The 57671-nt window shown below is 71.2% G+C and carries 50 protein-coding genes (1 of these 50 running past the window's edge); 32 read left to right on the top strand and 18 right to left on the bottom strand.

Annotated elements, in window-relative coordinates:
* On the top strand, window positions 1-533 hold the 3' portion of the coding sequence (locus tag ACFV1J_RS20550; RefSeq protein WP_385860108.1) for a uridine kinase. The gene continues 106 nt to the left of window position 1, outside the view; 533 of the gene's 639 nt are visible here — the last part of the coding sequence; its start codon lies off the left edge, out of view; it ends in the stop codon at window positions 531-533.
* Window positions 534-600: 67 nt separating this feature from the next.
* On the opposite strand, the gene ACFV1J_RS20545 is transcribed toward ACFV1J_RS20550, so the two are convergent.
* Complete coding sequence (locus ACFV1J_RS20545; protein WP_385860106.1) at window positions 601-2031, bottom strand: WGR domain-containing protein; 1431 nt, start codon at window positions 2029-2031, stop codon at window positions 601-603.
* Between the two features lie 137 nt (window positions 2032-2168).
* On the opposite strand from ACFV1J_RS20545, the gene ACFV1J_RS20540 reads away from it, so the two are divergent.
* A complete protein-coding gene (locus tag ACFV1J_RS20540) occupies window positions 2169-2639 on the top strand; it encodes a type II toxin-antitoxin system PemK/MazF family toxin (protein ID WP_385860104.1) in 471 nt (156 codons plus the stop codon).
* Between the two features lie 22 nt (window positions 2640-2661).
* Here the strand turns inward: ACFV1J_RS20540 and ACFV1J_RS20535 are convergent, their stop codons facing one another.
* The 3 genes from ACFV1J_RS20535 to ACFV1J_RS20525 form a co-directional block, all read right to left on the bottom strand.
* Window positions 2662-3204 (bottom strand): DUF1697 domain-containing protein, encoded by a 543-nt coding sequence (locus ACFV1J_RS20535; protein WP_385860102.1) that lies wholly within the window; start codon window positions 3202-3204, stop codon window positions 2662-2664.
* A gap of 79 nt (window positions 3205-3283) precedes the next feature.
* On the bottom strand, window positions 3284-3883 hold the full coding sequence (locus ACFV1J_RS20530) for a methylated-DNA--[protein]-cysteine S-methyltransferase (protein WP_385860100.1): 600 nt from the start codon (window positions 3881-3883) through the stop codon (window positions 3284-3286).
* Between the two features lie 88 nt (window positions 3884-3971).
* Window positions 3972-4862, bottom strand: coding sequence for a glycerophosphodiester phosphodiesterase (locus ACFV1J_RS20525; protein ID WP_385860098.1), 891 nt, complete (start codon window positions 4860-4862; stop codon window positions 3972-3974).
* A 543-nt stretch (window positions 4863-5405) separates the two neighbouring features.
* Between ACFV1J_RS20525 and uvrB the strand changes: the two genes are divergently transcribed.
* From uvrB to ACFV1J_RS20505, 4 genes are all read left to right on the top strand, one after another.
* A complete protein-coding gene (gene uvrB / locus ACFV1J_RS20520; protein ID WP_385860096.1) occupies window positions 5406-7538 on the top strand; it encodes an excinuclease ABC subunit UvrB in 2133 nt (710 codons plus the stop codon).
* Window positions 7539-7703: 165 nt separating this feature from the next.
* Window positions 7704-8282, top strand: a complete 579-nt coding sequence (locus ACFV1J_RS20515; protein WP_385860094.1) for a TerD family protein — start codon at window positions 7704-7706, stop codon at window positions 8280-8282.
* A 105-nt stretch (window positions 8283-8387) separates the two neighbouring features.
* On the top strand, window positions 8388-10451 hold the full coding sequence (locus ACFV1J_RS20510) for a TerD family protein (protein WP_385860092.1): 2064 nt from the start codon (window positions 8388-8390) through the stop codon (window positions 10449-10451).
* Window positions 10452-10667: 216 nt separating this feature from the next.
* Complete coding sequence (locus ACFV1J_RS20505; RefSeq protein ID WP_385860090.1) at window positions 10668-11654, top strand: TerC family protein; 987 nt, start codon at window positions 10668-10670, stop codon at window positions 11652-11654.
* 61 nt (window positions 11655-11715) lie between these two features.
* Here the strand turns inward: ACFV1J_RS20505 and ACFV1J_RS20500 are convergent, their stop codons facing one another.
* From ACFV1J_RS20500 to ACFV1J_RS20490, 3 genes are all read right to left on the bottom strand, one after another.
* Window positions 11716-12372, bottom strand: coding sequence for an MBL fold metallo-hydrolase (locus ACFV1J_RS20500; protein ID WP_385860088.1), 657 nt, complete (start codon window positions 12370-12372; stop codon window positions 11716-11718).
* 10 nt (window positions 12373-12382) lie between these two features.
* A complete protein-coding gene (locus ACFV1J_RS20495) occupies window positions 12383-13126 on the bottom strand; it encodes a maleylpyruvate isomerase family mycothiol-dependent enzyme (RefSeq protein WP_385860086.1) in 744 nt (247 codons plus the stop codon).
* A 179-nt stretch (window positions 13127-13305) separates the two neighbouring features.
* On the bottom strand, window positions 13306-14886 hold the full coding sequence (locus tag ACFV1J_RS20490) for an FAD-dependent monooxygenase (protein ID WP_385860084.1): 1581 nt from the start codon (window positions 14884-14886) through the stop codon (window positions 13306-13308).
* A gap of 71 nt (window positions 14887-14957) precedes the next feature.
* On the opposite strand from ACFV1J_RS20490, the gene ACFV1J_RS20485 reads away from it, so the two are divergent.
* Together ACFV1J_RS20485 and uvrA are read left to right on the top strand one after the other, a co-directional pair.
* Entirely contained in the window at window positions 14958-15731 is a 774-nt protein-coding gene (locus ACFV1J_RS20485; protein WP_385860082.1) for a TetR/AcrR family transcriptional regulator, read from the top strand.
* Window positions 15732-16015: 284 nt separating this feature from the next.
* A complete protein-coding gene (uvrA, locus tag ACFV1J_RS20480) occupies window positions 16016-19075 on the top strand; it encodes an excinuclease ABC subunit UvrA (RefSeq protein ID WP_385860080.1) in 3060 nt (1019 codons plus the stop codon).
* 130 nt (window positions 19076-19205) lie between these two features.
* Here the strand turns inward: uvrA and ACFV1J_RS20475 are convergent, their stop codons facing one another.
* Together ACFV1J_RS20475 and ACFV1J_RS20470 are read right to left on the bottom strand one after the other, a co-directional pair.
* Complete coding sequence (locus ACFV1J_RS20475) at window positions 19206-20279, bottom strand: carbohydrate kinase (RefSeq protein WP_385860077.1); 1074 nt, start codon at window positions 20277-20279, stop codon at window positions 19206-19208.
* Window positions 20276-21523 carry a LacI family DNA-binding transcriptional regulator gene (locus ACFV1J_RS20470; protein WP_385860075.1) on the bottom strand — a complete coding sequence of 416 codons (1248 nt, stop codon included), beginning with the start codon at window positions 21521-21523 and terminating at the stop codon, window positions 20276-20278. The genes ACFV1J_RS20475 and ACFV1J_RS20470 overlap by 4 nt, the downstream gene beginning before the upstream one ends.
* A gap of 442 nt (window positions 21524-21965) precedes the next feature.
* Between ACFV1J_RS20470 and ACFV1J_RS20465 the strand changes: the two genes are divergently transcribed.
* Window positions 21966-22388: a Rieske (2Fe-2S) protein gene (locus tag ACFV1J_RS20465; RefSeq protein WP_385860073.1), complete on the top strand. Its 423-nt coding sequence runs from the start codon at window positions 21966-21968 to the stop codon at window positions 22386-22388.
* 154 nt (window positions 22389-22542) lie between these two features.
* Here ACFV1J_RS20465 and ACFV1J_RS20460 read toward each other — a convergent pair whose 3' ends face one another.
* The gene (locus tag ACFV1J_RS20460; RefSeq protein ID WP_385860072.1) at window positions 22543-23481 is read right to left on the bottom strand and encodes a hypothetical protein; all 939 of its coding nucleotides are present in this window, start codon (window positions 23479-23481) and stop codon (window positions 22543-22545) included.
* 238 nt (window positions 23482-23719) lie between these two features.
* Here ACFV1J_RS20460 and ACFV1J_RS20455 point away from each other — a divergent pair, with 238 nt between their 5' ends.
* From ACFV1J_RS20455 to pgi, 12 genes are all read left to right on the top strand, one after another.
* A complete protein-coding gene (locus ACFV1J_RS20455; protein WP_385860070.1) occupies window positions 23720-24367 on the top strand; it encodes a papain-like cysteine protease family protein in 648 nt (215 codons plus the stop codon).
* Between the two features lie 3 nt (window positions 24368-24370).
* Window positions 24371-25249, top strand: a complete 879-nt coding sequence (locus tag ACFV1J_RS20450) for a hypothetical protein (RefSeq protein ID WP_385860068.1) — start codon at window positions 24371-24373, stop codon at window positions 25247-25249.
* A gap of 102 nt (window positions 25250-25351) precedes the next feature.
* Entirely contained in the window at window positions 25352-27397 is a 2046-nt protein-coding gene (gene uvrC / locus ACFV1J_RS20445; protein ID WP_385860066.1) for an excinuclease ABC subunit UvrC, read from the top strand.
* Window positions 27394-28347, top strand: coding sequence for an RNase adapter RapZ (gene rapZ, locus ACFV1J_RS20440; RefSeq protein ID WP_385860064.1), 954 nt, complete (start codon window positions 27394-27396; stop codon window positions 28345-28347). The genes uvrC and rapZ overlap by 4 nt, the downstream gene beginning before the upstream one ends.
* A complete protein-coding gene (gene yvcK, locus ACFV1J_RS20435) occupies window positions 28344-29405 on the top strand; it encodes a uridine diphosphate-N-acetylglucosamine-binding protein YvcK (protein WP_385860061.1) in 1062 nt (353 codons plus the stop codon). Before rapZ ends, yvcK begins: the two co-directional genes overlap by 4 nt.
* On the top strand, window positions 29396-30385 hold the full coding sequence (gene whiA, locus ACFV1J_RS20430) for a DNA-binding protein WhiA (RefSeq protein ID WP_018091880.1): 990 nt from the start codon (window positions 29396-29398) through the stop codon (window positions 30383-30385). The genes yvcK and whiA overlap by 10 nt, the downstream gene beginning before the upstream one ends.
* Window positions 30386-30606: 221 nt before the next feature.
* Window positions 30607-31611, top strand: coding sequence for a type I glyceraldehyde-3-phosphate dehydrogenase (gene gap, locus ACFV1J_RS20425; RefSeq protein ID WP_385860057.1), 1005 nt, complete (start codon window positions 30607-30609; stop codon window positions 31609-31611).
* Between the two features lie 113 nt (window positions 31612-31724).
* Window positions 31725-32927 carry a phosphoglycerate kinase gene (locus ACFV1J_RS20420; protein ID WP_385860055.1) on the top strand — a complete coding sequence of 401 codons (1203 nt, stop codon included), beginning with the start codon at window positions 31725-31727 and terminating at the stop codon, window positions 32925-32927.
* Between the two features lie 6 nt (window positions 32928-32933).
* The gene (tpiA, locus tag ACFV1J_RS20415; protein ID WP_261952139.1) at window positions 32934-33710 is read left to right on the top strand and encodes a triose-phosphate isomerase; all 777 of its coding nucleotides are present in this window, start codon (window positions 32934-32936) and stop codon (window positions 33708-33710) included.
* A gap of 157 nt (window positions 33711-33867) precedes the next feature.
* Complete coding sequence (gene secG / locus ACFV1J_RS20410) at window positions 33868-34104, top strand: preprotein translocase subunit SecG (RefSeq protein WP_030086299.1); 237 nt, start codon at window positions 33868-33870, stop codon at window positions 34102-34104.
* Between the two features lie 153 nt (window positions 34105-34257).
* Entirely contained in the window at window positions 34258-34593 is a 336-nt protein-coding gene (locus tag ACFV1J_RS20405) for an RNA polymerase-binding protein RbpA (protein WP_016578660.1), read from the top strand.
* Between the two features lie 1080 nt (window positions 34594-35673).
* On the top strand, window positions 35674-37326 hold the full coding sequence (gene pgi / locus ACFV1J_RS20400) for a glucose-6-phosphate isomerase (protein WP_385860118.1): 1653 nt from the start codon (window positions 35674-35676) through the stop codon (window positions 37324-37326).
* Between the two features lie 806 nt (window positions 37327-38132).
* On the opposite strand, the gene pgl is transcribed toward pgi, so the two are convergent.
* Genes pgl through tkt form a run of 5 tightly spaced genes read right to left on the bottom strand, consistent with a single transcriptional unit; the run spans window position 38133 to window position 44811 of the window.
* Window positions 38133-38915, bottom strand: a complete 783-nt coding sequence (gene pgl, locus ACFV1J_RS20395) for a 6-phosphogluconolactonase (RefSeq protein ID WP_385860051.1) — start codon at window positions 38913-38915, stop codon at window positions 38133-38135.
* Window positions 38912-40036: a glucose-6-phosphate dehydrogenase assembly protein OpcA gene (gene opcA / locus ACFV1J_RS20390; protein ID WP_385860049.1), complete on the bottom strand. Its 1125-nt coding sequence runs from the start codon at window positions 40034-40036 to the stop codon at window positions 38912-38914. The genes pgl and opcA overlap by 4 nt, the downstream gene beginning before the upstream one ends.
* Entirely contained in the window at window positions 40033-41565 is a 1533-nt protein-coding gene (gene zwf, locus ACFV1J_RS20385) for a glucose-6-phosphate dehydrogenase (RefSeq protein WP_385860047.1), read from the bottom strand. The genes opcA and zwf overlap by 4 nt, the downstream gene beginning before the upstream one ends.
* A gap of 5 nt (window positions 41566-41570) precedes the next feature.
* Complete coding sequence (gene tal, locus ACFV1J_RS20380) at window positions 41571-42689, bottom strand: transaldolase (protein ID WP_385860045.1); 1119 nt, start codon at window positions 42687-42689, stop codon at window positions 41571-41573.
* A gap of 34 nt (window positions 42690-42723) precedes the next feature.
* Window positions 42724-44811, bottom strand: a complete 2088-nt coding sequence (gene tkt / locus ACFV1J_RS20375; protein ID WP_385860043.1) for a transketolase — start codon at window positions 44809-44811, stop codon at window positions 42724-42726.
* A gap of 457 nt (window positions 44812-45268) precedes the next feature.
* Between tkt and ACFV1J_RS20370 the strand changes: the two genes are divergently transcribed.
* The 3 genes from ACFV1J_RS20370 (at window position 45269) to ACFV1J_RS20360 (ending at window position 47826) form a co-directional block, all read left to right on the top strand.
* Window positions 45269-46219, top strand: a complete 951-nt coding sequence (locus tag ACFV1J_RS20370) for a heme o synthase (protein ID WP_385860041.1) — start codon at window positions 45269-45271, stop codon at window positions 46217-46219.
* A 15-nt stretch (window positions 46220-46234) separates the two neighbouring features.
* On the top strand, window positions 46235-46627 hold the full coding sequence (locus ACFV1J_RS20365) for a hypothetical protein (protein WP_385860116.1): 393 nt from the start codon (window positions 46235-46237) through the stop codon (window positions 46625-46627).
* A 134-nt stretch (window positions 46628-46761) separates the two neighbouring features.
* On the top strand, window positions 46762-47826 hold the full coding sequence (locus tag ACFV1J_RS20360) for an amidohydrolase (protein ID WP_385860039.1): 1065 nt from the start codon (window positions 46762-46764) through the stop codon (window positions 47824-47826).
* Here the strand turns inward: ACFV1J_RS20360 and ACFV1J_RS20355 are convergent.
* The 3 genes from ACFV1J_RS20355 to ACFV1J_RS20345 form a co-directional block, all read right to left on the bottom strand.
* Window positions 47799-48809 (bottom strand): heme A synthase, encoded by a 1011-nt coding sequence (locus ACFV1J_RS20355; RefSeq protein ID WP_385860037.1) that lies wholly within the window; start codon window positions 48807-48809, stop codon window positions 47799-47801. The two genes, ACFV1J_RS20360 and ACFV1J_RS20355, sit on opposite strands and share 28 nt — an antisense overlap.
* 141 nt (window positions 48810-48950) lie before the next feature.
* Window positions 48951-49745, bottom strand: coding sequence for an ABC transporter permease (locus ACFV1J_RS20350; protein ID WP_385860035.1), 795 nt, complete (start codon window positions 49743-49745; stop codon window positions 48951-48953).
* On the bottom strand, window positions 49742-50704 hold the full coding sequence (locus tag ACFV1J_RS20345; RefSeq protein ID WP_385860033.1) for an ABC transporter ATP-binding protein: 963 nt from the start codon (window positions 50702-50704) through the stop codon (window positions 49742-49744). Before ACFV1J_RS20345 ends, ACFV1J_RS20350 begins: the two co-directional genes overlap by 4 nt.
* A gap of 199 nt (window positions 50705-50903) precedes the next feature.
* Between ACFV1J_RS20345 and ACFV1J_RS20340 the strand changes: the two genes are divergently transcribed.
* The 8 genes from ACFV1J_RS20340 (at window position 50904) to ACFV1J_RS20305 (ending at window position 57598) form a co-directional block, all read left to right on the top strand.
* Window positions 50904-51767 carry a helix-turn-helix transcriptional regulator gene (locus tag ACFV1J_RS20340; RefSeq protein WP_385860031.1) on the top strand — a complete coding sequence of 288 codons (864 nt, stop codon included), beginning with the start codon at window positions 50904-50906 and terminating at the stop codon, window positions 51765-51767.
* Window positions 51764-53185, top strand: a complete 1422-nt coding sequence (gene sufB, locus ACFV1J_RS20335) for a Fe-S cluster assembly protein SufB (protein ID WP_385860029.1) — start codon at window positions 51764-51766, stop codon at window positions 53183-53185. Before ACFV1J_RS20340 ends, sufB begins: the two co-directional genes overlap by 4 nt.
* A 61-nt stretch (window positions 53186-53246) precedes the next feature.
* Window positions 53247-54431, top strand: coding sequence for a Fe-S cluster assembly protein SufD (sufD, locus tag ACFV1J_RS20330; RefSeq protein ID WP_385860027.1), 1185 nt, complete (start codon window positions 53247-53249; stop codon window positions 54429-54431).
* Complete coding sequence (locus ACFV1J_RS20325; RefSeq protein ID WP_030411902.1) at window positions 54428-54745, top strand: non-heme iron oxygenase ferredoxin subunit; 318 nt, start codon at window positions 54428-54430, stop codon at window positions 54743-54745. Before sufD ends, ACFV1J_RS20325 begins: the two co-directional genes overlap by 4 nt.
* 7 nt (window positions 54746-54752) lie before the next feature.
* Window positions 54753-55517, top strand: a complete 765-nt coding sequence (sufC, locus tag ACFV1J_RS20320; protein ID WP_385860025.1) for a Fe-S cluster assembly ATPase SufC — start codon at window positions 54753-54755, stop codon at window positions 55515-55517.
* Entirely contained in the window at window positions 55514-56770 is a 1257-nt protein-coding gene (locus ACFV1J_RS20315) for a cysteine desulfurase (RefSeq protein ID WP_385860023.1), read from the top strand. Before sufC ends, ACFV1J_RS20315 begins: the two co-directional genes overlap by 4 nt.
* Before the next feature lie 37 nt (window positions 56771-56807).
* Window positions 56808-57266 carry a Fe-S cluster assembly sulfur transfer protein SufU gene (sufU, locus tag ACFV1J_RS20310; protein WP_261952156.1) on the top strand — a complete coding sequence of 153 codons (459 nt, stop codon included), beginning with the start codon at window positions 56808-56810 and terminating at the stop codon, window positions 57264-57266.
* Window positions 57263-57598 carry a metal-sulfur cluster assembly factor gene (locus tag ACFV1J_RS20305; protein WP_006606317.1) on the top strand — a complete coding sequence of 112 codons (336 nt, stop codon included), beginning with the start codon at window positions 57263-57265 and terminating at the stop codon, window positions 57596-57598. The genes sufU and ACFV1J_RS20305 overlap by 4 nt, the downstream gene beginning before the upstream one ends.
* Window positions 57599-57671: the final 73 nt, after the last annotated feature.

Genomic DNA, 57671 nt, shown 5'->3' with positions numbered 1-57671 from the left:
ACGGAGCGCCCGCCGCCGCACCCGGTGAGCTGGCCGGGCGGCTCGCCGAGGCACTGCGGCTCCGGGGGCGGGCGGTGCACAAGGCCGGCGCCTTCGGCTTCCTGCGTCCCGCCTCGCTGCGGCTCGAATACGGCCGGGAGGACCCCGACGCCTACCACGACGAGTGGTTCGACCGGCAGGCGCTGTGGCGCGAGGTCTTCCAACCGCTCGACCCGGGCGGCACCGGCCGCGTCCTGCCGGACCTCTGGGACCCGGTGGCCGACCGGGCCACCCGCAGCGCGTACGTGACGCTGCCGCCCGGCGGTGTTCTGCTGTTGCACGGTCCCCTCCTGCTCGGTCACTGGTTCCCCTTCGATCTCACCGTCCACCTCACGCTGTCGCCGGCCGCGCTCGCCCGCCGCACCCCGCAGCACGAGCAGTGGACGCTGCCCGCCTTCGCGCGCTACGAGGCCGAGACCCGGCCCGAGGAGGCCGCGGACATCGTCGTACGGGCCGACGACCCGCGCCGGCCGGCCTGGAACGGATCCGCCTGATCCGGCGGCCGCAGAACGGTCCGGTGGGCTCAGAACGGCCCGACGGCCTCAGAACGGCCCGACGGCCTCAGACGAGCTGCCGGATCTCGCCGCGGACGCGGTAGAACCCGCCCGCGGCCGCCGACAAGTCGTCGACGACATACCGCGCCCCGGGCCGCCGTATGTGACGGGGGAACTGGACGTTCCAGGAGGGCTCATAGCCGCCCGAGACCACATGGACCCGCAGTCGGCCGCCCTCCTGCACGCACTCCACCACGACCCCCGAAGCGGCCGCGGACGCCACCGTCCGCACCGTGGCCGACGGGGTGTACGTCGGCAGCGCGGCCGCTGATTTCACGTCCCGGGCCACCGGCACCGTGCCCGCCCGGGCGGCGGCGACGGCCGCCTCGCTCGCGTCCACGCACACCAGCGAGCCGTCGGTGGTGACCATGTAGAGCTTCTCGTCCAGATACTGCATCGACAGCGCCGAGCCCCCGCCCGTGCCCAGCTTCCACAGACGGGTGCCGTCGGCGGCGAAGCAGTACACCGAGGAGGCCGAGTCGCCGGCGAAGACGTACCGGCCGCCCGGTGCCGTCGCGCAGGAGTAGACGACCGTGTCGCACGCGTACGTCGCCTCCAGCGCGCCGGAGTCCTTCGCCAGCCGCTGGACCACCCGCCGGTCGGTACCGGCGTACACCGCGTCGTCCTCCTGCCAGCCGAACAGCACCGCGCCCGTGGTCGGTGTGTGCCACAACTCGGCGCTGCCGTCGGCGGAATAGGCCGTCACACCGCGGCGGTGGCCGTGGTAGACGGCGTGCTCGTCCCGCCGCACCATCCAGGCGTGCTCGCCCGTGCTGCGCCGCGACCACTGGTACTCGTCCTCGTGGTCGATGACCGTCAGACCGCCGTTGCGGTCCGCGACGTTGAGGATGCCCTCGCGGATGTCCAGCCAGAAGATGTCGACGTCGGGGGCGATGTCGTAGGCGGCGAACGGGAGTTTCGAGGAGAGGTCGTAGACCGTGCCGTCGTCGCAGCCGGCGTAGATCCAGAAGTCGTCCGCCACCAGGCACTTGACGCCGTTCGGCAGCCGGTAGTGCGCCAGCACCTCGCCGTCGTGGCCGAGGGTGTGCACATCGCCGTTCTGGTTGCCGACCCAGCACCGGTCCTCGTCGATGTGGATACCGAACGCCGCGGCGCCCGTACGGAACCGCCACAGCACCGGTGCGACCGCGCGGGCCGTCGACGGCGCCGAGGAGACCTGACGACGCGTCACCGACCGGGCGGAGCGCTGCCCCTGGACGGCCGGGGCGTAACCCTTGCGGACCTTCTCGCCGATCTTCTTCGCGGCCGCGGCCTGCGCCTTCTCCCGCGTCGGGAACGTCGAGGTCTGCCGCTGCCCGGCCGCGCCGATCCGGCCGTAGCGCACCGAGACGACCGTGTCCCGCACCGTCACCTCGTAGAACTTGTGGGCGCCACCGCCCTCTTGGGACAGTTCCAGATACGTCGTGGTCTCGGACATGATGTTCCCCTCCCCGGGCGGCCCCGACGGCCGTCCCCCGCTGTGAAAAACCGTACGGCCGACCACTGACAACGGGCCGTGGAGCGCCGACCGGGGCCGCTGAAAGCCCTGCTCAGGGCGGCGGTTAGCGTGGGGGCGTGACCTCTTCCTTCACCGCAACAGACCCCTCCGGCGCGGCCGACCCGCTGCCCGGCAGCCAGGGGCCCACCGCAACCGTGGAAGCCCGGCCGGGCTCCGTCGGCACCGTCCGGATGACCTACGCGCCCGACCCCGACGGCGACCCGGACCCGGGCGAGATCGTCTGGACCTGGGTGCCCTACGAGGAGAACGACGGCCGGGGCAAGGACCGGCCGGTGCTGGTCGTCGCCCGGGAGACCGGCGGCACGCTGCTGGCGGTCCAGCTGTCCAGCAAACGGCACAGCCACGACCGGGAGTGGGTGGCGATAGGCGCAGGACCCTGGGACCGCGCGGGCCGCGACTCCTGGGTGGCGCTGGACCGGGTCCTGCGGGTGCACCCGGAAGGCATGCGGCGTGAGGCGTGCGCCCTGGACCGGGGCCGCTTCAACCTCGTCGCCAACCGGCTGCGGGAATTCCACGGCTGGCGCTGAACGGCCGGCAGCCCGGGCGGCGTCAGGCGTCCGCCAGCGCCAGGAGCTTGGTGACGGTGTTCCAGTTACGGGCGGTGGCCGTCACCCCGAGCGGGGTGCGGCTCACCAGCGCGGCGAGCTTGGAGCGGCCGATGCCGTCCGGGCACCACAGATACAGTTCGCGTCCGGCCAGCCGGAACCGGTCGGGCGCGAACGCCGCCTGGTCGATCGCGTCCAGCCGCGAGGTGTCGGCCGGCACCTCCGACAGGAACGTGACGTGCAGGCTCTTGGGCTCCGCCACGGCCTGCGGAAACGGGTTCGCGGCGACCGCGGCGGCCAGCTCGTCCCGGGTCCGCACGATCACCGGCACCGTGAGGCCGAGCTCGGCGGCGATCCGGTCCTCGATCCTCCGGGCCGTCTCGCCGGGCGGAGCACCCGGATCGGCGAAGACGAGGTTGCCGGTCTGCAGCAGCACGGTGACGTCCTTCAGGCCCAGCGACTCCGCCAGCTCCCGCTGCCGGGCCTTGGGGAACGGATGGTGGCCTCCGACGTTGATACCGCGCAGCAGAGCGATCTGACGGGACATGTGGCACTGCCCTTCGGGAGCCGGCCTCGGTGCGGCCGGACGGCGGCCGGAACCGGGAACCGGAACCGGAGGGACGGGATCAGAAGAGCGGCGCGGGCAGCACACCTTCGAGGGCGAGCAGCTGCCGCTTGGTCTCCAGGCCGCCGCCGAAGCCGCCGATCCCGCCGTCGCTGGCGACCACACGATGGCAGGGCACGACGACCGGCAGCGGATTGGAGCCCATCGCGGCTCCCACCGCGCGGGCGGCACCCGGTTCCCCGACCCGGTCGGCGAGGTCCTGATAGCCGACCACGTCGCCGTACCGGACACCCGAGGCCAGGGCGCGCAGCACCCGGGCGTGGAAGCCGGACGACAGCGACCAGTCCAGGGGGACGGTGAAGGTCCGCAGCTCCCCGGCGAAATAGGCGGTGAGCTCGGCCGCGGCCGTCGCCAGATGGGGTATCTCCGCAAGCGGCGGCCCGCCGAAGAACTGCTCCAGCCGGGTCAGCGCCCGGCGGCTTCTCCGCTCGTCGGCATGGAAGACGACCTGCACCAGACCGTCCCGCGTCGCGGCGAGCAACAGCGGACCGATCGGGGTCGCAAGGCGGGTCCACGCCCAGTCGCGCCGGGCACCGGCCCCGGCCTCCGGCGGCGCGTCCGCCCGGGCCGCCGGCCCCTGAACCTGCTCGGAATTCGTCACCTGATCAGGGTAGGACGCCCCACTGACAACGCGGCGGGGAACGGCCCCGCGACCGGTGCCGCGGCCCGCTCCCCGCAGGTCACAGCGCTCAGCGGGAGTGGCCGCGGCCCTCCAGGGCGTCCCGCACCAGATCGGGCTTGTTGGAGATGATGCCGTCGACGCCCAGACCGGCGACCTTCACCGCGGTGGCCGCGTCGTCGACGGTCCAGGTGTACAGGTCCAGCGCCCGCCGGTGCGGCCCGCGCAGCCCGTGCACGGCGGCGACGTACTCCGGGGTGACCGCCGTGTGGACGGGATTGATCTGGTCGCAGTACTTCGCGTACTTCGGCAGGTCGGCCACCGACGGGTTGCCGAGGAAGCCGGTCCTGATGTCCGGGCGGATGGTGTGCACGGTCTTGATGGCGTCCGCGTTGAAGCTCTGGATGATCAGCCGGTGCCGGACGTGCTCCCGGTTCAGCCAGCCGGCCTGGCGCAGTTCCCTGAGGGTCTGCAGCTCGATGCCCGGATAGAGCTCCGGGGACTTCAGCTCCATCAGGAGGCTCTGGTCGTTCTCCTCGACCTCGTCCATGTAGTCCTCGAGGGTCGGCACCCGCTCGCCCTCGAACTTCGGTCCGAACCAGCTGCCCGCGTCCAGCTTCTCGATCTCCTTGAGGGTGAAGTCCGAGACGTTCCAGGGGGAGCGGTCGGGGAAGACCTTCTTGACGTTGGTGGTCCGTGCGAGCGAGTTGTCATGGAGGATGACCAGCTCACCGTCCTTGGTGCGCTGGACGTCGTTCTCGACCCATTCGAAGCCGAGCCGGGCGGCTTCGTCGATGGCGGCGAGGGTGTTCTCGGGGGCGTACGACGAGGCGCCGCGGTGCGCGACCGTCTCCGGGGTGTTCCGGTGCGGTGCGGCCTGGGCGGCGGCCGGGGAGAGGACGAGCGCGGACAGACCCATGAGCGCACCGGCGACGACGGTGGCGACGGGGCGAATACGCATACGGACTCCTCGTGACGTCGTGGAGGTGAGCTGACGAGAACGGACGGGAACCGGAGGGACGGAGGGAGGCTCGCAGCCGGGCCGTAGCGGGAGGCGGTCGTGGGGTGGCCGGGCGCTGAACGAGACGTGGCCGGTATGCCGTGTGGAGCGTCGCGCAATTGCAGGATGCCCGGATCTGTCATGCAACAGACGTACGCTTCCGCCGCCGTCCAACTTGCCGGAGCCCGGGCGTCCGCGCATCTTGGCCGATGATGCGTCACCCGTCGCGCTTCTGACCGGTTTTGGTCATACGGGAAGAAAAGCGGGGCGCGGTGGCCGCCCCGCACGCGGCTCCCGACCGATCAAGGAGCGGGGCCGCCGGGCCGGCCGGACGATGATCAGCGGGCCGCGCCGCGACGGCGGCCCCGCACCGCCCCGCCGACATCCCCGCACCGCGTCCCGCGTCCGCCGGACAGCGCCGCCCGCCCGCCGGGTCCGCTACGAAATCGCAGGTCGGAGCAATCGCCACGTCGATTGTCAGTGGCGGGTCGTACGGTGGATCCCATGCGGCCCGTATCAAAGATCGAACGCACGGTGGCACCCTTCGAGGTTGTCAGCCCGTACCAGCCCAGTGGTGACCAGCCGGCGGCCATCGCCGAGCTGGAGCAGCGCATCCGCGGGGGTGAAAAGGACGTCGTCCTGCTGGGCGCGACCGGTACCGGCAAGTCGGCGACCACCGCGTGGATGATCGAGAAGCTGCAGCGCCCGACCCTCGTGATGGCGCCCAACAAGACCCTCGCGGCCCAGCTCGCCAACGAGTTCCGCGAGCTGCTCCCGAACAACGCCGTCGAGTACTTCGTCTCCTACTACGACTACTACCAGCCCGAGGCCTACGTCCCGCAGTCCGATACCTACATCGAGAAGGACTCCTCCATCAACGAGGAGGTCGAACGGCTGCGCCACTCCGCGACGAACTCCCTGCTCACCCGCCGTGACGTCGTCGTGGTCGCCTCGGTGTCCTGCATCTACGGCCTGGGCACGCCGCAGGAGTACGTCGACCGGATGGTGCCGCTCAAGGTCGGCGACGAGATCGACCGCGACCAGCTGCTGCGGCGCTTCGTCGAGATCCAGTACACCCGCAACGACCTGGCCTTCACCCGCGGCACCTTCCGGGTCCGCGGTGACACCATCGAGATCTTCCCGGTCTACGAGGAGCTGGCCGTCCGGATCGAGATGTTCGGCGACGAGATCGAGGCGCTCTCCACCCTCCACCCGCTCACCGGCGAGGTGATCAGCGACGACCAGCAGCTGTACATCTTCCCCGCCAGCCACTACATCGCCGGCCCCGAGCGCATGGAGCGGGCCATCGCCGGGATCGAGACCGAGCTGGCCGACCGGCTCACCACCCTGGAGAAGCAGGGCAAGCTGCTGGAGGCCCAGCGGCTGCGGATGCGCACGACGTACGACATCGAGATGATGCGCCAGATCGGCTCCTGCTCCGGCATCGAGAACTACTCCATGCACATGGACGGCCGCGAGCCCGGCTCTGCGCCCAACACCCTCATCGACTACTTCCCGGAGGACTTCCTCCTGGTCATCGACGAGTCGCATGTCACCGTCCCGCAGATCGGCGCCATGTACGAGGGCGACGCCTCCCGTAAGCGCACCCTCGTCGACCACGGCTTCCGGCTGCCGTCCGCGCTGGACAACCGGCCGCTGAAGTGGGAGGAGTTCCTGGACCGCATCGGGCAGACGGTCTATCTGTCGGCGACCCCCGGGCCGTACGAGCTGGCCCGCGGCGACGGCTTCGTGGAGCAGATCATCCGTCCGACCGGCCTGATCGACCCGGAGGTCGTGGTCAAGCCCACCGACGGGCAGATCGACGACCTGGTGCACGAGATCCGCACCCGCACCGAGAAGGACGAGCGCGTCCTGGTCACCACCCTCACCAAGAAGATGGCCGAGGACCTCACCGACTACTTCCTGGAACTCGGCATCCAGGTCCGCTATCTGCACAGCGACGTCGACACCCTGCGCCGTGTCGAGCTGCTGCGCGAGCTGCGCTCCGGCGAGTTCGACGTCCTGGTCGGCATCAACCTGCTGCGCGAGGGCCTCGACCTGCCCGAGGTGTCCCTGGTGGCCATCCTCGACGCCGACAAGGAGGGCTTCCTGCGCTCCGGGACCTCGCTGATCCAGACCATCGGCCGCGCGGCGCGCAACGTCTCCGGTCAGGTCCACATGTACGCCGACAAGATCACCCCGGCGATGGAGAAGGCCATCGAGGAGACCAACCGCCGCCGGGAGAAGCAGCTGGCGTACAACAAGGAGCACGGCATCGATCCGCAGCCGCTCCGTAAGAAGATCGGTGACATCGTCGCCACCATCGCCCGCGAGGAGATCGACACCCGGGAGCTGCTGGGCAGCGGCTACCGCAAGTCGGGCGACGCCAAGGACACCAAGGGCAAGGCGCCGGTCCCGGCGCTCGGCGCCAAGCCGGCGAAGGGCAAGGGCGCCAAGGCGGAGGCGCCCCTGACGGACCGTCCCGCGGCCGAACTCGCCGAGCTCATCGAGGAGATGACGGAGCGGATGCGGGCGGCCGCGGCCGAGCTGCAGTTCGAGATCGCCGCCCGGCTGCGCGACGAGGTCGGCGAGCTCAAGAAGGAGCTGCGGCAGATGAGGGAGGCCGGCGTGAAGTAGTGGGGGCCGGGCGGGTGCCGCACTCACCAGGACGGGTGGCGCGCCCGCCCTGGTGTTGCAGAAACGCCACAAACGCGGGCCCGCGACGCCCCGGGCCCGCCGTCGTGCGTAGGGTCGAAGCTGCCGCCGGAAAGTGGGCGGGACGGTACAGAGAGGGGACGGCGCGTGTCGGTCAATTTGTCCAAGGGACAGGGCATCAGCCTGCAGAAGTCCGACGGGGGGACGCTGACCGCGGTCCGGATGGGGCTGGGCTGGCGCTCGGCGCCGCGCCGCGGACTGTTCGGCCGGCGGACCAAGGAGATCGACCTCGACGCCTCGGCGGTGCTGTTCGCCGGCAAGCAGCCGATCGACGTCGTCTTCTTCCAGCACCTGGTCAGCGACGACGGCGCGGTCCGGCACACCGGTGACAACCTGGTCGGCGGCGCCGGCCAGGGCGGCGACGACGAGGCGATCCTGGTCGACCTGGCGCGGGTGCCGGTCCACATCGACCAGATCGTCTTCACCGTCAACTCCTTCACCGGGCAGACCTTCACCGAGGTGGAGGACGCCTTCTGCCGGCTGGTCGACGAGTCCACCGGCCAGGAAATGGCCCGCTACACCCTCACGGGCGGCGGCGACTACACCGCCCAGGTCATGGCCAAGGTGCATCGCGTCGGCAACGGCTGGCAGATGACCGCCATCGGAGAGCCCTCCGTCGGCCGCACCTTCCAGGACCTGGTCCCGGCGATCGTCCCGCACCTGTAGAACGCCGCAGCACCACGGCAGCGCGCACCCGGGCCGCGCCGCCGTGCGCCCCGGGCAGCCGCCCGGGGCGGGGCCCGGGACGAGTGACAACCAGGGGGAAGAACGATGACGGCCGAGCTGGTCCGGGGCCAGAACCATCCACTGGACCGGAGCCGGGTGGAGATCCGGATCGCGGCGGGCTTCCCCGTCGTGGCCGGGGTGACCCTCGGCGACGAGCGGGGCGAACTGCCGGGCGCCGAAGCCGTGGCCCACCCGGGTGCGCCCCGCCGGCCCGGCGTCGAGGTGCCCGGTCGGGCGGCCGCCGAGCACCGCATCACGGTGGACCTCGACGCGCTGCCCGCGGCCGTCCACCGGGTCAGTGTGCTGCTGGCGCTCGCCGCCCGGAGCGGCGCGCCGGCCACCTTCGGCGCGGCCCCCGCACCGTCCGTACGGCTCACCGCCGTCGACGGTACGGATCTGGCCGGCTACACGGTCAGCGGGCTGACCGCCGAGACGGCCGTCATCACCGTCGAGCTGTACCGCCGACAGGGCGCCTGGAAGGTACGGGCGGTGGGCCAGGGATACGCCGACGGCCTGGCCGCCCTGCTGCACGACCAGGGGCTGACACAGGCGGCCGAACTGGCCGCGGAGGTCGAGGCGGCGGCCGGACCCGAGGCATCGGCGGGACCCGAGGCGGCGGCCGGACTCGAAGCGGCGGCCGAACCCGAGGCGCTGGCCGGCCCGGGCCCGGCCCCCGAGGTCCCGGCCCACGAAGTCCCGGCAGGCGAGCTCCCCGCCCCCGGCCCCGTCGGCACGTCCGCGGCCGCCGCTTCGCCCACCGGCGGCCCCGTCGACTACCGCCACCCCAAACGCCGCAGCACCTCCGCACCCGGCCCCACGCCGCCCGCCACCGCCCCATCCGGCGCACCCATGGCCGGCGCCTCCGCGCCGGACGGTCCTCCGCCACCCGTGGCCGGGGACGCCGCCGGATGGAGCATGGAGGAGCGGCTCTACAACCAGATCTGGGGCATGTTCGAGGACCTGGCCCGCTCGGTCGCGGCCTACCGCAGCGCGTCGGACTTCGCCGCGTCCCGTCTGGAGCAGGAGCTCGACGAGGTCCTGGCCGACCCGCGCAACCGCCTCGGCACCGCCGCCGACGTCGCCCGGGCCACCGCCCGCGACCGGCACGCCACCCTGCTGACCCAGGCCCGCGCCGCCCTCGACCGTGACCTGGCGCAGCTGACCGCCGAGTCGGAGGTCGTCGAGCCCGCCCTGCCGCCCGCGTTCGCCCGCTGGGACAACCCCGTATGGCAGGGCCACCACGTCCCCCTGGAGCGCCCGATGGCGTTGCGGCTGGGCGATCTGCACCTCCCCGAGGTGCTGGACCTGCGGATCCCCATGCTCGTGCGGCTCCCGTTGGAGCGCGGGCTGTGGATCGACAGCGGACCCGACACCCTCGCCCGCGGCGCGGAGCCCGGCCCGGAGCGCGAGTTCGGCCGGCGCGAGCTGGGCAGCGCACTGACGGACGGCCCGCCGGACGCGGCGGAACTCCGGCGGCTCGCCCTGGAGACCGCCGTCGCGATCGCCGCCCGGCTGCTCGCCGTCCACCCCGCCGGGGAGTTCGCCGTGCAGGTCATCGACCCCGGCGGTACGGCGGCGCGGGCGCTCGCGCCGCTCGTGGAGACCGGTGCCCTGCCGGGGCCCCCGGTGCCCGGCGCCAAGGGCGTGACCACGGTCCTGGAGGGGCTGATCAGGCGGGTGGACCTGATCCAGATGGCGGTGCGCAGCCGGGCCGCGGACGCGCTCCCGCCCGATCTGGACACCGCGGAGCAGCTGCTGATCGTCCATGACTTCCCGCACGGCTTCGACGACCGGGCGGTGACCATGCTCCGCTATCTGGCCGACGAGGGCCCGGCGGCCGGGGTCCATCTGATGATGGTCGCCGACCGTGCCCAGGCCCGGGAATTCGGCCCGGTGCTGGACCCGCTGTGGCGTTCCCTGCTGCGCATCACGCCGGTGCCGGACGCCCACCTCGCCGATCCCTGGGTCGGCCACGCCTGGACGTACGAGCCGGCGCTCGCCCCGAAGGGCAGCCAGGTGGTGCGCCAGGTACTGACCCGCCTCTCGGAGACCCGCCGTGCCGCCGCCCGCACCGAACCCGCCGGGCCATCCCTGCCACCGACCCCCTGACCAGCACCTTTACCCATTCCTTTACTAAATCTTGGCCATCCTTTACTCTTCTTGGTGCGGAGGGGAGTACTCCCGATGCGGCGCACCCGTCATCACGGATCGTGAGAGTGACGAGATCCCGGGACGCCGGCCCCGTGCCCCTAGGGCGGCGCGAGGCGGAAGAGACCTCCGGCAGCGACGACGCTGTGAGTGCCGTACGACTCTGCCGGAGGAGCAGTGGACGTTTCCCTGACCCTGTGGGTGCTGACCATCCTTGGTCTCTGCGCCCTGATCGCCGCCGACTTCTTCATCGGCGGCCGCAAACCGCACGAGGTCTCCCTCAAGGAGGCCGGCACCTGGACCGCCGTCTGGATCGCCCTCGCCGCACTGTTCGGCCTCGGGCTGCTGGTCCTCGGCGGGACCGCCCCGGCCGGTGAGTTCTTCGCCGGCTTCATCACCGAGAAGTCCCTGAGCGTCGACAACCTCTTCGTCTTCGTCCTGATCATGGCGAAGTTCGCGGTCCCGACGATCTACCAGCAGCGGGTGCTGATGGTGGGCGTGCTGATCGCGCTGGTGCTGCGGGCCGGCTTCATCGGCGCGGGCGCCGCGATCATCGCCCACTTCTCCTGGGTCTTCTACCTCTTCGGCGCGTTCCTCATCTGGACGGCCTGGAAGCTCATCCAGGAGGCGCGGGCGGACCAGGAGGACGAGGACTACGAGGAGAACCGCTTCCTCAAGATGGTCGAGCGGCGCTTCCCGTCGACCGACCGCTACCACGGCACCAAGCTGTTCGTCGTCGAGAACGGCAAGCGGCTGATGACCCCGATGCTGATCGTCATGCTGGCGATCGGCACCACCGACGTCCTCTTCGCCCTGGACTCCATCCCGGCGATCTTCGGCCTCACCCAGGACGCGTACATCGTCTTCACCGCCAACGCCTTCGCCCTGATGGGCCTGCGGCAGCTGTACTTCCTGATCGGCGGACTGCTCAAGAAGCTGGTCCACCTCTCCTACGGCCTGTCGGTCATCCTCGGCTTCATCGGCGTGAAGCTCGTGCTGCACGCACTGCACGAATCCGGAGTGGCCGTACCGGAGATCAGCATCCCGGTCTCGCTGGGCGTCATCTGCGCCGTGCTGGTCGTCACCACGCTCACCAGCCTGCGCGCCTCGAAGAAGCAGTCCGCGGCCGAGGCGGCCGACACCGAGGAACGCATCGAGGTCTGACCATCCGGAGACGGGCCGGCGCACGGCCCGTCTCCGCACGCCCCGATGGCCCGCGGCCCCGCTACCAGCCCCGCTCGCGCCATGCCGCGAGATGCGGGCGTTCCGCGCCCAGCGTGGTGTCGTTGCCGTGCCCCGGGTAGACCCAGGTCTCGTCGGGGAGTTCGCCGAAGAGCTTGCTCTCCACACCGTCGATCAGGCTGCTGAAATTCTCGGCGTTGCCCCAGGTGTTGCCGACGCCGCCCGGGAACAGGCAGTCGCCGGTGAACAGATGCGGGGGACCGTGCGGGTCGTCGTAGACGAGCGCGATACTGCCGGGGGTGTGGCCGACCAGATGGCGCGCCGTCAGCCGGACCCGGCCGACGGTGATCGTGTCGCCGTCGTCGACCAGGACGTCCGTGGGGACGGGGATGCCCTCGGCGTCGTAACGGCCCGCGTACGTCCGCGCACCCGTCGCGCCGACCACCTCGCGCAGCGCACCCCAGTGATCGCCGTGGCGGTGCGTGGTCACCACCGACGCCAGACCGCTCTCGCCGACCAGCGCGAGGAGGGTGTGCGGATCCGCGGCCGCGTCGATCAGCAACTGCTCGTCGGTCGCCCGGCACCGCAGCACATAGGCGTTGTTGTCCATCGGACCGACCGCGACCTTCGAGATCATCAGGTCGGTCAGCTCGTGCACGTCGGCCGGTCCGCCGACCTTCACTGCTCCGCTGTAGGCCATGAACCCCACTCTAGAGCGGGGGTACGACAGGCAGCGCGGAGCCGTGACCGTCGAGTTCCGTGCCGTCGCCGCGCCCCGTGAGCCACCCGACCAGCGCCGTTGCGGAGCCGCTCACCACTACGGGCGCGGCCTCGTCCCCCGCGCCGGTGGCCGCACGGCCGGTGCGCCAGTGACGGCCGTCGTCGGTGCGGATCTCCAGGGCGGGCAGGTCCGGATGCCCGGCGAACTTCACGGTGGTCAGGAACGCCAGCTCACCGTCGATGAACGCGGGCGACAGCTGGTCCAGGGTGTGGCCGACACCGAGGTCCAGGTGATGCAGCTCCACCTCCGCCAGCCGGCGCAACGGCAGCCGGTCGGCGCGCTCCACGACCCCGTTGCGCATCTCCACCTCGAAGGCGCGACGCGCTTCCGGCAGCGCGTCCACCGCCGCGTCGAACCGCGCGGCGCTCTCCTTCAGGTCCGTCAGATGCGCCTCCAGGGAACGGTCGGCATCCCGCTCGATGTCGGCGTCCCGGGCCTCCGCACTGGCGTACATCGGCGTGGGGACGTCCGTACGCGCCCAGGTGAGGAGGTTCACCAGGGCGTCCGCGTTGCGCGCCAGATGGGCGAGGACATGGCCGCGGGTCCATCCGGGCAGCAGCGAGGGCTCGCCGATCGCCGCGTCGTCGAGCTTGCCCAGGGAGATCAGGAGCCGGTCGGTGGCCTCGCGGACGGCGGCCACATCGTGCGCGAAGTCGAGCGGGGTGACGGTCATGCTCCGAAGCTAGCGCCGACCGGGCGAGTGCGGGAGTCGGCGAGCACCGATCGAGGCGCACGCGGGGCGGACGGGGCGGCGCACGGCGGCCGGACGGGCCACCGGGCGCCGCCCCTTCAGGGCCACCGGGCGTCACCCGTCCAGGGCCACCGGGCGCCGCGCCCCTTCAGGGCCGGGGGTCAGCCCGTCAGGTCGGCGGGCGAGCCGAACCACCGCCGGAGCGCGGCCGGCGGCCCGTCCGGCGCGCCCGCCGGGTCGCCCGTGGTGGCCGGAGTTCCCGGGACGTCCGCGGCCCAGGCGGTGCAGCCGTCCGGCCGCACCAGGAGGCCGGCCAGCTCGGGCCGCTGCGGGCATCCGGTGGTCAGCAGCCGGACCCGGCCGCCATATCCGGCGGCGCACTTGCGCAGTTCCGGGTCATCGGCGAGATCGAGCAACAGCCCCTGACCGTCCCGCAGATGGTCCCCGAGCCGGCTGCCGTCGGAGAGCTGCAGATCGGGTGCGCTGCGGCCGGTCAGCGGATGGTCGCCGGGCAGGTCGTAGCGCTGCCAGACCCCGGAGATCTTCTTGGCGAAGAAGGTGGTGGCGGTGACCGTGCCCGTCAGTTCGGCGACGACCCGGCGCAGCGCCCCGGCATGCGGCTCGGGCCGCATCAGCGCCACCTGGGCACGGGTCCAGTCCAGCACCCAGGCGCCTATCGGGTGCCGCTCGGCCGTATAGGTGTCGAGCAGCCCCTCGGGCGCCCAGCCGCGCACCGTCGCGGCCAGCTTCCAGCCGAGGTTCATCGCATCGCCGATGCCCAGGTTCAGCCCCTGCCCGCCGAACGGCGAGTGGACGTGCGCCGCGTCACCGGCGAGCAGCACCCGCCCCGCCCGGTAGTCGGGCACCTGACGGGCGTTGTCCGTGAACCGGGTCGCCGAGATCACCTTGTGGACGCGGACCTCGTCCACACCGGAGACGCGGCGCAGCGAGTCCTCCAACTCCTGCGCGGTGACCGGAGCTTCACGGTCCGCCGGCGGCCCGTCGAACTCGACGGTGAGGAACCGGCCCGGCATCGGGCCGTGCGCGTAGGTCCCGACCTCCGTCCAGTTCCAGCCGGCCCCCAGCGCCTCGGTGCCGGTCATCTCCACCAGGGCCTGGCGGCCGGTGATCCCCGGGGCCGTACCGGGGAACGGGAATCCGGCGAGCCGGCGGACGGTGCTGCGGCCGCCGTCGCACCCCACCAGCCAGCCGGTGTGCAGGGTGCCCTGCGAGGTGTGCACCCGCACCTCGTCCTCGCCGGCGTCGAAGCCGGTCAGCGTCACCCCGCGGCGCACCTCGACGCCCAGTTCGGCGGCGCGCGCGGCGAGCAGCCGCTCCAGGGCCTCCTGGGGGATCAGTCCGATGTCGGCGGCGGGGCCGGCGGCGTCGAGGTCGGGATCGGACTCGTCGAGCAGATCGCCGCGCAGCATGATGCCCGCGAAGTGCCCGGCGAACTTGGGCGGCCGCTGCACCACGGAGGCACCGGCGGCCTGCCGCTGGCTCAGGAACGAGCTGAACTTCCCGAGGACGGTGCGCTGCACCTCGGCCAGCTCCGGAAGCATCCCGCGCCGGTAGAAGGCCTCCGCGCTGGGGGTGTTGATCGCCCCCGCCTTGATCGTCGTGTCCACCTCGGTCAGCCGCTCCAGAACGACCACCGGGACATCGGCCAGTGCCAGTTCGCAGGCGAGCATCAGCCCCACCGGGCCGCCCCCTGCCACGACTACGTCTGCGTCATAGGTCATGGGTCGAAGTGTAGCCACTATAAATTTTTTGCGACTCAAAATTGTCGGAGGGGGCGCCTAGGATTCCGGACATGGTGGATGTGCAGCAGCGTGCGGACGCGCCGACCGGTGAGGGCTCGAAGCACGGGAGCGCCACGGGTGCGGGCGTGGCCGGTGCGGGTCGCCGGCCCGACGGGATCCCCGGCCGGCAGCCGGACACCGGCTTCGAGGAGGAGGACGGGCGGCTGACGCTCCGCGAACGCAAGAAGCTCCGCACCCGCCAGCGGATCTCCGGCGAGGCCACCCTGCTCTTCATCGAGCGCGGCTTCGACAACGTCACCGTCGCCGAGGTGGCCCGCGCCGCCGAGGTCTCCACGATGACCGTCTTCAACTACTTCCCGCGGAAGGAGGACCTCTTCCTCGACCGCATCCCCGAGGGGCAGGAGCTGATCGTCCGCGCCGTACGGGGCCGCGGTCCGGACGAGTCGCCGCTGGCCGCGCTGCGCCGGCTCGTCCTCGACCTGCTGGCCGAGCGGCATCCGCTGTGCGGGGTGGGGGAGGGGTTCGAGCACTTCTGGCGTACGGTGCTGGACTCCCCGGCGCTACGGGCCCGGGCCCGCGAGGCGGTCGAGGAGCTGGAGGGCACGCTCGCCGGACTGCTCGCCGAGGCCGCGGGCGGCGACGCCGGGCGGCCGGACCATGCCGCCCGGCTGGCCGCGGCGCTGATCGTCGCCGGGATCCGGACCGCGTACGCAGAGGCCGTGGGCCGGCAGCTCGCGGGCGAGCCGGTCGACGAGGTGGCCGCCGGGCAGGCGGAGGTGCTGCGGCGCACGTTCGAGGCACTGGAACGGGCGCTGCCGGCTTGACGGGCCGGGTGGTCCGTGCCGCGGGCGTTTCCGCAGCGTACGGGCGTGCGGCGGGCCGGGAAGGTTGTGCGGCCGCCACACGTTTGGGTGAAGAGGGCTTGCGGGCCCAGTAAATCGAATGCGCGTGCTATAGGCTCGTGTGTGGCATCCCAAAGAAACTGCCGCTGCGGGCCCCATACCCTGGGGCGGGGGCCCCGCTCCGTTCCGCCGCCTCTGCTCGCTCACCGAGCGGCGGACGCAGAGCCCGCGGCTCCCGCCCCTCTCCAAGAAAGGTGCCGACCGGCGTGGCCGACCGTCTCATCGTCCGTGGCGCTCGCGAGCACAATCTCCGCAACGTCTCGCTCGACCTCCCCCGCGACTCCCTCATCGTCTTCACGGGCCTCTCCGGTTCGGGCAAGTCCTCGCTCGCCTTCGACACGATCTTCGCCGAGGGGCAGCGGCGTTACGTCGAGTCGCTGTCCTCGTACGCCCGCCAGTTCCTCGGGCAGATGGACAAGCCCGATGTGGACTTCATCGAGGGCCTGTCCCCCGCGGTGTCGATCGACCAGAAGTCGACCTCGCGCAACCCCCGCTCGACGGTCGGCACGATCACCGAGGTCTACGACTACCTCCGCCTCCTCTTCGCCCGCATCGGCAAGCCGCACTGCCCCGAGTGCGGCCGGCCGATCGCCCGGCAGTCGCCGCAGGCCATCGTCGACAAGGTGCTGGAGCTGCCCGAGGGCAGCCGCTTCCAGGTGCTCTCCCCGCTGGTGCGCGAGCGCAAGGGAGAGTTCGTCGACCTCTTCGCCGACCTCCAGTCCAAGGGCTACAGCCGCGCCCGGGTCGACGGCGAGACCGTCCAGCTCGCCGAGCCGCCCAAGCTGAAGAAGCAGGAGAAGCACACCATCGAGGTGGTCGTCGACCGCCTCACGGTCAAGGAGAGCGCCAAGCGCCGGCTGACCGACTCCGTCGAGACCGCCCTCGGCCTCTCCGGCGGCATGGTCATCCTCGACTTCGTCGACCTCGAACCGGACGACCCCCAGCGCGAGCGGATGTACTCCGAGCATCTCTACTGCGCCTACGACGACCTCTCCTTCGAGGAGCTCGAACCCCGCTCCTTCTCCTTCAACTCCCCCTTCGGCGCCTGTCCCGAGTGCACCGGCATCGGGACGCGCATGGAGGTCGACCCCGAGCTGATCATCCCCGACGAGGACCGCTCCCTCGACGAGGGCGCCATCCACCCCTGGTCCGGCGGACACACCAAGGAATACTTCGGCCGCCTGGTCGGCGCGCTCGCCGACGCCCTCGGATTCCGTACGGACATCCCCTGGGCCGGACTGCCGGCCCGCGCCAAGAAGGCGCTGCTGTACGGCCACAAGACCCAGATCGAGGTCCGCTACCGCAACCGCTACGGCCGCCAGCGGGCCTACACCACCCCCTTCGAGGGCGCGGTGCCGTTCGTCAAGCGCCGGCACTCCGAGGCCGAGAGCGACAGCAGCCGCGAGCGCTTCGAGGGCTATATGCGCGAGGTGCCCTGCCCGACGTGTGAGGGCACCCGGCTCAAGCCGATCGTGCTCGCCGTGACGGTCCAGGAGAAGTCGATCGCCGAGGTCGCGGCCATGTCGATCAGCGACTGCGCCGACTTCCTGCGGGGAATGACGCTCAACGCCCGTGAGAAGAAGATCGCCGAGCGGGTGCTCAAGGAGGTCAACGAACGGCTGAAGTTCCTGGTCGACGTCGGCCTGGACTACCTCTCGCTGAACCGCGCGGCCGGCACCCTCTCCGGCGGCGAGGCCCAGCGCATCCGGCTCGCCACCCAGATCGGCTCCGGCCTGGTCGGCGTGCTCTACGTCCTCGACGAGCCGTCCATCGGTCTGCACCAGCGCGACAACCACCGGCTGATCGAAACCCTGGTCCGGCTGCGCGACATGGGCAACACCTTGATCGTGGTGGAGCACGACGAGGACACCATCAAGGTCGCGGACTGGGTCGTGGACATCGGCCCCGGAGCCGGCGAGCACGGCGGCCGGGTCGTGCACAGCGGCCCCATGAAGCAGCTGCTGACCAACAAGGAGTCGATCACCGGTCAGTACCTGTCCGGCAAGAAGGCCATCGCGACCCCGGACATCCGCCGGCCCGCCGACCCCGGCCGCCGGCTGACGGTGCACGGCGCGAAGGAGAACAACCTCCGCGACATCGACGTCTCCTTCCCGCTCGGGGTGTTCACCGCCGTCACCGGCGTCTCCGGCTCGGGCAAGTCGACGCTGGTCAACGACATCCTCTACACCCACCTGGCGCGCGAGCTGAACGGCGCCAAGTCGGTGCCGGGCCGGCACACCCGGGTCGCCGGTGACGACCTGGTCGACAAGGTCGTCCATGTCGACCAGTCCCCGATCGGCCGGACCCCGCGCTCCAACCCGGCCACCTACACCGGTGTCTTCGACCACGTCCGCAAGCTCTTCGCGGAGACCATGGAGGCCAAGGTCCGGGGCTACCTCCCGGGACGCTTCTCGTTCAACGTCAAGGGCGGCCGCTGCGAGAACTGCTCCGGCGACGGCACCATCAAGATCGAGATGAACTTCCTGCCGGACGTCTACGTCCCCTGCGAGGTCTGCCACGGCGCGCGCTACAACCGCGAGACGCTGGAGGTCCACTACAAGGGCAAGTCCATCGCCGAGGTGCTGGACATGCCCATCGAGGAGGCGCTGAGCTTCTTCGAGGCGGTCCCCACCATCGCCCGGCACCTCAAGACGCTCCACGAGGTCGGCCTCGGATACGTCCGCCTCGGGCAGTCCGCGCCGACGCTCTCGGGCGGTGAGGCGCAGCGCGTCAAGCTGGCCAGCGAGCTGCAGAAGCGTTCGACGGGCAGCACGGTCTACGTCCTCGACGAGCCGACCACCGGTCTGCACTTCGACGACATCAGCAAGCTGATCAATGTGCTGTCCGGGCTGGTCGACAAGGGCAACACGGTGATCGTCATCGAGCACAACCTCGATGTGATCAAGACGGCGGACTGGGTCGTCGACATGGGCCCCGAGGGCGGCAACGGCGGCGGCCTGGTCGTCGCCGAGGGCACGCCCGAGGAGATCGCCTCGGTCCCGGCCAGCCACACCGGCAAGTTCCTGCGGGAGATCCTCGGCGACCGGGTCAGCGACGCCGCAACGGTCGCGGGCGGCAACGGCGACCGCTCCGCCGGCCCCGGCGCGGCGAAGACCCCGCCCGCCAAGAAGCCGGCCGCCAAGAAGGCCACCGCGAAGAAGACCGCGGCGAAGAAGACCGCGGCGAAGTCGGCTGCGACCACGACGACGGCGAAGAAGACCGCCGCCAAGAAGACCGCGGCACGCACCCGCCGGTCCGCGTCCTGACGCCCGCCGGCCCGGCCGGGACCGCCCAGGTCCCGGCCGGCCGGCGTCGGCCAGTTCCGCCACAGCGCCGCCGGGTCCGTTAGGCCACCAGCCCGGGTACACGGCCAGCCCGGGTACGTCACCAGCCCGGTTATGCCACCAGTTCCGTGGCGTACGGCGGTTCCGCGCCCGCTCGGGAGCAGGTGATGGCGGCGGCTCGGGCGGCGAAGCGGAGGATGTCCTCCCAGTCCTTGTCGCCGAGGGCGGTGAGCGCGGCGTACGAGAGCGCGTCATGGGCGTCGAGCCGGTGCAGCAGCGCCGCATTGACGGTGTCGCCCGCGCCGATGGTGTCGACGACGGTGACGCGCTCACCGGGGACGGTCAGTTCGCCGCCGCCCCGCGTCAGCACCGTCAGCCCCGCGCCGCCATGGGTGAGCACGATCGCCGCCGGCCCCGCGGCCAGCCACTCCCGGGCCACCGCGAGAACCGCCGCCCGGCCGCCGCCCGTACCGCCGCCGGTCGCATCGCCACCCGTACCGGCACCCGTCACACCGCCACCCGCTGCACCGTCACCCGCCGCATCCGCGCCCGTACCGGCCGCCGACCCGCCGGCCGCGGTGGCGGCCGGGCCCGCGAGCCACAGCGCGTCCTCCTCCGACAGCTTCAGCAGGGCGACATGCGGCAGCCAGGAGCGGAAACGGGCGCGATAGGCCTCCGCGTCGGGGATCAGGCCCGGCCGGACATTGGGGTCGAGGGCGGTGAAGACACCGCGCGCGGCCTCACGCCGCAGCAGGGACTCGTAGGCGCTCGCCCCCGGTTCCAGGACCAGCGAGCAGGTGCCCAACGAGAGCGCGCGGGCCGTGGCGGGCAGTTCCGGCGGCAGCGTGAAGAGCCGGTCGGCGGTGCCGTCGGCGTAGAAGCCGTAGCCCGCCGAGCCGTCCGGGCTGATGTCCGCCACCGCGAGAGTGGTCGGTTCGGTGCCGCGCTGCACCAGCGAGGTGTCCACCCCGCCGCTGCGCAGCCCGTTCAGCAGTGCCTCGCCGAAGCTGTCGGTCGAGACCCGGGAGCAGAACGCGGTGGGCGAGCCCAGCCGCCCCAGCGCGACCGCGGTGTTGTACGGGCCGCCGCCACGCCGCGGCAGCAACCCGGGCAACTGGCCGTCCAGGGAAGGGGTTTGAGGACTGGGGACGAGGTCGATGAGCGCCTCGCCGGCGACGACGATCACGAGCTGAGGTTCCTTTCCTGGGCAGCCTGGGCGGCTTGGGCGGCTTGGGCGGCTTGGGCGGCTTGGGCAGCGGCGGGGACGGCCGGGCGAGCGGCCCGTGCGGCCTGGTGAGCGGCCCGTCCGGCGGATCGAGCAGCCCGTTCGGTGTTTCGAGCGGCCTGTGCGGCGGATCGAGCGGCCTCGTCGGCCGGGGGAGCGGTCCGGTCGGCCGGGGAAGCGGACGGACCGGGTTCGGTCGCCGGGCCGGTTCCGGGGCAGCCGCACGACGTACGGTGCACGAAGGCGCAGGGCAGACGGACGGTGCGCGGCGGCCGGCCGGGCTCCGCCAGCCGCTCCAGCAGCAGCCGGACCGCGGTGGCCCCGATCTCCTTGCTGGGCTGGGCGATCGCGGTCAGCCGGGGAGTGAAGAGGTCGGCCCAGGAGAAGTCGTCGAAGCAGGCCAGCGCGATGTCGCGGGGAACGTCGAGGCCCAGGTCACGCAGCGCACGCAGGGCGCCGATGGTCATCGCGTTGTTGGCGGTGATCAGCGCGGTGGGCGGTGCGGGCGCGGCGAGCAGATGGCGGGTGGCGTCCTCGGCGCCCGCCGCCTCGGAGTTGCCGCCGGCGAGCAGTTCGGGCGCGAAGGGCAGGCCGCGCGAGCGCAGTCCCTCGCGGTAACCCTGGACGCGTTCGGTGGTGGTGCTCAGCCCCGGCAGACCGGCGACCAGGCCGATCCGGGTGTGCCCCGCGTCGGCGAGGTGCTCGACGAGTTGCCGCACCGGCCCGGTGCTCTCCGCGCACACCTGGTCGTGCTCCTCGCCGACCAGCCGGTCCAGGAAGACGGTGGGCACCTCGTGCCGGGCCAGATAGGCGGCCATCTCGGCGGGCTCCGCGGACGGCGCGACGATCATGCCGTCCACCCGGCGTTCGTGCAGCAGCTGGACGACCGTGCGCTCGTGCCGCGGATCGTCGTGCGGATCGGCGATCAGCAGGCTGTAACCGGCCTGCAGCGCACCCGCCTCGACGCCCTGGAGGATCTCGGTGAAGTACGGGTTGCTGATCGCCGAGACCGCCAGACCGATCGACCGGGTGCGAGCGGTCACCAGCGAGCGGGCCAGAGTGTTGGGGGTGTAACCGAGCTCCTCCATGGCGCCGAGCACCGCCGCCCGGGTATCCGGGCGCACCGGCCGGGTCCCGTTCAGCACATGCGAGACCGTCGCGACGGAGACCCCCGCCCGCCGCGCCACATCCGCCATGGTCGTCATCCGGATCTTCCTTCCCGCGGAGGGCCTTCCCACGGAGGGCGCCAGGGCGGCACCCACGGCCGCGCCCGTACGGCCTCGTCCCGCGAGCCCCCACATTACGAGCATCGACCCGCTTACGTAAACGCTTACGTAAGCGTTTACGCCCGCCCTGGCCGGCCCTTGGGTAAGCCTCCTGGCCTGGAGGACGTGCAGGGGCAGGGGGCTGCCGACGCTCGAACAGGAACTGCCGCGGGCCCGCCCGGTGGAACGTACTGCGGGCGCGCCCGGCGGAAGTGCCCCGGGGCCCTCCCGGCGGATGTGCCCCGGGGCCCTCCCGGCGGATGTGCCCCGGGGCCCCGGCAGAACTGCCGTGGGGCCTCCCGGCCCGGCCGGAAGCGGACGAAACCGTGCCGGTATCGTCGGGATCCGTCCACCTCTGAACCGTGTGACCCCTGGAGCCGTCATGAGCCAGCCCCCTGCCCGCCGGACCGTGCTGCGGGGGGCCGCGCTCGCCGGGGCCGCGGGCTTCGGGCTCGCCGCCTGCACACCCGACGGCAAGCAGGACTCGGGGATCCCCGACAAGCCCGTCGAGCTGGGGCCCGCCGCAGATGTCCCGGTCGGCGGCGCCAAGCTCTACCGCGAGGACCGGCTCGTCGTCTCCCAGCCCGCCAAGGGCACGTACAAGTGCTTCAGCGCCAAGTGCACCCACGCCGGCTGCATCCTCTCCGACGTGGAGAAGAAGGAGGGCAGCTGCCCCTGCCACGGCAGCCGCTTCGACGTCACCACCGGCAAGGTCGTCCAGGGCCCGGCCTCCGAGCCGCTGCCCGAGGTCCCGGTCAGGGCCGAGCACGGCAAGCTCATCGCGGGCCCGAGCACGGCAAGCTGACGGGCGCGCCCGAGCACGGCGAGCTGACGGGCGGGCCCGGCGCGGCCATCAGACGGGCCGGTCCCGCCCAGCCGGTCCCGCCCCCCAATCCCGGCCGGTCCCGCCACCCCAATCCCGGCCGGTCAGTCACCCAAAATCCCGCCCGAGGCTGCCCTCATCCCCAATCCCACCCGATCCCCAGGATGCCGGGCCGTACCCCCTGCTCGACGAGGTGGACGGCGTGGTGCCGGCCGCTGAGCGTCAGCTCGTGCTGGGCGCTGCGCGGGGCGCCCGCCGAGGCCTGGGCGAAGCGGCGGCAGCGCACCGGCAGCGCCGCCTCGTCGAACCGCACCTGCAGGACGTACTGGCAGCCGGCGAAGCTGAAACCGCGCAGGTACTCGGTGCTGTGGCCGCCGCTGCCGTCCTCGAAGACGTACCCGAAGACATGGGTGTCGCCGGCCCGTAGCCGGGTGTCGAAGAGCAGCTCGGCGACCACCACACCGGCCTCGGCGTGCCCGCGCACCCGGCCCAGCCGGCAGTTCTCCCCGGCGTGCACCCGCACCCGGGCGGGCTCGCACCCCACCTCGCCGCGATGGATGGCGACATAGCGGTCCACCCCGTCCCGGTGCGCCCGGACCACCTGGAGGGATTCCCGCTCGACCAGCTGGCGCTGCGGCCCGATGCGGACCCGTTCGTGGTGCCCGACGGTGTGCAGCCCGCCGTCCGCGGGCGCCTCCAGCTCGGCGAACAGCCGCTGCAGCGCATCGGCAGGCGCCACCAGCGAGCGGTACGAGCGGCCGGCCGGCCGCTCCGCCTCCGGGCGGGCGCCGCCCTCCGGGACCAGCAGCCGGTGCAGGGACTGCGCGGGCAGCTCCAGCACCTCCTCCAGGGCGCGGACCGCCCGCAGCGATTCGGGCCGCTGCGGCCGCCGGGCGCCCTGCTGCCAGTAGCTGAGGCTGGTCACCCCGATGGTGATGCCGCGCTGGGCGAGCTTGTGCTGGACGCGGGTGAGGGCCAGCCCGCGGGCGGTGAGCGCGGAGCGCAGGGCGAGATGGAACGGACCGGTCCGCAGAAGCTGGTCCAGCTCGGCCGACGGGGGCGTGTTCTGTGCCATGTTCCTCTTCCTCCGGCGCGCGGGTGAACGTTCACAACCGGATTGCGCGCCGCGTGCTCTCCGTACCTGTTCACTGCAGTACGCCGGGCACCGGTCGTTCACATCCGGGCCCGTCCGTCCACACCCCCATGTCATCCCGCATTGAAGCGTGTTGACCTGCCTGCGACAACACCCGATGCTCCTTCGCAAGCATCCGGATGCGCTCCTCTCCCCCTCACCCCCCATCGGGAGGAACGCCATGCCACGTGCACCCCTGTCCCGCCGGAGATGGCTGTCGGCCGCGGCGCTCACCACCGCCGTACTGACCGCCTCCTCCACCGCGACCACCGCGGCGGCCACCCCGCCCGCCCGTCCGTCGCACCCCGCCGCCACGGCCGCCACCGCGGCCACCCCCGCGCGCCCCCTCACCGCCAATCGCCTCGACATCTCCATGCAGGCCCAGGAGAAGACCAACTGGTGCTGGGCCGGCTCCGGCAACACCATCGCCTCCTGGTACGGCAGGAACTACAGCCAGAACCAGTTCTGCAACGCCGCGTTCGACCGCCAGCAGGGCACCACCTGCCCCAACAACCAGGCCACCCTCGGCAACGTGCAGAACGCCTTCGACTGGATGGGCATCAACTCCGGCTCCTACGTGACCGGCTGGCTCCGCTACAGCACCGTCCAGAACGAGATCAACGCCAACCGGCCCATCGAGACCCGCATCCAGTGGTCCTCCGGAGGCGGTCACATGCACGTCGTGTACGGCTACGACACCGACCGCAACTGGATCTACTGGGGCGACCCCTGGCCCTCCAACTACCGTTACAACTGGGGCGATTTCGACTACTACGTCAACGGCAGCTCCTTCTCCTGGACACACTCCCTCTACCGGATAGGAGCCTGAGGCATGACGCAGCGCACCGCCGCCCCCACCGTCGTCCGCGCCGTCGCCACCGGAGCGCTCGCCACCGCCCTGATCGGCCTCGCGCCGTACGCCGCGGTCGCCGCGCCCGTCCCCGCGCCGCAGGCACCGGCCCGGGCGAGCCTCACCGCGGCCCACGACGCGGTCACCGCCCCCGCGACCCTGGAGACCTTGGCCCGCTTCTTCGCCGCCAACGGCAAGCGCGACGGCGCCCGCGCCGTGGCACCCGGGGCCGCACGGCCGCACATCGAGGGCGCCGCCGTCCCGGTCTACACCCTCTCCCCGGACTTCGTCCGCGGCACCGCCCACGCCCCCGTCGCCCGCCTGGAGTTCCTCGCCAGCAAGGCCGTCGCCGCCGACGGCCGCACCGCCTCGGTGTGGACCGTGCGCCAGGGCCGCACCTGGAAGGTCGTCAACATCGCCAGCGGCGACGACGAGACCCGCTACACGGCGGCCGGCGCCGCCCGGGACAGGGCCGGCACCGTCTTCCACGAGCCGCAGATCGACGCCTGGTACCTCCAGCGCGGCGACCGCATCGAGCCGCTGGACGCGGACGCCCGGAAGGCCGTCGGCGCCCACGGCACCACCGTCGCCGCCTACCGCACGCGGGTGGCGAAGGCCTACGGCGACAAGCTCCCCGGCTCCGCCTACGACAAGCGGGGCGAGGCCGGCGGCTACGGCCCCCGGGCCGCGGAGCACCCCGACCCGGCCACGGAACCGGCCGCCCGGCGGCCCGCCCAGGCATCCGCACTGCCGGACGGCGACCTCCCCGTGACCGCCGCCACCACCGCGGCCGGCGCCGCCGCCCTGCTCGCCCTGGGCCTGTCCGCCGCCACCGCCCTGCGCCGGCGCCGCCGCCGCTGACCGGGGCACCCGGCCGCCTGCCCGCCACCCCCACGGCGGGCAGGCACCCCGGCCGCGGTCCGGACACCGTGATTGTCGGTGGCGGTCAGTAGGGTGGGGTTCATGGCAGACCCCAGCAGCTACCGACCCAAGCCGGGACAGATCCCCGACTCGCCGGGGGTCTACAAATTCCGCGACGAGTACGGCCGGGTCATCTACGTCGGCAAGGCCAAGAGCCTGCGCCAGCGCCTGGCCAACTACTTCCAGGACCTGGCCGGCCTCCACCCGCGCACCCGCACGATGGTCACCACCGCCGCCTCCGTGGAATGGACCGTCGTCACCACCGAGGTCGAGGCGCTCCAGCTCGAATACAGCTGGATCAAGGAGTTCGACCCCCGCTTCAACGTCAAATACCGCGACGACAAGAGCTATCCGTACCTCGCGGTCACCCTCAACGAGGACTTCCCCCGCGCCCAGGTCATGCGCGGCGCCAAGAAGAAGGGCGTCCGCTACTTCGGCCCCTACGCCCACGCCTGGGCCATCCGCGAGACCGTCGACCTCATGCTGCGGGTCTTCCCGGTCCGCACCTGCTCCGCGGGCGTCTTCAAGCGCTCCGCCCAGATCGGCCGCCCCTGCCTCCTCGGCTACATCGGCAAGTGCTCCGCCCCCTGCGTCGGCCGGATCTCCGCAGCCGACCACCGCGAACTCGCCGAGGAATTCTGCGACTTCATGGCCGGCCGCACCGGCGCCTACATCCGCCGCCTGGAGCGCCAGATGCAGGACGCCGCCGAGGAGATGGAGTACGAACGCGCCGCCCGGCTCCGCGACGACATAGGCGCCCTCAAGCGGGCCATGGAGAAGAGCGCCGTCGTCCTCGCCGACGCCACCGACGCCGACCTGATCGCCGTCGCCGAGGACGAACTCGAAGCCGCCGTCCAGATCTTCCACGTCCGCGGCGGCCGGGTCCGCGGCCAGCGCGGCTGGGTCACCGACAAGGTCGAGGCGGTCACCACCGGCGACCTCGTCGAACACGCCCTCCAGCAGCTCTACGGCGACGAACAGGGCGACGCCGTACCCAAGGAGGTGCTGGTCCCCGCCCTGCCCGAGCCCGTCGAACCGGTCGCCCAGTGGCTCACCCACCGCCGCGGCTCCCAGGTCTCCCTGCGCATCCCGCAGCGCGGCGACAAGAAGGACCTGATGGCCACGGTCGGCCGCAACGCCCAGCAGGCCCTCGCCCTGCACAAGACCAAGCGCGCCTCCGACCTGACCACCCGCTCCCGCGCCCTGGAGGAGATCGCCGAGGCCCTCGGCCTGGACTCGGTCCCGCTGCGCATCGAATGCTTCGACATCTCCCACCTCCAGGGCGAGGACGTGGTCGCCTCCATGGTGGTCTTCGAGGACGGCCTCGCCCGCAAGAGCGAATACCGCCGCTTCCAGATCAAGGGGTTCGCCGGCCAGGACGACGTCCGGTCCATGCACGAGGTCATCGGCCGCCGCTTCCGGCGCTACCTCCAGGAGAAGCAGAAGTCGGGGGAGTGGACCGAGGAGCCCGGGCGGCCGGACGGCGAGACCCCCGAGGACGCCACCCAGGCCGGCGGCCCGCTCGACGACGACGGCCGCCCCAAGCGGTTCGCCTACCCGCCCCAGCTCGTCGTCGTCGACGGCGGCGCCCCCCAGGTCGCCGCCGCCCGCCGGGCCATGGACGAGCTCGGCATCGACGACGTCGCCGTCTGCGGCCTGGCCAAACGACTGGAAGAGGTCTGGCTGCCCGGCGACGACGACCCGGTCGTGCTGCCCCGCAGCAGCGAGGGCCTCTACCTCCTCCAGCGCGTCCGCGACGAGGCACACCGCTTCGCGATCACCTACCAGCGCAGCAAGCGGACCAAGCGGCTGAAGGCCTCCCCGCTCGACGCCGTGCCCGGCCTCGGCGACACCCGCCGCCAGGCACTGCTCAAACACTTCGGCTCACTGAAGAAACTGCGGGCCGCGACGATCGACGAGATCTGCGCGGTCCCGGGGGTCGGCCGCAAGACCGCCGAGACGGTCGCCGCGGCACTGGCCGGAGCGGCACCGCCCGCTCCCGCGGTGAACACCGCCACAGGAGAGATCATTGAGGATGACGGGGCCCCACCGGCCGCGTTGTCGGCAGAACGGGGGCAGGAACCATGAGCACAGAGCACGAGACGCAGGAAACCGAGAGAGACGGTGCACAGGTGAGTACGGGCACGATGCGCGAGTCCGACCAGGGCGAAAGCGCCGCGATCCCCGAGCTGGTGATCATCTCCGGGATGTCCGGCGCCGGCCGCAGCACGGCCGCCAAGTGCCTGGAGGACCTCGGCTGGTTCGTCGTCGACAACATCCCGCCCGAGCTGATCCCCCCGATGGTCGAGCTCGGCGCCCGCTCCCAGGGCAACGTCGCCCGCATCGCCGTCGTCGTCGACGTCCGCGGCCGCCGCTTCTTCGCCAACCTCAAGGAATCCCTGGCCACCCTCGACGCCCAGAACGTCAGGCGCCGCATCGTCTTCCTGGAATCCTCCGACGAGGCCCTGGTGCGCCGCTTCGAATCCGTCCGCCGCCCGCACCCCCTCCAGGGCGACGGCCGGATCGTCGACGGCATCGCCGCCGAACGCGACCTGCTGCGCGAGCTGCGCGGCGACGCCGACCTGGTCATCGACACCTCCAGCCTCAACGTCCACGAACTCCGCGCCAAGATGGACGCCCAGTTCGCCGGCGAAGAGGTCCCCGAGCTCCGCGCCACCGTCATGTCCTTCGGCTTCAAGTACGGCCTGCCCGTCGACGCCGACATGGTCATCGACTGCCGCTTCATCCCCAACCCGCACTGGGTCCCCGAACTACGCCCCTTCACCGGCCTCAACGACGAGGTCTCCCACTACGTCTTCAGCCAGCCCGGCTCCAAGGAGTTCCTCGACGGCTACGCCGAGCTGCTGCGGATCGTCGCCGAGGGCTACCGCCGCGAGGGCAAGCGCTACGTGACCATCGCCGTGGGCTGCACCGGCGGCAAGCACCGCAGCGTCGCGATGTCCGAGAAGCTCGCCCGACGGCTGGTCTCCGAAGGGGTGGAAACCGTCGTCGTCCACCGCGACATGGGGCGCGAGTGAGCGGCCGCACACCACGGCTGCGCCGGGTCCGCCGATTCGTCCCCAGCGGCCGTACGACGAAGGGCGCCACCCCCAAGGTGGTGGCGCTCGGCGGCGGCATGGGCCTGTCCGCCTCCCTCGCCGCGCTCCGCCGCATCACCGGTGACCTCACGGCCGTCGTCACGGTCGCCGACGACGGCGGCTCCAGCGGCCGGCTCCGCGACGAGCTCGGCGTGCTGCCGCCCGGCGACCTGCGCAAGGCGCTGGCCGCGCTGTGCGGCGACGACGACTGGGGCCAGACCTGGGCCCGGGTCATCCAGCACCGCTTCCAGAGCGAGGGCGAACTGCACGACCACGCCGTCGGCAACCTCCTCATCGTCGCCCTGTGGGAGCAGCTCGGCGACCACGTCCAGGCCCTCGACCTGGTCGGCAAGCTGCTCGGCGCGCACGGCCGGGTCCTGCCCATGTCCGCCGTCCCCCTGGAACTCCAGGCCCAGGTCAGGGGCCACGACCCGGACCGCCCCGACGCCATCTCCACGGTCCGCGGCCAGGCCACCGTCGCCCTCACCCGCGGCGAGGTGCAGTCCGTCCACGTCGTCCCCGCTGACCCGCCGGCCGTCCCCGAGGCCGTCGCCGCGGTACGTGACGCCGACTGGGTGGTTCTCGGCCCCGGATCCTGGTTCTCCTCCGTGATCCCCCATCTGCTGGTGCCACAGCTGCGCGAGGCCCTGGAAGAGACCAAGGCACGCAAGGTGCTCTCCCTCAACCTCGCACCGCAGCCGGGCGAAACCGAAGGCTTCTCCCCGCAGCGTCATTTGGAGGTTTTGGCCCGACACGCCCCTAAACTCGCCTTCGACGTGGTGCTGGCCGACAGGGCCGCCGTGCCCGACACCGATGGCCTGACGGTTGCCGCCAAGCAGCTCGTCGGCAGCGAGGTCGAGCTGGCGGCGGTCGCCGCACAAGGAGACGACGCCCGGTCGAGCACCGGGGGAGCCCCCGACCGGCACGACCCGGAGCTGCTGGCCGCCGCGTACGACCGTATTTTTCGGATGCATGGAAGGATCGGCCCATGGCGATGACGGCTGCGGTGAAGGATGAGATCTCCCGGCTCCCCGTCACCCGGACCTGCTGCCGGAAGTCGGAGGTCTCGTCGATCCTGCGGTTCGCGGGAGGTCTGCACCTGGTCAGCGGACGGATTGTGATCGAGGCCGAGCTGGACACGGGCATCGCCGCCCGCCGGCTCCGCAAGGACATCCTGGAGATCTTCGGACACAGCTCCGACCTGGTGGTGATGGCCCCCGGCGGACTGCGGCGCGGCAGCCGCTACGTCGTACGGGTGGTCGCCGGCGGCGACCAGCTGGCCCGCCAGACCGGCCTGGTCGACGGCCGCGGCCGCCCCATCCGCGGCCTGCCCCCACAGGTCGTCTCCGGCGCGACCTGCGACGCCGAGGCCGCCTGGCGCGGCGCCTTCCTCGCCCACGGCTCGCTCACCGAACCCGGCCGCTCCTCCTCCCTGGAGGTCACCTGCCCCGGCCCCGAAGCGGCCCTCGCCCTGGTCGGCGCGGCCCGCCGCCTCGGCATCGGCGCCAAGGCCCGCGAGGTCCGCGGCGTGGACCGCGTCGTCGTCCGTGACGGTGACGCCATCGGCGCGCTGCTGACGCGGCTCGGCGCCCACGAATCGGTGCTCGCCTGGGAGGAGCGGCGGATGCGCCGCGAGGTCCGGGCCACCGCCAACCGCCTCGCCAACTTCGACGACGCCAACCTCCGCCGCTCGGCGCGCGCCGCGGTCGCCGCCGGCGCCCGCGTACAGCGCGCACTGGAGATCCTCGGCGAGGAGGTCCCCGAGCACCTCGCGGCCGCCGGCCGGCTGCGCATGGAACACAAGCAGGCGTCCCTGGAGGAGCTGGGCGCCCTCGCCGACCCGCCGCTCACCAAGGACGCGGTCGCCGGCCGGATCCGCCGCCTGCTGGCGATGGCCGACAAGCGCGCCCAGGACCTCGGCATCCCCGGCACCGAATCCAACCTCACCGAGGAACTCGCCGAGGGCATGGTCGGCTGACCCACCCTCCCCACCCACCCCTACCGCCCCCGGTGCCACAACCGCACCGGGGGCGGTCGCGCGTGCCCGACCCCCGGCTCGAAAGTGCTCATCTGAGAAGCATCGAGCGCGTTTTGTCAATGTCACGTACGTCTCGTATAGGGGGTAGGGTCGGAGGCGGTCGGGGACAGCCCATACAGCTCGCCGGTGTCTTGCCGGCGTACCAACGAGGAGATCGGTTCGTGACGATCCGCGTAGGCATCAACGGATTCGGCCGCATTGGTCGCAACTACTTCCGCGCGCTCCTGGAGCAGGGCGCGGACATCGAGATCGTCGGTGTCAACGACCTGACCGACAACGCCACCCTGGTCCACCTGCTCAAGTACGACACCATCCTGGGTCGCCTCAAGCAGGACGTCAGCCACACCGACGACACCATCACGGTCGGCAACCAGACCTTCAAGACGATGGCCGAGCGCGACCCGGCCGCTCTCCCCTGGGGCGAGCTCGGTGCCGACATCGTCATCGAGTCGACCGGCATCTTCACCAAGCGCGAGGACGCCGCGAAGCACCTCGCCGCCGGCGCCAAGAAGGTCCTGATCTCCGCGCCTGCCAAGGACGAGGACATCACGATCGTGATGGGCGTCAACAACGACAAGTACGACGCCGCCAAGCACCACGTCATCTCCAACGCCTCCTGCACCACCAACTGTGTGGCGCCGATGGCGAAGGTCCTCGACGAGAACTTCGGCATCGTCAAGGGCCTGATGACCACGGTCCACGCGTACACCAACGACCAGCGCATCCTGGACTTCCCGCACAAGGACCTGCGCCGCGCCCGTGCCGCCGCGGAGAACATCATCCCGACCTCCACGGGTGCCGCCAAGGCCACCGCGCTGGTCCTCCCGCAGCTCAAGGGCAAGCTCGACGGCATCGCCATGCGCGTCCCGGTGCCCACCGGCTCGGTCACCGACCTCGTCCTGGAGCTCGACCGCGAGGTCAGCAAGGACGAGATCAACTCCGCGTTCCAGAAGGCCGCCGAGGGCCAGCTCAAGGGCATCCTGGAGTACACCGAGGACCCGATCGTCTCCTCGGACATCGTCAACTTCCCGGCCTCCTGCACCTTCGACTCCTCGCTGACCATGGCGCAGGGCAAGCAGGTCAAGGTCGTCGGCTGGTACGACAACGAGTGGGGCTACTCCAACCGCCTGGTGGACCTGACCACCTTCGTCGGCGGCCAGCTCTGATATCTCTGCCTGATACCCCAGGCACCGAGGTGTGAAGGACGGGGCTCGTACGGCGCGAGGAAGCGTCGTACGGGCCCCGTCCCGCGACCGAATCAAGCGACGGAGCACTTCCCATGAAGACGATCGACGACCTTCAGGTAGCAGGACAGCGGGTCTTTGTCCGCGCCGACCTGAACGTGCCGCTGGACGGCACCACCATCACCGACGACGGCCGGATCCGCGCCGTCGCCCCGACGATCGCCAAGCTCACCGAGCGCGGCGCCAAGGTGATCGTCGCCTCCCACCTGGGCCGCCCCAAGGGCGCCCCGGACCCGGCCTTCTCCCTGGCCCCCGCCGCCGAGCGGCTCGGTGAACTCCTCGGCCAGAGCGTGGCGTTCGCGACCGACACCGTCGGCGAATCCGCCGCCGCCGTCACCGCCGGCCTCGCCGACGGACAGGTCGCCGTGCTGGAGAACCTCCGCTTCAACCCCGGCGAGACCAGCAAGGACGACGCCGAACGCGGCGCCTTCGCCGACCGGCTCGCCGCCCTCGCCGACCTCTACGTCGGCGACGGCTTCGGCGCCGTGCACCGCAAGCACGCCTCCGTCTACGACCTCCCCCAGCGTCTTCCGCACGCCGCCGGCGACCTGATCGCCACCGAGGTCGGCGTCCTGAAGAAGCTCACCCAGGACGTCAAGCGCCCCTACGTCGTCGTGCTCGGCGGCGCCAAGGTCTCCGACAAGCTCGCCGTCATCGACGAACTCCTCGGCAAGGCCGACCGCCTCCTGATCGGCGGCGGCATGGCGTACACCTTCCTCAAGGCCAAGGGCTACGAGGTCGGCATCTCCCTCCTCCAGGAGGACCAGATCCCGGTCGTCACGGAATACATGGAGCGCGCCGAGAAGAACGGCGTCGAACTGGTCCTGCCGGTCGACGTCCTCGCCTCCACCGAATTCCCGGACCTGAAGACCAAGGCCCCCGCGGACTTCGACACCCTCGACGCCGACAAGATCCCTGCCGACAAGGAGGGCCTGGACATCGGCCCGAAGACCCGCGAGCTGTACGCTTCCAAGCTGGCCGACGCCGCGACCGTCTTCTGGAACGGTCCGCTCGGTGTCTTCGAGCACCCGGACTACGCCGGTGGCACCAGCGCCATCGCCCAGGCGCTCATCGACAGCGATGCCTTCACCGTGGTCGGCGGTGGCGACAGCGCCGCCGCGGTCCGCCTGCTGGGCTTCGACGAGAACGCATTCGGCCACATCTCGACCGGTGGCGGCGCCAGCCTCGAATACCTCGAAGGCAAGACGCTCCCCGGCCTCGCCGCTCTGGAGGACTGAACAACCGTGAGTGACCGCACCCCGCTGATGGCGGGCAACTGGAAGATGAACCTCAACCACCTCGAGGCCATCGCCCACGTCCAGAAGCTCGCCTTCGCCCTCGCCGACAAGGACTTCGACGCCGTAGAGGTCGCCGTCCTGACGCCCTTCACCGACCTCCGCTCGGTGCAGACGCTGGTCGACGGCGACAAGCTCAAGATCAAGTACGGCGCGCAGGACCTCTCCGCGCACGACTCCGGCGCGTACACCGGCGAGATCTCCGGCGCCATGCTCGCCAAGCTCAAGTGCGCGTACGTGGCCGTCGGCCACAGCGAGCGCCGCCAGTACCACGGCGAGAACGAAGAGATCTGCAACGCCAAGGTCAAGGCGGCCTTCCGGCACGGCCTGACCCCGATCCTCTGCGTCGGCGAGGGCCTGGACGTCCGCAAGGCCGGCAACCAGGTCGCGCACACCCTCGCCCAGGTCGACGGCGGCCTCGCGGACATCCCGGCCGAACAGGCCGAGACCATCGTGATCGCCTACGAACCGGTGTGGGCCATCGGCACCGGCGAGGTCGCCACCCCCGAGGACGCCCAGGAGGTCTGCGCGGCGATCCGCGGCCGCCTGGCCGAGCTCTACAGCCAGGAGCTGGCCGACAAGGTCCGCATCCAGTACGGCGGCTCGGTCAAGTCCGGCAACGTCGCGGCGATCATGGCGCAGCCGGACGTCGACGGCGCCCTGGTCGGCGGCGCGGCACTGGACGCCGACGAATTCGTCAAGATCGTCCGCTTCCGCGACCAGTAGCAGCCGCGCAACACCAGCAACTATGACGAGGACGAGCCCTCGTCGTACCCTGTCGGGGCCGGGACCGGTGCAACAGCGCCGCCCCGGCCCCGCACCATATGTTCCACGTATCGTGATTCACACGTCCGTCCGTCAGTCCTAGAGAGTTGGTCCAGCCGTGGTCATCGGATTCTCGATCGCGCTCATCGTCTTCAGCCTGCTGCTGATGATGCTGGTGCTCATGCACAAGGGGAAGGGCGGCGGTCTGTCCGACATGTTCGGCGGCGGCATGCAGTCCTCGGTGGGTGGCTCCTCGGTCGCCGAGCGCAACCTCGACCGCATCACCATCGTGATCGGTCTGCTGTGGTTCGCCTGCATTGTCGTCCTCGGCATCCTGATGAAGCTCGGCAGCTGACATACCGTCGGGGGCGCGGCCTATCATGAGGGCGGCGTCCCGGGACGGTAACTCCGGTCACTGGACGCGCGTTGGGCCTTACGTAGACTGTGGCGTTCCGCAGCGCAGCTGATGTGAAGGCTTTGCAGCACCATTACGCAGGGAGTAACGACCGTGGCAAGTGGCAACGCGATCCGAGGAAGTCGGGTCGGGGCGGGGCCGATGGGGGAGGCCGAGCGCGGCGAGTCCGCGCCGCGCATCCGCATCTCCTTCTGGTGCTCCAACGGGCACGAGACGCAGCCCAGCTTCGCCGGCGATGCGCAGGTTCCGGACACCTGGGACTGCCCGCGCTGTGGTTTCCCGGCCGGCAAGGACCGGGACAGCCCGCCGGACCCGCCGCGCACCGAGCCCTACAAGACCCACCTCGCCTACGTCCGTGAGCGCCGCAGCGACGCCGACGGCGAGGCGATCCTCGCGGAGGCGCTCGCCAAGCTCCGCGGCGAGATCTGACGGAACAGACACACACCGACCGGCCCGGCCGGAGGGGACCGACCCCCTCCGGCCGGGCCGGCCGCGTGCTGCGCCGACCGTGGCGGTTGCCCGAGGCCCGTTGTCAGTGGTCGCCCGTACTGTTTGCCGTGCGGACGCTGCGTAGCTGAATGGCTGCGGATCGTTGCCGCGTGCGGACGCTGTGCGTCCGTGGGTGGGTGGCGAGGGGGGCGATGGGGGCGACGGGACTCACCCGAGCCGAGTGACGACGGGTGACGGTACGGGGGGCGACATGACGGATACGGACACGACGAGGCGTACGGCGGCGAGCTGCACGAAGGGCGGCTGGGCGGGGGGTCAGCTGGGCGGAGGCGAGCTGTACCAACGCCCGCCCGCTGACCGGCCAGGGGCTCGCCCACCGCTTCCTCGGCGGACCCCTCGCACCGGCGCCCATCGCGCTCGGTGCCACGCCCCCCTTCCTTGTCGATGCCGCGACATGCCTCCTCGCCTCCTCGCCGCCGGCCTCGTCGCCTCCCTGCGCACCACGCCACCGGCCCGCCCGCCGGCCGACCCCCCGACGCGCCGCGAAACGCGAACTCAACGACGACATACGGCCGTTGTGGCGCGAAGCCGGGCACTCCGGGCGTACTGTCTGTCGGTCACGCTGCCCAACACCGGCATCGGCGCGCTCATCGCCACATTCGTCGTGGTCGTCAAGGACGGCCTGGGCACTGCCGACGTCCTTGAAACCCCGTCATGCAGCAGCGCGCCCCGGCGGCCATGCCCGGACGGATCAGCGACGCGTTCCGGACAATGTCGTGACAACGTCCATCGGCACGGACCCCTCGGCAGGCTGCTCGGCGGCGCGAGCGCCACCGCGTACGGCGCGAGCGCCACCGCGTACGGCCCGAGCCGCCCCGCCCTCCTCACTGCCGTCCTGCGGCACCCGCCACCCCGGCACTTCTCCCCGCCCGTCCACCGGTTCGTCAGGAGCCCGACAGCGCACCGACCGCCAGCAGACAGATACCTCATACCGCGCCCTGATCAATTAGGTTGGGAGATGGCGGGGCCGGTACGAGATGAAGAAGGCTGATGTCCGAGATGAACCCACAAGGCCGCAGCAGGCTCGACCAGATGCCTGAGTGGACCGCGCTGAGCAAGCACCGCGAGCAGATGGGGGAGGTACACCTCCGCGAGCTGTTCGAGCGCGACCCCGCGCGCGCCGACCGCTATACCCTCCAGGTCGGCGACCTGTACCTGGACTACTCCAAGCACCTGGTCACCGACGAAACGCTGCGGCTGCTCGGTGACCTGGCCGCGGCGACCGGCGTCGCCGCACTCCGCGACGCCATGTTCCGCGGCGACAAGATCAACGTCACCGAGCAGCGGTCCGTACTGCACACCGCGCTGCGCGCCCCCGGCTCCGCCGTCATCAAGAGCGACGGCACCGACGTCGTCCCCGCTGTCCAGCACGTCCTCACGAAGATGGGCACCTTCTCCGACCGGGTCCGCTCCGGCGACTGGAAGGGCCACACCGGCAAGCGCATCAAGACCGTCGTCAACATCGGCATCGGCGGCTCGGACCTCGGCCCCGCCATGGCGTACGAGGCGCTGCGCGCCTACACCCACCGGGACATGCAGTTCCGCTTCGTCTCCAACGTGGACGGCGCCGACCTGCACGAGGCCGTCCGTGACCTGGACCCGGCCGAGACGCTCTTCATCATCGCCTCGAAGACCTTCACCACCATCGAGACGATCACCAACGCCACCTCGGCCCGCAACTGGCTGCTCACCGGCCTCCGGGCCGGCGGGGAAGCCGTCGCCAAGCACTTCGTCGCCCTCTCCACCAACACCGAGAAGGTGGCAGAGTTCGGCATCAACCCGGACAACATGTTCGAGTTCTGGGACTGGGTCGGCGGCCGCTACTCCTACGACTCCGCAATCGGCCTCTCGCTGATGATCGCCATCGGCAAGGAACACTTCCGCGAGATGCTGGCCGGCTTCCACCTCGTCGACGAGCACTTCCGCTGCGCCCCGCCGCAGGAGAACGCCCCGTTCCTGCTGGGCCTCCTCGGTGTCTGGTACGGCAACTTCTGGGACGCCCAGTCGCACGCGGTACTGCCCTACAGCCACTACCTCTCCAAGTTCACCGCCTACCTCCAGCAGCTGGACATGGAGTCCAACGGCAAGTCCGTGGACCGCGAGGGCCACCGGGTGAACTGGCAGACCGGCCCGGTCGTCTGGGGCACGCCCGGCACCAACGGGCAGCACGCCTACTACCAACTGCTCCACCAGGGCACGAAGATGATCCCGGCCGACCTCATCGGCTTCGCCGAACCGGTCGCCGACCTGCAGCCCGGACTCGTCGCCCAGCACGACCTGCTGATGGCCAATCTCTTCGCCCAGGGCCAGGCGCTGGCCTTCGGCAAGACGCCCGACGAGGTGCGCGCCGAGGGCGTCGCCGAGGAACTGGTCCCGCACAAGACCTTCCAGGGCAACCGCCCCACCACCACGATCCTCGCCAAGGAACTCAGCCCGTCCGTACTCGGCCAGTTGGTCGCCCTGTACGAGCACAAGGTCTTCGTCCAGGGCGCGATCTGGAACATCGACTCCTTCGACCAGTGGGGCGTCGAACTCGGCAAGGTCCTCGCCAAGCGCGTCGAACCCGCCCTCACCGAAGGCACCCCCGTCCCGGGCCTCGACCCCTCCACCATCGCCCTGGTCGCCAAGTACCGCGCCCTCCGCGCCCGCTGACCCCCAACCCCACACCACCCACCACCCCACCAAGGGGCCGCGCCATCACACCGCCGCGGCCCCTTGGGCCTTTTTGCTACACGCCGCCTCGCTCCTTACTCCACACTTCACACCCCGCCCTCCACCCTCGGCCCTCCGCACGGAACGAGCTGAGTAACCAGCGCCGACGACGCATACAATCCGCTCACCCTGCGCAGGATTTCCTCACTGTCCGTAGCGATACAGGAACTAATCACTCTCCGTAATCGTTGCCGGAGCAAGGAGGCATACGCAAGGCACCCCAGGCAGGCACGAACAAGCACCCCACCAGGCGCAGACGAATGAGCGTGAGCCGCCCGCAGCTATCTCTCTCTCCCCCCCGCAAACAAGCACTGAGCAGACGCGACTAGGGCGGTGGCCGACTCACAAACAAGCCGCCAAGCAAACACGCCAGCCAAGCAGACAACCCCGGCCAAGCAATCACGCCCAGCCAAGCACCCTCGCGACCAACCTCGTGACCAAGCCGCGCCGGGCCCCGCCCCCGCCCCAGCCCAACCAGGTCCCCACCAACCACGACCAAGTCCCCACCCCAACGCGGCCGGTCCCGCCCCGCCAAACAGCCACGGGCCCCGCCCTCAAGGAGGACGGGGCCCGTGGCGCAGGAAGGTCGGCCGCGAAAGCCGCCGACTAAAGCCGACACCGTCAGCTCAGACGGACGCCGCCGACTCACGCCAACACCGCCGGCTCAAGCCGACACCGACAACGCCGGCTCAGGCCGGTGCCGCTGGCTCAAGCCGCCAACACCGACTCAAGCCGCCAACACCAACTCAGGCCGACGCCGGTGGGTACAGGCTGCGTGGCAGTTGGGCCGCGGCGGGCTCGTCGAGGAGCCAGAGCGTGCGGCTGCGGCCGCGCGCGCCGGCCGCCGGGGCCTGTATCTCGCCCGCGCCGGAGAGCGCGATGGCGGCCGCGTTGGCCTTGTCCTCGCCGGCCGCCAGCAGCCAGACCTGCCGTGCTGCCCGGATCGCGGGCAGGGTCAGGGAGATCCGGGTGGGCGGCGGCTTGGGCGCGCCGTGCACCCCGACCACCGTGCGCTCGGTCTCCCGTACGCCGGGCAGCTCGGGGAAGAGCGACGCGACGTGGGTGTCCGGGCCGACGCCGAGCAGCAGGACGTCGAAGGAGGGGACCGGGCCGTGGTCCTCCGGGCCTGCTGCGGCGGCGAGTTCGGCGGCGTACGCCTCGGCGGCGGCGTCCGGGTCGTTGCCGTACGGGCCGTCCGAGGCGGGCATCGGGTGCACCCGGGCCGGGTCGAGCGGGACGCTGTCGAGCAGTGCCGCGCGGGCCTGGGTGTCGTTGCGCTCCGGGTCGCCCGCGGGCAGGAAGCGCTCGTCGCCCCACCACAGGTCGAGCCGGGACCAGTCCACGGCGTCCCGGGCGGGCGCCTCGGCGAGGGCTGCGAGCAGCCCGTTGCCGTTGCGCCCGCCGGTCAGCACGATGGCGGCGGAGCCGCGGGCGGCCTGGGCGTCCACGATCTTCGTGATCAGCCGGGCCGCCGCGGCCTTCGCCATCAGCTCCTTGTCGCGGTGGACGACGACTTCGGGAGCACTCACTTGCCGGCCGCCTTCGTGCCGGCTGACTTCTTGGCGGGCGCCTTCTTCCCCGAGGACGCGGACTGGGCCTTGGCCGGGGTGTCGTCGGACGACCCCGCCGGGCCATCCGGGGACGCTCCGCCCTCGGACGCTCCACCCTCAGACGTGCCGCCCGTAGCCTCCCCGCCGCCGGCTTCGGCCGCCTGGCCGTTGGGCCCGTCGCCGAGGCGGTCGACGCCGAATTTCAGGGCGGCGGCGTAGATGTCGTCCGGGTCGAGCCGGCGGAGTTCCTCGGCGAGGAGTTCCGAGGTCTCGCGGCGCTTGAGTGCCACCGAGCGGTCCGGCTGGCCGGGCATGGAGAGCGTGGCCAGCGAGGCTTCCGGGCGGTCGAGCACGATGGGGCCGCCGCTGGACTCCAGGCGTACGGCCGTCAGGCCGGGGCCGGCCGAGACCTTGCGGGAGACCGGGACGTCCAGCCGGCTGGCGAGCCACATGGCGAGCAGTTCGCAGCTGGGGTTGAACTCCTCGCCCTCGACCGCGGCCGAGGTGACCGTGCACGGGGCCTGGTCGAGCGCCGCCGCCAGCATGGAGCGCCAGGGCGTGATCCGGGTCCAGGACAGGTCGGTGTCACCCGGCGTGTACGTTTCTGCACGCGCGGAGAGCTCCTGCACCGGGCGCTCGGAGGCGTATGCGTCGGTCACCCGGCGCTGGGCGAGCGCGCCGAGCGGGTCCTTGGCCGGGTCCAGCGGAGCGTTGACCGCCCACCAGACCACCACCGGGGCGTCCGGCAGCAGCAGCGGCAGCACCACGGACTGGGCGTGGTCGATCGCCTCGCCGTAGAGCCGCAGCACGACCGTCTCGCCGGTGCCGGCCTCGGTGCCGACCCGCACCTCGGCGTCCAGGCGGGCCTTGGCGCGGTCGCGCGGCGACCGGCTGACCCGCTTGATGACGACGAGGGTGCGTGAGGGGTGCTCCCGGGACGCCTCGTTGGCCGCCTTGAGGGCGTCGTAGGCGTTCTCCTCGTCGGTGACGATGACGAGGGTGAGCACCATGCCGACGGCGGGGGTGCCGATGGCCCTGCGGCCCTGGACCAGTGCCTTGTTGATCTTGCTGGCCGTGGTCTCCGTGAGATCGATCTTCATGGCCGACGCCAGCTCCGTCCGTCTCGTGCGAGCATTTCGTCCGCCTCGACGGGCCCCCAGGTGCCCGCCGGGTACTGCGCGGGCTTGCCGTGCTGGTCCCAGTACTCCTCGATCGGGTCGAGGATGCGCCAGGACTGCTCGACCTCCTCCAGTCGCGGGAAGAGGTTGGCGTCGCCCAGGAGGACGTCGAGGATCAGGCGCTCGTACGCCTCGGGGCTGGACTCGGTGAAGGACTCGCCGTAGGCGAAGTCCATCGAGACGTCCCGGACCTCCATCGACGTGCCGGGCACCTTGGAGCCGAACCGCACGGTCACGCCCTCGTCCGGCTGGACGCGGATGACCAGGGCGTTCTGCCCGAGTTCCTCGGTGGCGGTCTGGTCGAAGGGGGAGTGCGGGGCGCGCTGGAAGACGACCGCGATCTCGGTGACCCGGCGTCCCAGCCGCTTGCCGGTGCGCAGGTAGAAGGGGACGCCCGCCCAGCGGCGGTTGTCGATCGACAGCTTTATCGCGGCGTAGGTGTCGGTCTTGGAGTTCGGGTCGATGCCGTCTTCCTGGAGGTAGCCGACGGCCTTCTCGCCGCCCTGCCAGCCCGCCGCGTACTGCCCGCGCACGGTCTCCTTGCCCAGGTCCTTGGGCAGCCGGACCGCGCCGAGCACCTTGGTCTTCTCCGCGACCAGGGCGTCGGCCTCGAAGGAGGCGGGCTCCTCCATGGCGGTCAGCGCGAGCAGCTGGAGGAGGTGGTTCTGGATGACGTCACGGGCCGCGCCGATGCCGTCGTAGTAGCCGGCCCGGCCGCCGATGCCGATGTCCTCGGCCATCGTGATCTGGACGTGGTCGACGTAGCTGCGGTTCCACAGCGGTTCGAACATCGTGTTGGCGAAGCGCAGCGCCAGGATGTTCTGGACGGTCTCCTTGCCCAGGTAGTGGTCGATCCGGAAGACCTCGTTGGGCGGGAAGACCTCGTGGACGATCCGGTTGAGCTCCTGGGCGCTTTCGAGGTTGTGCCCGAACGGCTTCTCGATGACCGCGCGGCGCCAGGAGTCCTCCTTCTGGTCGGCCAGTCCGTGCTTCTTGAGCTGCTGGACGACCTTGGGGAAGAACTTCGGCGGCACGGACAGGTAGAAGGCGAAGTTGCCGCCGGTGCCCTGTGCCTTGTCGAGCTCGTTGATGGTGCTCTTGAGGGTCTCGAACGCCTCGTCGTCGTCGAAGTTGCCCTGGACGAAGCGGCAGCCCTGTACCAGCTGCTGCCAGACCTCCTCGCGGAACGGCGTACGGGCGTGCTCCTTGACCGCCGAGTACACCTCCTGCGCGAAGTCCTCGTTTTCCCATTCCCTGCGGGCGAATCCGACGAGGGAGAAGCCCGGCGGAAGCAGGCCGCGGTTCGCCAGGTCATAGACGGCAGGCATCAGCTTTTTGCGGGACAAATCGCCCGTGACGCCGAAAATGACCAGGCCCGACGGCCCCGCGATGCGCGGGAGCCGTCGGTCCGCGGCGTCACGAAGCGGGTTCGCTCCATGAACAGCGGTCAAGGGGATCAGCCCTCCGAGGGAGCGAGGCGCTTGAGCTCCGCCTCGGTCGACTTGAGCAGGTCGTTCCAGGCGGCCTCGAACTTCTCCACGCCCTCGTCCTCCAGGAGCTGCACGACGTCGTCGTACGAGATCCCGAGCGCGTCGAGCGCGTCGAGGTCGGCCTGGGCCGCCTCGTAGGTGCCGGCGATGGTGTTGCCGGTGATCTCACCGCGGGCCGCGGTGGCCTCCAGGGTGGCCTCCGGCATGGTGTTGACCGTGCCCGGGGCGACCAGCTCGTCCACGTACAGCGTGTCCTTGTAGGCCGGGTCCTTGACGCCGGTCGAGGCCCACAGCGGACGCTGCTTGTTGGCGCCGGCCTTGTCCAGGGCGGCCCAGCGGTCGGAGGAGAAGACCTCCTCGTACGCCTGGAAGGCCAGCCGGGCGTTGGCCAGCGCGGCCTTGCCCTTGAGGGCCTTGGCCTCGTCGGTGCCGTTCTTGTCCAGCCGCTTGTCGATCTCGGTGTCCACCCGGGACACGAAGAACGAGGCCACCGAGCGGATCAGGGACAGGTCCAGGCCCGCGGCCTTGGCCTTCTCCAGGCCCGCGAGGTAGGCGTCCATGACCTCGCGGTAGCGCTCCAGCGAGAAGATCAGCGTGACGTTGACGCTGATGCCCAGGCCGATGACCTCGGTGATCGCCGGCAGGCCCGCCTTGGTGGCCGGGATCTTGATCAGCGTGTTCGGCCGGTCCACCAGCCACGCCAGCTGCTTGGCCTCGGCGATGGTGGCCGCGGTGTTGTGCGCCAGGCGCGGGTCGACCTCGATGGAGACCCGGCCGTCCTGGCCGCCGGTGGCGTCGAAGACCGGCCGCAGGACGTCGGCGGCGTCCCGGACGTCCGCCGTCGTGATCATGCGGATGGCTTCCTCGACGGTGACCTTACGGGCGGCGAGGTCGGCGACCTGCTGCTGGTAGCCGTCGCCCGAGGAGATCGCCTTCTGGAAGATCGACGGGTTGGTCGTGACGCCGACGACGTGCTGCTGGTCGATCAGCTCGGCGAGATTGCCGGACGTGATGCGCTTGCGCGACAGGTCGTCCAGCCAGATCGCGACGCCTTCGTCCGAGAGGCGCTTGAGTGCGTCTGTCATGGGTTCTGCATCTCCTACTCGTCGTGTACGTGCGTCAGCGCGCGGCGGCTTCGAGCGATTCCCGGGCGGCGGCGGCGACCGCGTCGGCGGTGAAGCCGAACTCGCGGAAGAGGACCTTGCCGTCGGCCGAGGCGCCGAAGTGCTCCAGCGACACGATGCGTCCGGCGTCGCCCACGAAGCGGTGCCAGGTCAGGCCGATGCCCGCCTCGACGGCGACCCGCGCCTTGACCGACGGCGGCAGCACGCTGTCGCGGTAGGCCTGGTCCTGCTCCTCGAACCACTCGACCGACGGCATCGACACCACGCGGGTCGGGATGCCCGCGGCCTGCAGCTGCTCGCGCGCCTCGACGGCGAGCTGCACCTCGGAGCCGGTGCCGATCAGCACGACCTGCGGTTCCCCGCCCTCGGCCTCGAAGAGGACGTAACCGCCCTTGGCGGTGCCCTCGTTGGCCGGGTACGTGGGAACGCCCTGGCGGGTCAGCGCGAGGCCGTGCGGGGCGCCCACGCCGTACTTCTTGGTGTAGCGCCGGAGGATCTCGCGCCAGGCGAGGGCGGTCTCGTTGGCGTCGGCCGGGCGCACGATGTTCAGGCCCGGGATGGCGCGCAGCGAGGCCAGGTGCTCGACCGGCTGGTGGGTCGGGCCGTCCTCGCCCAGGCCGATGGAGTCGTGCGTCCACACGTACGTCACCGGCAGGTGCATCAGGGCCGACAGCCGGACGGCGTTGCGCATGTAGTCGGAGAACACCAGGAAGGTGCCGCCGTAGATGCGGGTGTTGCCGTGCAGCGCGATGCCGTTCATCTCCGCGGCCATGGAGTGCTCGCGGATGCCGAAGTGGATGGTGCGGCCGTACGGGTCGGCCTCCGGCAGCGGGTTGCCCTCGGGCAGGAACGACGACGTCTTGTCGATCGTGGTGTTGTTGGAGCCCGCGAGGTCCGCGGAGCCGCCCCACAGCTCGGGGATGACCGCGCCCAGCGCGTGCAGCACCTTGCCGGACGCGGCGCGGGTGGCGACCGGCTTGCCGGTCTCGAAGACGGGGAGGTGGTCCTCCCAGCCCTCGGGCAGCTCGGTGGCGGCGATCCGGTCGAACTCCGCGGCGCGCTCCGCGTTGGCGGTGCGCCAGGCGGCGAAGGACTTCTCCCACTCCTTCTTGGCGTCCCGGCCGCGGTCGAGGGCGCCGCGGGTGTGCGCGAGCACCTCGTCGGTGACCTCGAAGTGCTGCTCCGGGTCGAAGCCCAGGACCCGCTTGGTGGCCGCGACCTCCTCCTCGCCCAGCGCCGAGCCGTGCGCGGCCTCGGTGTTCTGGGCGTGCGGGGCCGGCCAGGCGATGATCGAGCGCATCGCGATGAACGACGGCTTGTCGGTCACCGCCTTCGCGGCCTCGATGGCGCGGAACAGTGCCTCGGGGTCGAGGTCGCCGTTCTCCTTCGGCTCCACGCGCTGTACGTGCCAGCCGTAGGCCTCGTACCGCTTCACGGTGTCTTCGGAGATGGCGGTCTCGGTGTCGCCCTCGATCGAGATGTGGTTGTCGTCCCACAGCATGATGAGGTTGCCGAGCTTCTGGTGGCCGGCCAGCGAGGACGCCTCGGCGGAGATGCCCTCCTGGAGGCAGCCGTCGCCGGCGATCGCGTAGATGTAGTGGTCGAAGGGCGAGGAGCCCTGGGCCGCGTCCGGGTCGAACAGGCCGCGCTCGTAGCGGGCCGCCATCGCCATGCCCACCGCGTTGGCGACGCCCTGGCCCAGCGGGCCGGTGGTGGTCTCCACGCCGGTGGTGTGGCCGTACTCCGGGTGGCCGGGGGTCTTCGAGCCCCAGGTGCGGAAGGCCTTGAGGTCGTCCAGCTCCAGGCCGTAGCCGGCCAGGTAGAGCTGGATGTAGAGGGTCAGGCTGGAGTGGCCGGCGGAGAGGACGAACCGGTCCCGGCCGGTCCAGTCGGCGTCCGCGGGGTCGTGCCGCATGAGCTTCTGGAACAGCACATAGGCGGCGGGAGCCAGGCTCATGGCCGTACCCGGATGGCCGTTACCGACCTTCTGCACGGAGTCCATGGCCAGGACCCGGACGGTGTCCACCGCCCGCTGGTCCAGTTCGGTCCACTCGAATTCTGTGGTGGTCGGCTTGGTGCTCACCCTGAGTCAGGGCTCCTCTCCACATGTCGAATGCCACGGACGGGTATGTCCGCCGGGCGGTGTCGAGCCTACCCCCGTAAGGGCGGGCGTCTTTTCGACGCTCATTCGGTGTTTTCCGTGCTCAGTCGCAGCGTGGCCGTCACGGGGGTTCGTCGCTTCGGGCCATCACCTCGCCGGGCCGGACATTCCGGTCCGGCGGCCACGGCCATACGACCAGACTGCCGGGCGACGGTCCCGCCCGCCTCCTGAACAACGGGCGAACGACCGGGGAAAGCTGCCGCCCCCATCCCGCCGGGCGGGCCCCAACACGACCCCACCCCCGCGAAGATCGCCGTATGGCCAACGTCTAAAGTGGCGTGGTACGCGCAAGCTTTTACCCGGTTCACGGGGCCGTAAGGCTTGCGAGCCTTATTTCCATCCGCGGCGGGAGCCGCTGATGTTACTTCCAGGGGTGTGCGTGACGGCCGTCGAATCCCGTCCTGCGGGGGTGCTCTCCGAGAGCCCGGGGGGTCCGGGTCACCGTCCGTTCGGGGCCCGAGTGAAGGCGTTCGTGGCGCTGACCAAGCCGCGGGTCATCGAGCTTCTGCTGATGACGACGATCCCCGTGATGTTCCTGGCGGCGGGCGGTGTCCCCGACCTGTGGCTGGTTCTGGCGACCTGCGTCGGCGGGTACCTCTCCGCCGGCGGTGCGGCCGCCTACAACATGTACATCGACCGCGACATCGACGCCCTGATGGACCGCACCTCCCAGCGGCCGCTGGTCACCGGCATGGTCTCGCCGCGCGAATGCCTGGTCTTCGCGACCGCCCTCGCGGTCGGTTCGACCGCCCTGTTCTGGGTCTTCGTCAACCCGCTGTCGGCGATGCTGTCGCTCGGGGCGCTGCTTTTCTACGTCGTCGTCTACACGATGATCCTCAAGCGCCGCACCTCGCAGAACATCGTCTGGGGCGGTATCGCGGGCTGTATGCCGGTCTTCATCGGCTGGTCCGCGGTGACCAATTCGGTCTCCTGGGCCGCGCTGGTCCTCTTCCTCGTCATCTTCTTCTGGACGCCGCCGCACTACTGGCCGCTGTCGATGAAGGCCAAGGACGACTACGAGCGCGTCGGCGTGCCGATGCTGCCGGTGATCGCGGGCAACAAGGCCGTGGCGCGGCAGATCGTCGCCTACAGCTGGGTGATGGTCCTGGTCTCGCTGCTGCTGCAGCCGCTGGGCTACACCGGCTGGTTCTACACCGCGGTCGCGCTCGCCTGCGGCGCGTTCTGGCTGAAGGAGGCGCACGGTCTGCAGTCCCGCGCCAAGGCCGGGATCACCGGGCCCAAGCTCAAGGAGATGCGGCTGTTCCACTGGTCCATCACCTATGTGTCGCTGCTGTTCGTCGCCGTCGCCGTGGATCCCTTCCTTAGGTGATTACTCGTGGGTAGCATGCTGTCCATGGCAGACACCCAGCAGGCGGACGAGCAGGCGGAGACGACGGTCGGCGCGGCGACCGCCACCAAGGACGAGAAGCGGGCCGGCAAGCGCGCCGCGCGGCTCGCCCGGCAGATCCGCGCCTTCGCCGACTCCCACGGCGGCAGCGCCGAGGGCCAGCTCGCGCACATCGCCCGGGGCAGCGTCCGGATCGCCCTCGTCGGGGCCAACGGCGAGTGGGGCAACCTCGTCGCCGGTAGCTACGACGAGGCCAAGGACGCCGCGGCCCGGGCCGGCCTCACCCTCCACGACGACTTCGACGGCGAGCTCGCCGCCAAGGTCCGCACCGGCCGATACGAGTGGTCGCGGATGGCGGGCCTCCAGCTGGGCGGCCCGGCCAACGCCTGACGACGACGGTGGTGGCGGCGCGCCGGGGCGCGCGCCGTAAGCGGAGCCCGCTACCTCACCACCCCCTCGTCCGTTAGGCCCACCGGGCGCGGCGCTTCTGCCACGCCCGGCGGGCTCTCGGCGAGGAGGAGCGGATGGACGGCCTTCCCTTCCTGGCGGATCAGCCACCGCTCATCGATCAGTACAGCCACGGCGCGGTGCACGGCGAACTCGGCCTCGGCTCCTTCGAGACCCATCTGGCCGCCGCGGTCGGCGCCCATGGCCCGGCCCCCGCCGGCACGAGCTACTTCGACAGCTTCACCGGCCTCGCGATACGCCGCTGGTGCCCCCCGCTGCTCGGCCTGGAGCCGCACTGTCCGCCGGCCCGCTACCTGGCCCGCAGACGCGAGATGGGCGCCTATACGGCCGGCCGGATGCTGCTCCGCGGATCCGGCATCGGCACCTTCCTGCTGGAGGCCGGCACCCCCAGCGAGCTCACCTCGGCCGCCGAGATCGCCACCGCCGCCGAGGCCCGCGCCCACGAGGTGGTACGGCTCGAACCGCTCGCCGAGCAGGTCGCCGACACCTCCGGCAGCGTCGACTCCTTCATCGGCTACACCGCCGAGGCCCTCTACGCGGCGGCCCAGCACGCCACCGCCTTCGCCTCCGGCGCCACTTACTGCGACGGACACGCCCCCGAGGCCGGTGAGGTGCGGCGCGCCGCGGACCGCTGGCTGCGCGCCCGCCGCCCCGGCGACCGGCTCACCGAACCGGCCCTCGTACGGCATCTGCTGTGGAGCGCGGTCGCCACCGGTCTGCCGGTGCAGCTGCACGGCCCCGACCCGCGGCCGCTGGCCGGGTTCCTGCGGGCCACCACCGGGATCGGCGCGGACCTGGTCCTGCTGCCCGCGGCCCCGCACCACCGCCGGGCCGCCCAGCTCGCCGCCGCGCACGCCCATGTGTACGCCGACACCGGGCCCCGCCCCGAGGAGACCCTGCCGCACGCGCCGTTCGGCAAGCTGCTGTTCTCCTCCGGTGCCCGCGGGCTGCCCGAGCTGTATGTGACCGGCGCCCGGTTCTTCCTGCGTGCCATGGACCGCCTCGTACGGGAGTGGACCGTCGAGGGGTGGTGCGGGGCGGAGGACGGGCGGCGGATCACCGAGATGATCGCGTCGGGGACGGCCCGCCGGGTCTACCGGCTCGGCGCGGAGGCCACCTGAGGCGCCGCGGGCTCCTCGTCCGTGGCGGCCGGCGCGTCGCCGCCCTCGGGGGCGTCCTCCGGGAGCGGGCCGCGGTCGCGCAGCGACAGCGCCACCCGCAGCACGGCGATCCACACCAGCGTCGACCCCAGCATGTGCAGCCCGATGACGATCTCGGGCAGGCCCAGGAAGTACTGGACGTAGCCGATGACGCCCTGCAGCGCGAGGCAGCCGAACAGCTCCAGAACGGTCCGGCGGGCGGCGGCCGGCGCCTTGACGGCGCGCAGCGCGAACCACAGGGCGACGCTCAGGCCGACCACGATGTAGACGAAGTCGACGTGGAGCTGGGTGATCTCCTGCCAGTTCAGCGGGATGCGGTGGACCTTGTGCGCATCGCCGGCGTGCGGGCCGGCGCCGGTGACGACCGTGCCGATGACGGTCAGCGCGCCGGTCATCGCCACCAGCAGCCAGGCCAGCTGCCGGACGGGGCGGGCGACCACGTCGCGGGGCTCCTCGTCGCCCTCGCCGGCCCGCTGCCAGCTCAGCACGGCGACCGTGAGCAGGGCCGTGGTCAGCAGGAAGTGCGCGGCGACGAGGTACGGGTTGAGGCCGGTCAGGACCACGATGCCGCCCCAGACGGCATTACCCATCACGACCCAGAACTGGGCCCAGCCGAGGCGGGTGAGCGAGCGGCGCCGGGGGTGCCGGGCGCGGGCGGCGATGATGAACATCCCGACGAACGCGCACAGCACGTACGTCAGCATGCGGTTGCCGAACTCGATGAGGCCGTTGATGCCCATCGCGTGGGTCGGCGTGAGGCTCTCCGGCGTGCACTTCGGCCAGGTCGTGCAGCCCAGTCCGGACTGCGTGAGCCGGACCGCACCGCCGGTCACGACGATGATCACGGCCATCACGACGGTCGCCAGCGCGGCCCGCCGCACGAAGGCCGCGGACGGCTGCCAGCGGCGGGCGATCAGCTCAAGGGGATTCAGCGAATTCGGCACGGGAACCATCGTAGGCCGGGCCTTGTGCAAGTTTTCACGAGGGGTACGGGGCGGCGGCCTCGTCTCCCCGGGGTGGGCGGTACGAAGGGGTGGTGGCCTGGTTTGTGGGTCCTCCCGGGGGAGGACCCACCCCACCTGCCGCTACTCCCAGCGGAAGAACTTCGCCGCGGCGCCCAGCCCCAGGACGGCCCATCCGGCGAGGATGCCCAGGTCGGACCACGGCACCGCCGCGCCGTGCCGGAGCACCTCGCGCAGCCCGTCCGAGAGGGCCGAGATCGGCAGCAGGTGCAGCACGCTCTGGGCGGCCTCCGGGAACTTGCCGAGCGGGACGATCACCCCGCCGCCGACCAGGAGCAGCAGGAAGACGAGGTTGGCCGCGGCCAGTGTCGCCTCGGCCTTCAGGGTCCCGGCCATCAGCAGGCCCAGCCCCGAGAACGCGGCCGTCCCGAGCAGGAGGAGCAGCAGCACCGTGAGCGGGTTGCCGTGCGGGGACCAGCCCAGCGCGAGGGCCACCACGGTCAGCAGCACGATCTGCAGGACCTCGGTGACCAGCACCGCGCAGGTCTTGGCGGTCATCAGCCCCCAGCGCGGCAGCGGCGAGACGGCGAGCCGCTTGAGGACGCCGTAGCGGCGTTCGAAGCCGGTGGCGATGGCCTGGCCGGTGAACGCGGTGGACAGCACGGCCAGCGCGAGGATGCCCGGCGCCAGGAAGTCCACCGCCTTGCCCGCGCCGGTGTCGACGATGTCGACGGCGGAGAAGAGCACCAGCAGCAGCGTCGGGATGATGACGGTGAGCAGCAGCTGCTCGCCGTTGCGCAGCAGCATCCGGGTCTCCAGGGCCGCCTGGGCCCGGATCATCCGGGGCAGCGGCGCGGCGCCGGGCCGCGGGGCGAACGTGCCCGTTCCGGTGGCGGTTCCGGCCTCGGTGGCGGTCATGCGCGCAGCTCCTTACCCGTCAGCTCGAGGAATACGTCCTCCAGGGTGTGCCGTTCGACGGCTATCGCGTCCGGCATCACGCCGTTCTGGGCGCACCACGAGGCGACCGTGGCCAGCAGCTGCGGGTTGATCTTGCCGTGGACGCGGTAGATGCCGGTGGCGGGCTCCGAGGCGGAGCTGTCGGCGGGCAGTGCCTTGAGGAGGGAGGCGAGGTCGAGGCCGGGCCGGCCGGTGAAGCGCAGGCTGTTCTCGGCGCCACCGCGGCACAGCTCGTCGGGGCTGCCCTGGGCGATCACCCGGCCGCCGTCGATGATCGCGACGTCGTCGGCGAGCTGTTCGGCCTCGTCCATGAAGTGGGTGGTGAGCACGCAGCTCACGCCGTCGGCGCGGAGTTCGCGTACGAGGTCCCAGGTGGCGCGCCGGGCCTGCGGGTCGAGGCCGGCCGTCGGCTCGTCGAGGAAGACCAGCTCCGGGCGGCCGACCACGGCCATCGCGAGCGCCAGCCGCTGCTGCTGGCCGCCGGAGAGCCGTCGGTAGGGGGTGCGGCCGCAGGTGCCCAGGCCCAGCCGGTCGATGAGCATGCCGACGTCGAGCGGGTGGGCGTGCAGGGTGGCGGTGTGCCGCAGCATCTCCTCGGCGCGGGCGCCCGCGTAGACGCCACCCGATTGGAGCATCACGCCGATCCGGGGTCGCAGCGCGGCGGCGTCGGCGACCGGGTCCAGGCCCAGCACGCGGACCGTGCCGTCGTCCGGACGGCGGTATCCCTCGCAGGTTTCGACGGTGGTGGTCTTGCCGGCGCCGTTGGGCCCGAGCACGGCGGTGACCGTGCCGTGGGCCACGGTCAGGTCCAGGCCGTCCACCGCGGTCTTCGTCCCGTACCGCTTGACCAGGCCGGTGACCTCGACGGCCGGCGCCCGTCCGGGGGACCGGGGAGTGCTCCCCGGGGAGGTGCTGCGCATGCCGCGCAGTCTACGAAGAAGGGCCGCACCGCCGTCAGTGGGGGCGCGGCCCCGATCATGGCGCGTCCGTGCAGGTCGGCCGGGTGATCGCCGGCCAAGGGGCGGGGTTGAAATGAGGTGAACCTAAGTGATAGAGGCCACCATCCCGCGATCCGGACCGCGCTTGAATCGCTTTGACGAATTACGCAACAATGGCGTTGTGAAATACGCGAGCGAGGATCAGCGAGAGCCCGGGGTCGGCCAGACCGCCGGGCCGGCCGCCTCCGCGCCCGGAGGGGACGCCCGGACGATGCCGGCCCCGCAGACCGCCCCCGTGTCACACGACGAACAGCGGGGCACCCGTAACAGGGTCGCCCGTTCCATCCTCGACCACGGTCCGTCCACCGCCGCCGAGCTCGCCCTCCGGCTGGAGCTGACCCAGGCCGCCGTCCGCCGGCACCTGGACGCGCTGGTCGCCGAGGGCGTCGTCGAGCCCCGCGAGCAGCGGGTCTACGGCAGCCGCGGCCGCGGCCGCCCGGCCAAGGCCTTCGCCCTCACCGACTGCGGGCGGGACGCCTTCGACCAGGCCTACGACCAGCTCGCCTCCGACGCGCTGCGCTGGATCGCGCAGAGCGCGGGCGGCGGCGAGAAGGGCGAGGCGGCGGTCGCCGCGTTCGCCCGGGCCCGGCTGGCCGCCCAGGCCGAGGGCTACCGCGAGGCGGTCGAGAGCGCCGACCCGGAGGCCCGCACCCAGGCCCTGGCGAAGGCGTTGACCGCGGACGGGTACGCTGCTACGGCGCGCAGCGCCCCCAACCCCCAGCTCGGTGAACAGCTCTGCCAGCACCACTGCCCGGTCGCCCACGTCGCCGAGCAGTACCCGCAGCTGTGCGAGGCGGAGACCGAGGTCTTCTCCCGATTGCTCGGGACCCACGTACAGCGCCTTGCCACCATCGCCCACGGCGACGGGGTGTGCACGACCTTCGTCCCGAAGGCCGGGGCCGGCAAGGCGGCCCACCGCCCCGGTGGGCGCCCCCACAAGACCACGACACCATCTGCAAGCACGGCCGGGAGGAACCCCGCATGACGCTCCCCACGGAGACTGCTCACCCCGAACTCGAGGGTCTGGGCAACTACGAATACGGCTGGGCCGACTCCGACGTGGCCGGCGCTTCGGCGAAGCGCGGTCTCTCCGAGGAGGTCGTCCGCGACATCTCGGCGAAGAAGAACGAGCCGGAGTGGATGCTCAAGCTCCGCCTCAAGGGGCTGAAGCTGTTCGACAAGAAGCCGATGCCCAACTGGGGCTCGGACCTGTCGGGCATCGACTTCGACAACATCAAGTACTTCGTCCGCTCCACCGAGCAGCAGGCCGCCTCCTGGGAGGACCTGCCCGAGGACATCAAGAACACCTACGACAAGCTCGGCATCCCCGAGGCGGAGAAGCAGCGCCTGGTCGCCGGTGTCGCCGCCCAGTACGAGTCCGAGGTGGTCTACCACCAGATCCGCGAGGACCTGGAGGCGCAGGGCGTCATCTTCCTGGACACCGACACGGCGCTCAAGGAGCACCCGGAGCTGTTCCAGGAGTACTTCGGCACGGTCATCCCGGTCGGTGACAACAAGTTCGCGTCGCTGAACACCGCGGTGTGGTCCGGCGGCTCGTTCATCTACGTCCCCAAGGGTGTCCACGTCGACATCCCGCTGCAGGCCTACTTCCGGATCAACACCGAGAACATGGGCCAGTTCGAGCGGACGCTGATCATCGTCGACGAGGACGCCTACGTCCACTACGTCGAGGGCTGCACCGCGCCGATCTACAAGTCGGACTCGCTGCACTCCGCCGTGGTCGAGATCATCGTCAAGAAGGGCGGCCGCTGCCGCTACACGACCATCCAGAACTGGTCGAACAACGTCTACAACCTGGTCACCAAGCGCGCCGTCGCCTACGAGGGCGCGACCATGGAGTGGGTCGACGGCAACCTCGGCTCCAAGGTGACGATGAAGTACCCGGCGGTCTACCTCATGGGCGAGCACGCCAAGGGCGAGACCCTGTCCATCGCCTTCGCCGGCGAGGGCCAGCACCAGGACGCCGGTTCCAAGATGGTCCACATGGCGCCGAACACCTCGTCCAACATCGTCTCCAAGTCGGTGGCGCGCGGTGGCGGCCGGACCTCCTACCGCGGTCTGGTCGAGATCGGCGAGGGCGCCGCGGGCTCCAAGTCCAACGTGCTGTGTGACGCCCTGCTGGTGGACACCATCTCCCGGTCGGACACCTACCCCTACGTCGACGTCCGCGAGGACGACGTCTCCATGGGCCACGAGGCGACCGTCTCCAAGGTCAGCGAGGACCAGCTGTTCTACCTGATGGCCCGCGGTCTGTCCGAGGACGAGGCCATGGCGATGATCGTGCGCGGCTTCGTCGAGCCGATCGCCCGTGAGCTGCCGATGGAGTACGCACTGGAGCTGAACCGGCTGATCGAGCTGCAGATGGAAGGCGCGGTCGGCTGACCCGGGCCTCCACGCAGCGACTGACTCCCTGAGAACGCAGAAAGCGAGCTAGACGACAGCCATGGCTGAGGCTCAGAACATCCCGGCGGGTTCCACGACCACCGGCTCCATCGCGGTGGCCGCGGAGTCCACCGTCGCCACCCGGATGAGCGCCCCGCCGTCCTACGACGTGGCGGACTTCCCGGTGCCGCACGGCCGCGAGGAGGAGTGGCGGTTCACGCCCCTCGCGCGCCTGAAGGGCCTGCAGGACGGCTCCGCCGTGGCCGGCGGTCCGGACTTGAAGATCGACATCACCGCGCCCGAGGGCGTCACGCACGAGCTGGTCGACCGCGCCGACCCGCGGGTCGGCAAGGCCGGCAAGCCCGTCGACCGGGTCGCCGCCCAGGCGTACAGCTCGTTCGAGAAGGCCTCGGTGGTCACGGTCCCCAAGGAGACCGTGCTCAGCGAGCCGATCCGGATCTCCGTGCACGGCGAGGGCGGCACCGCCTTCGGCCACCAGGTCATCGAGCTCGGTGCGTTCGCCGAGGCGGTCGTGGTCATCGACCACACCGGTGACGCGGTGCTCGCCGCCAACGTCGACTACCTCCTCGGTGACGGCGCCAAGCTGACCGTCGTCTCCGTCCAGGACTGGGACGAGTCGGCCGTCCACACCGGCCAGCACAACGCCCTGGTCGGCCGGGACGCCACCTTCAAGTCCGTGGTCGTCACCTTCGGCGGCGACCTGGTCCGGCTGCACCCGCGCGTCACGTACGCCGGCCCCGGCGGTGAGGCCGAGTTCTACGGCCTGTACTTCACCGAGCAGGGCCAGCACCACGAGCACCGCCTCTTCGTCGACCACGAGGCGTCCAACTGCCGCTCGCACGTGACCTACAAGGGCGCGCTGCAGGGCGAGGACGCGCACGCCGTGTGGATCGGCGACGTCCTGATCCGCGCCTCGGCCACCGGCACGGACACCTACGAGCTCAACCGCAACCTCGTCCTCACCGACGGCGCGCGGGTCGACTCGGTGCCCAACCTGGAGATCGAGACCGGTGAGATCGTCGGCGCCGGCCACGCCTCGGCGACCGGCCGCTTCGACGACGAGCAGCTCTTCTACCTGATGGCCCGCGGCATTCCCGCCGAGGAGGCCCGCCGGCTGGTCGTGCGCGGCTTCTTCGCCGAGCTGGTCCAGCAGATCGGTCTGCCGGACGTCGAGGAGCGCCTGATGAGCAAGATCGAGGCCGAGCTGGAAGCGTCCGCGGTATGAGCTACGTACGCGCAGCGGCGCTGAGCGAGCTGGAGGAGGACACCCCGAAGCGGGTGGAGATCGACGGCACGCCCATCTCGCTGGTCCGCACCGAGGGCGAGGTGTTCGCGATCAACGACATCTGCTCGCACGCGAACGTCTCCCTCTCCGAGGGCGAGGTCGAGGACTGCTCGATCGAGTGCTGGCTGCACGGTTCGAGCTTCGACCTGCGCACCGGAAAGCCGTCCGGCCTCCCCGCGACGCGCCCCGTCCCCGTATACCCCGTAAAGATCGAAGGGGACGACGTGCTCGTCTCCGTCACCCAGGAGTCCTGAGTCACCCATGGCAACGCTTGAGATCCACGACCTGCACGTCTCCGTCGAGGCCGAGAACGGCCAGCGCGAGATCCTGAAGGGCGTCGACCTGACCGTGAAGCAGGGCGAGACGCACGCCATCATGGGCCCCAACGGCTCCGGCAAGTCGACGCTCGCCTACTCCCTCGCGGGTCACCCCAAGTACACGATCACCAGCGGCACCGTCACCCTCGACGGCGAGGACGTCCTTGCGATGTCCGTCGACGAGCGCGCCCGGGCCGGCGTCTTCCTCGCCATGCAGTACCCGGTCGAGGTCCCCGGCGTCTCCGTCTCGAACTTCCTGCGCACCTCCGCCACCGCGATCCGCGGTGAGGCCCCCAAGCTGCGGCTGTGGGTCAAGGAGGTCAAGGAGGCCATGGAGCGCCTGAACATGGACCCCGCCTTCGCGGAGCGGAACGTCAACGAGGGCTTCTCCGGCGGTGAGAAGAAGCGCCACGAGATCCTCCAGCTGGAGCTGCTCAAGCCGGCCATCGCGATCCTCGACGAGACCGACTCCGGTCTGGACGTCGACGCGCTGCGCATCGTCTCCGAGGGCGTCAACCGCGTCCGCGAGACCGGCCAGGTCGGCACCCTGCTGATCACTCACTACACGCGCATCCTGCGCTACATCAAGCCCGACCACGTCCACGTCTTCGCCAACGGGCGGATCGCCGAGTCCGGCGGCCCGGAGCTGGCGGACAAGCTGGAGGCCGAGGGCTACGAGGCATACGTGAAGGGTGGTACGACCGCGTGACACAGCTGCCGGGCCTCCTCGACACAGAGGCGATCCGTAAGGACTTCCCCCTCCTGGACCGCCAGGTCCACGACGGCCGGAAGATCGTGTACCTGGACAACGCGGCGACCTCGCAGAAGCCGCGCCAGGTCCTCGATGCCCTGAACGCCTACTACGAACGTCACAACGCCAACGTCCACCGCGGCGTGCATGTGCTCGCCGAGGAGGCCACGGCGCTGTACGAAGGCGCCCGTGACAAGGTCGCCGCCTTCATCAACGCGCCGAGCCGCAACGAGGTGATCTTCACCAAGAACGCCTCGGAGTCGCTCAACCTCGTGGCGAACATGCTCGGCTGGGCCGACGAGCCCTACCGCGTGGACCGCGAGACCGAGATCGTCATCACGGAGATGGAGCACCACTCCAACATCGTCCCGTGGCAGCTGCTCTCGCAGCGCACGGGTGCGCAGCTGAAGTGGTTCGGCCTGACCGACGACGGCCGCCTGGACCTTTCGAACATCGAAGAGGTCATCACCGAGCGGACGAAGATCGTCTCGTTCACGCTGGTCTCCAACCTCATGGGCACCTTCAACCCGGTCGAGACGATCATCCGGCGGGCCCAGGAGGTCGGCGCGCTGGTCTGCATCGACGCCTCGCAGGCCGCCCCGCACATGGTGCTGGACGTGCAGGCGCTGCAGGCCGACTTCGTGGCCTTCACCGGCCACAAGATGTGCGGCCCGACCGGCATCGGCGTCCTGTGGGGCCGCCAGGAGCTGCTGGAGGACCTGCCCCCGTTCCTGGGCGGCGGCGAAATGATCGAGACGGTGTCCATGCACTCCTCGACGTACGCGCCGGCGCCGCACAAGTTCGAGGCCGGTACGCCCCCGATCGCCCAGGCCGTCGGCCTCGGCGCGGCCGTGGACTACCTCACCTCGATCGGCATGGACAAGATCGCCGCTCATGAGCACGTGATCACCGAGTACGCCGTCAAGCGGCTGCTGGAGGTCCCGGACCTGCGGATCATCGGCCCGAGCTCGGCCGAGGACCGCGGGGCGACGATCTCCTTCACGCTCGGCGACATCCATCCGCACGACGTGGGTCAGGTGCTCGACGAGCAGGGCATCGCGGTCCGGGTGGGCCACCACTGCGCACGGCCGGTGTGCCTGCGCTACGGAATTCCTGCGACCACGCGAGCGTCGTTCTATCTGTACTCCACGCCGGCCGAGGTCGATGTCCTGGTCGAGGGTCTGGAGCACGTGCGGAACTTTTTCGGATGATCACGCACAGCGGATGAGGACGAGGACTGACTGAGCCGTGAAGCTGGATTCGATGTACCAGGACGTCATCCTGGACCACTACAAGCACCCCCATGGGCGCGGTCTGCGGGACGGCGACGCCGAGGTGCACCACGTCAACCCGACCTGCGGCGACGAGATCACGCTGCGGGTCCGGCTCGACGGCGCGACGATCGAGGACGTGTCCTACGAGGGGCAGGGCTGTTCCATCAGCCAGGCCAGCGCGTCGGTGCTCAATGACCTCCTGGTGGGCAAGGAGCTCGGCGAGGCGCAGAAGATCCAGGAGATGTTCCTGGAGCTGATGCAGTCCAAGGGCCAGGTGGAACCGGATGATGCCATGGAGGAGGTGCTGGAGGACGCGGTGGCGTTCGCCGGTGTCTCCAAGTACCCGGCGCGTGTGAAGTGCGCGCTGCTGAGCTGGATGGCCTGGAAGGACGCCACGGCCAAGGCCCTCTCCGAGGAGGCGAAGACCGCATGACCGACACCCCGACCACCACCAAGCCGGCCTCGGAGGAAGAGGTCCGCGAGGCGCTGTACGACGTCGTCGACCCCGAGCTGGGCATCGACGTCGTCAACCTCGGGCTGATCTACGGCATCCACATCGACGACGCCAACATCGCCACCATCGACATGACGCTGACCTCGGCGGCCTGCCCGCTGACCGACGTCATCGAGGACCAGGCGAAGTCCGCCACGGACGGCATCGTCAGCGAGCTGAAGATCAACTGGGTCTGGATGCCCCCGTGGGGCCCTGACAAGATCACCGACGACGGCCGCGAGCAGCTTCGCGCGCTGGGCTTCAACGTCTGATCGACGTCCGGCCGGACCCCGCAGAACCGCACAGACTTCACGGCCGTGCCCGCCAGTCACCACTGGCGGGCAC

The sequence above is a fragment of the Streptomyces sp. NPDC059649 genome, from assembly GCF_042734445.1.
GTDB lineage: Bacteria > Actinomycetota > Actinomycetes > Streptomycetales > Streptomycetaceae > Streptomyces.
Note: the sequence above shows the minus strand (reverse complement) of the source record. Positions and strands in the feature narration are given on the sequence as shown.

Excerpts from the sequence above, each read along its gene's own strand:
- ACFV1J_RS20450 (WP_385860068.1), top strand. The coding sequence starts at position 24,371 with ATGACGCAGCGCACCGCCGCCCCCACCGTCGTCCGCGCCGTCGCCACC.
- ACFV1J_RS20360 (WP_385860039.1), top strand. The coding sequence starts at position 46,762 with ATGGACGGCCTTCCCTTCCTGGCGGATCAGCCACCGCTCATCGATCAG.
- uvrC (WP_385860066.1), top strand. The coding sequence starts at position 25,352 with ATGGCAGACCCCAGCAGCTACCGACCCAAGCCGGGACAGATCCCCGAC.
- sufC (WP_385860025.1), top strand. The coding sequence starts at position 54,753 with ATGGCAACGCTTGAGATCCACGACCTGCACGTCTCCGTCGAGGCCGAG.
- ACFV1J_RS20420 (WP_385860055.1), top strand. The coding sequence starts at position 31,725 with ATGAAGACGATCGACGACCTTCAGGTAGCAGGACAGCGGGTCTTTGTC.
- ACFV1J_RS20465 (WP_385860073.1), top strand. The coding sequence starts at position 21,966 with ATGAGCCAGCCCCCTGCCCGCCGGACCGTGCTGCGGGGGGCCGCGCTC.
- ACFV1J_RS20510 (WP_385860092.1), top strand. The coding sequence starts at position 8,388 with ATGACGGCCGAGCTGGTCCGGGGCCAGAACCATCCACTGGACCGGAGC.
- tal (WP_385860045.1), bottom strand. The coding sequence starts at position 42,689 with ATGACAGACGCACTCAAGCGCCTCTCGGACGAAGGCGTCGCGATCTGG.
- sufB (WP_385860029.1), top strand. The coding sequence starts at position 51,764 with ATGACGCTCCCCACGGAGACTGCTCACCCCGAACTCGAGGGTCTGGGC.
- ACFV1J_RS20485 (WP_385860082.1), top strand. The coding sequence starts at position 14,958 with ATGGTGGATGTGCAGCAGCGTGCGGACGCGCCGACCGGTGAGGGCTCG.
- opcA (WP_385860049.1), bottom strand. The coding sequence starts at position 40,036 with ATGAAGATCGATCTCACGGAGACCACGGCCAGCAAGATCAACAAGGCA.
- ACFV1J_RS20460 (WP_385860072.1), bottom strand. The coding sequence starts at position 23,481 with ATGGCACAGAACACGCCCCCGTCGGCCGAGCTGGACCAGCTTCTGCGG.
- ACFV1J_RS20495 (WP_385860086.1), bottom strand. The coding sequence starts at position 13,126 with ATGACCGTCACCCCGCTCGACTTCGCGCACGATGTGGCCGCCGTCCGC.
- ACFV1J_RS20305 (WP_006606317.1), top strand. The coding sequence starts at position 57,263 with ATGACCGACACCCCGACCACCACCAAGCCGGCCTCGGAGGAAGAGGTC.
- whiA (WP_018091880.1), top strand. The coding sequence starts at position 29,396 with ATGGCGATGACGGCTGCGGTGAAGGATGAGATCTCCCGGCTCCCCGTC.
- ACFV1J_RS20345 (WP_385860033.1), bottom strand. The coding sequence starts at position 50,704 with ATGCGCAGCACCTCCCCGGGGAGCACTCCCCGGTCCCCCGGACGGGCG.
- sufD (WP_385860027.1), top strand. The coding sequence starts at position 53,247 with ATGGCTGAGGCTCAGAACATCCCGGCGGGTTCCACGACCACCGGCTCC.
- uvrB (WP_385860096.1), top strand. The coding sequence starts at position 5,406 with ATGCGGCCCGTATCAAAGATCGAACGCACGGTGGCACCCTTCGAGGTT.
- ACFV1J_RS20535 (WP_385860102.1), bottom strand. The coding sequence starts at position 3,204 with ATGTCCCGTCAGATCGCTCTGCTGCGCGGTATCAACGTCGGAGGCCAC.
- ACFV1J_RS20525 (WP_385860098.1), bottom strand. The coding sequence starts at position 4,862 with ATGCGTATTCGCCCCGTCGCCACCGTCGTCGCCGGTGCGCTCATGGGT.
- ACFV1J_RS20455 (WP_385860070.1), top strand. The coding sequence starts at position 23,720 with ATGCCACGTGCACCCCTGTCCCGCCGGAGATGGCTGTCGGCCGCGGCG.
- ACFV1J_RS20325 (WP_030411902.1), top strand. The coding sequence starts at position 54,428 with ATGAGCTACGTACGCGCAGCGGCGCTGAGCGAGCTGGAGGAGGACACC.
- pgi (WP_385860118.1), top strand. The coding sequence starts at position 35,674 with ATGAACCCACAAGGCCGCAGCAGGCTCGACCAGATGCCTGAGTGGACC.
- ACFV1J_RS20490 (WP_385860084.1), bottom strand. The coding sequence starts at position 14,886 with ATGACCTATGACGCAGACGTAGTCGTGGCAGGGGGCGGCCCGGTGGGG.
- ACFV1J_RS20470 (WP_385860075.1), bottom strand. The coding sequence starts at position 21,523 with ATGACGACCATGGCGGATGTGGCGCGGCGGGCGGGGGTCTCCGTCGCG.
- ACFV1J_RS20545 (WP_385860106.1), bottom strand. The coding sequence starts at position 2,031 with ATGTCCGAGACCACGACGTATCTGGAACTGTCCCAAGAGGGCGGTGGC.
- ACFV1J_RS20365 (WP_385860116.1), top strand. The coding sequence starts at position 46,235 with ATGCTGTCCATGGCAGACACCCAGCAGGCGGACGAGCAGGCGGAGACG.
- rapZ (WP_385860064.1), top strand. The coding sequence starts at position 27,394 with ATGAGCACAGAGCACGAGACGCAGGAAACCGAGAGAGACGGTGCACAG.
- ACFV1J_RS20350 (WP_385860035.1), bottom strand. The coding sequence starts at position 49,745 with ATGACCGCCACCGAGGCCGGAACCGCCACCGGAACGGGCACGTTCGCC.
- ACFV1J_RS20500 (WP_385860088.1), bottom strand. The coding sequence starts at position 12,372 with ATGGCCTACAGCGGAGCAGTGAAGGTCGGCGGACCGGCCGACGTGCAC.